Raw genomic sequence first — 57671 nt, forward strand, 5'->3', positions numbered from 1 at the left:
CAACGCGCCGCCCGCCAGGGCGAGTTCGGTCTCGCCGCGGAGCAGGCTCTGGCAGGCGAGGTGCACCGCGACCAGGGAGGAGCTGCAGGCGGTGTCGATCGAGACGCTGGGGCCGCGGAAGTCGAAGCAGTGCGAGATCCGGTTGGACACCATCGTCATCATGGTGCCGGTGGCGGTGTGCGCGGCGAGCGTGCGGAAGTCGAGGTCGGCGAACTGGAGGATCTTGTAGTCGAGGGTGAAGGCCCCCATGTAGACGCCGACGTCGCGGCCGGCCAGCTCGCCGGGGCGCAGGCCGCCGTCCTCCAGGGCCTCCCAGCTGACCTCCAGGAGCTTGCGCTGCTGCGGGTCCATGTGCTCGGCCTCGCGCGGGCTGATGCCGAAGAAGTCCGGGTCGAAGGTGTCGAAGCCGTCGATGTAGCCGCCCCGGCCGCCGATCAGGCGGCCCGGTTTGGAGCGGTCGCGGCTGCCGAGCGTGCCGGTGTCGTAGCGGTCGGCGGGTGTCGCGGTGAGGCAGTCCCGGCCCTCGACGAGGTTGCGCCAGTAGGTCCGGTGGTCGTTGGCGTGTCCCGGCAGGCGGCAGCCGATGCCGGTGATCGCGATCCGGTCGCAGGGCACGGCGAAGGGCGAGGTGGTCATGATCCAATCCGAGGGTGATGGCGTGGCGGCGCGGACACGGGCGGAGGAAGAGCGGCCTCGCGGGCGGGGTCAGACGGACGGCTCGGTGGCCTTCACCTGGCGCCAGGGGTGCAGCAGGGTGGCGCCCACTTCGCCGGTGGCCGGGAAGGCGGCCGGATCGGCGAGGCCGACGGCGGTGGGCACCCGGCCGGGGCGCCAGGTGAAGCTGCCGAACACGTGGTCCCACAGCGAGAGGTCGGAGGCGTAGTGCCCGGCCTCAGCGAGGTCGGTGCTGTGGTGCAGTCGGTGGAGCTCGGGGCCGGCCAGCAGGTGTCCGAGGAGCCCGAGGCGGACGTCGATGTTCGCGTGAACGAAATACCCCTGCGCAAGAATGAATATTCCGACCACGAACACGGATTCCACCGAGAAGCCGATCAGCGACAGCAAGAGTTGCACCACGGACTGCGCGACGAACACGTCGAGAATATGGTTCACGCCGTTGTTCGCGACATTCACCTTGTCCGGCACGTGGTGGACGCCGTGCAGGCGCCAGAGCCACCGGTTGTGGTGGGACCAGCGGTGGACGAGGTAGTCGCCGAGCGAGCCGACCAGCAGCGCGAGCGGGATCTCCACGGCGAACGGGAGCGCCGGACGGGCCGCCCCGAGCACCTGCACCAGCGCCGTCACCAGCCCCGTCGCGACCGCGCCGCCGACCATGCTCAGCACGAAGTACACGGTGTACCAGCGCAGTTCACGCCCGCTCGGATGCCAGTCGGTCCGGTACGGGATCACCCGCTCCAGTACCGCCAGATACCCGAGGACGCCGACCAGCACGAGGGGGGAGACCCGGTCGGGCTCCCAGTGGAAGTGCAGTGTGGCGACGGCCGTGCACAGCACCCCCAGGAGCAGAAGCGGATGAGCGAGCCGGCGTGCAATGGCGGACAGCACGCGCCCCCTTGGTTATTCGCGAACTAATGACTGGAAACGTCAGAGACTCTAGCGGGAGCGGTCAGCTGCGGCAGTCATTCGACGTGTTAACGCCATAAATAACCCGATCGGAGGAAGATCCGCGCACGAAGTTGACGCTAGAGCGGCGCGAAAGGGGCGCGTTTGTTCGTAGGCACTTGAGAAACCGGAGCGCAGCGAGGCCGGTTTCGCGCCGGGCGAGGTCGCACGCCCCCCTGTGGCGGGGTGCGGTCCGGACCCGGATCCGGCCACCGGTCCCGCGAGGGCGGCGCGGGTGGCACGGGGCGAGCGCGAACCGGGCGCGCGGGCGTGGGCGAACCGGGCAGCGCGGGCGTGGGCGGGGTGGGCAGCGCGGGCGGCGGCGCCCGTCAGGATCCCGCCAGCTCCGCCAGCCGCCACGCCGCGTCCGGCCGGTACGCCGCGAGGCGGTCGCGCAGGCCGCGCAGCTCGTACCCGACCAGGGCCGGCAGGGCCGCCGCCGGGGCGGTCTCCAGGGCGGGCCCGAGCAGTTGGACGGCCGTCTGCGGGTCGTGCGCGCAGGCGTGGCAGTCCGCCACCCGGACGGTGAAGAGGAGACGGCTGGAGGGGAGCTGGGCCGGGCCGAGCAGGCCGAGCGCGGTCTCGGCGGCGGTCAGCGCCCGGCGGGCCAGCCGGGGGTCGTCGACGACCGCGGCGAGGTCGCGCAGCGCGGCGGCCGCGCCGGACTCCACTCGCAGCCGCATCGAGGCGATGGAGAGCCAGGGCGCGTCGTCCTCGTCCCGGGCGCCGATGTGGTCCAGGTGCAGCCGGGCGCGGCCGAGGTGCCGGATGGTGGCCCGGACGTCGCCGGTGAGGGCGTGCGCACGGGCCTGACCGATCTGGCCCATCGCGCCGGCCCAGTGCCGGCCGGGGGCGGCGCGGCCGGTCTCCCGGGCGTAGCCGAGGGCGGCGGCCGGGTCGCCGTCCATCCGGGCGAGGGTGCTCATGTCGCTCAGCGCGGCGACCTGGGTGGCCTGGTCCCCGGCGAGCTCCGCCCAGGCGAGCGCGCGGTCGAAGCAGGCCATCGCGGTGGCGTTGCGGCCGTCCTGCATCCGCAGCGCGCCCGCGGCGTGCGCGTGCTCGGCGGCCAGCCGGGCGAGCGGGCGGCGCTGCGCGGCGGGGGCGGCGGCGAGCCGGGCGAGCACGGCCTGCAAGGTGCGTTCGACGGCGGCGGCCAGGCCCGGCAGGCCGCCGGCCTCGCCGGAACGCAGGTGGGCGGCGAGCAGCCCGGTGAGGGCGTGTGCGGTGGCGGCGTCCAGGGGCGGCACGGCGGCCGGGTTCGCGGCGCAGAACTCGGCGTGCAGCGCGGCGAGTTCGACCGGGTCGGGGACATCGCAGCCGTCGGCGCCGTGCAGCGGGCAGAGCAGGCCGTAGTCGGGCAGCCGGGGCGGCGGCTGGGCGGGGGCGCTCCAGCGGGCCGGGCCGGCTGGCCCGTTCGCGGCCGCGGTGGGCAGCGGGGGCCGCAGCAGGGCGGGCGCGAGGGGCGCCAGGGAGGGCAGTTCGGCGGTCTCGGCCCGCTGGCAGGCGGCCCTCAACTCACCGCCCGCACCGAGGAGTTCGTCGATCCGGTCGGCGATCCGCGGGGTGACCCGGCGGGCGCCGTGCTCGATCTTGCTCACCGCGGTGTGGTCGTAGCCGATGCCGGCGCCGAGTTGGGCCTGGGTGAGGCCGGCCCGGCGCCGCCAGTGGCGCAGCCGGGCGCCGAAGTCCCGCCAGGCGCCGAGCTCCTGGGCGGGCGGGGCGACGGGTGGGGACGGAGGTGGGAACGGAGGTGCGGACGCCGGTGCCACGGCCACGCGGTTGCGGTGCACGGCTGCCTCCTCCGGTCGCTTCCCCCGGGCCCTCGCCAACCTTCCGACCATCAGGACGGTACTCGATGACACCCGGTCCGTACATGAGGTGGTCTCAACCACTCGGGCAAAAGCCCAGCTTGACGGAATTTGCCAACCCTATGCATCGCGTGCACCAGCCATTGACCAGAGCATGACGCCGTGTGAGGGTTCCGGCACCCGAACGCGGACGGCCCGCACGGCCGTCCCCCAGACACGGCCCTGCGGTGCGCCACCAGCCATGCCGTCCGCGGTCGAGGACCCCCACATGCTAGGAGCCTCGATGCAACGCAGAGTTTCCACAGGACGGTTGCTGACCACGGCGACCACCCTGACCGTGCTGGCCGGCATGATCGCCGCCACGGCCGGGCCGGCCACCGCCGCGCCCACCCCCTCTCCCGCACCACCCAGCGCCCTGGCGGCAGCCGTCAACGCCGCCGACGCGGCCGCGGCCGCCGGCCTGGACGCACTGGCCAAGGGCCCCGGCGAGACCTACGAGCGCCGGGCCGTCACCCCCTGGCTCGGCGGCCTCTACTCCGTCGCGTACGACCGCAGCTACCGCGGCCTGCCGGTGGTCGGTGGCGATGCCGTGGTGCTCGCCGACGGCCAGGGCAAGGTCCGCGGCCTCCAGTCGGCCGCCACCGGGCCGGTCGGCGGCTCGATAACCCCGCAGGTCAGCGCGGCGAACGCGGAGAAGACCGCGCGCACCAAGCTGGCCGCGGTGGACTCGGTGGCCGAGCGCCGCCTGGTCGTCCGGGTCAAGGACGGCGCGAGCCGGCTCGCCTGGGAGACCGTCCTCAAGGGCCGCACCGAGAGCGCACCGAGCACGTTGCACGTCTTCGTGGACGCCGCCAGCGGCGAGGTGATCGACAGCTACGACGATGTCCGGGCCGGCACCATCAACAGCAAGTGGAACGGCCCCGGCCCGCTGACCATCAGCACCACCAGCTCCGGCGGCTCGTACTCGCTGCGCGACCCGAACCGGCCCGGCCTGACCTGCTCCGACTACAGCAGCGGCCAGGTGTTCAGCAAGTCCTCCGACTCCTGGGGCACCGGCAACCCCTCCAGCAAGGAGACCGGCTGCGCCGACGCCATGTGGGCGGCCCAGAAGGAATGGGACATGCTCCGCGACTGGCTCGGTCGCAACGGCCACAACGGCAACGGCGGCAGCTGGCCGGTCAAGGTCGGCCTCAACGACGTCAACGCCTACTGGGACGGCAGCTCCATCTCCATCGGCCACAACCAGAACAACGAGTGGATCGCCGCCCAGGACGTCGTCGGCCACGAGTTCGGCCACGGCATCGACCAGTACACCCCCGGCGGCGCCAACAACGAGAACGGCCTGGGCGAGGGCACCGGCGACATCTTCGGCGCGCTCACCAAGGAGTACGCCAACCAGCCCGCGCCCTACGACTACCCCGACTACCAGGTCGGCCGGCAGGTCAACCTGGTCGGCCAGGGGCCGATCCGCAACCTCTACCAGCCCTCACTGGTCAACAACGACCCGAACTGCTACTCCTCCTCCATCCCCAGCACCGAGGTGCACGCGGCCGCCGGCCCGCTGAACCACTGGTTCTACCTCCTGTCGATGGGCTCCAACCCGGGCGGCGGCAAGCCGTCCAGCCCCACCTGCAACAACTCCTCGGTCACCGGCATCGGCGTCAAGCAGGCCGGCCAGGTCTTCTACGGCGGCATGCTGCTCAAGACCAGCGGCATGACCTACAAGCGGTACCGCACCACCACCCTGACCGCCGCCAAGAACCTCGACCCGACCTGCAACTACTTCACCCGGACCAAGGCCGCCTGGGACGCGATCAGCGTGCCCGCGCAGAGCGGCGACCCGACCTGCACCCCGTCCGGCAACAACGACTTCTCGCTCGCGCTCGGCCCGGCCTCCGGTTCCGTCCAGCCCGGCGCCTCGACCACGGCGACGGTCTCCACCGCCGTCACCTCGGGCACCGCGCAGACCGTCAACCTGACCGCCTCGGGCGCCCCGACCGGGGTCACCGCGACGCTCAACCCCTCCTCCGTGCAGACGGGTTCGTCCGCGACGCTGACCCTGTCGGCCTCCTCGGGCGCCCCGGCCGGGACGTACGTGATCACCGTCACCGGCACCGCCGGCGCGGCCACCCACACCGCCCAGTACACCCTGACCGTCGGCGGCGGGGGCACCCCCGGCGGGCCCGCGCCCGACATCGACGTCGCCAAGGTCCAGGCCCACCTGACCCAGCTGAACACCATCGCCAACCAGAACGGCGGCAACCGCCGGGCCGGCAGCGCCGGGCACAGCCAGTCCGTGGCGTACATCAAGGGCAAGCTGCAGGCCGCCGGCTACACCGTGACCGAGCAGACCTGCACCTCCTGCACCTACCAGTCCAACAACCTGATCGCCGACTGGCCCGGCGGCCCCGCCGACCAGGTCACCATGTTCGGCGCCCACCTGGACAGCGTCTCGGCCGGCCCCGGCATCAACGACAACGGCTCCGGCTCGGCCACCCTGCTGGAGAACGCCCTCGTCCTCGCCCAGCAGAACCCCACCCTGACCCGGCACGTCCGGTTCGCCTGGTGGACCGGTGAGGAGCAGGGCCTCCAGGGCTCGCAGTCCTACGTCGGCCAGCTGAGCTCCACCCAGCGCTCCGCGATCAAGTCCTACTACAACTTCGACATGGTCGGCTCGCCCAACGCCGGCTACTTCATCAACAACATCACCTCCGCCGCCTCCGCGCCGATGAAGGCCTACTGGGACTCCCTCAACCTCCAGCCGGAGGAGAACGTCGAGGGCCAGGGCCGCTCGGACGACTACTCCTTCCAGCAGGCCGGCATCCCCACCTCCGGCTACGCGGCCGGCGCCGACGCCGTCAAGACCTCCGGCCAGGCGACCAAGTGGGGCGGCAGCGCGGGCCGTTCGTACGACTCCTGCTACCACCAGTCCTGCGACACCACCAGCAACATCGACCCGACCGCGCTGAACCGCAGCGCCGACGGCGTGGCCTACACCATCTGGAAGACCTCCGTCGGCGGCACCACCCCCGCCAACGACTTCTCCCTCGCGGTAAACCCGGCCACCGCCACCGTCAACCCCGGCGACTCGGCCACCGCGACGGTCTCCACCGCCACCACCTCCGGCTCCGCCCAGACGGTCAACCTGACCGCCTCCGGCGCCCCGGCGGGCGTGACGGTCTCCTTCAGCCCGTCCTCGGTGCAGTCCGGCGCCTCGGCCTCGCTGACCATCGCGACCGCCGCGAACACGGCGGCCGGCACCTACAGCATCACGCTCACCGGCACCGGCACCGCCACCCACAGCACCAGCTTCTCGCTGGTCGTGGGCAACGGCCCGACCAACCCCGGCGGCACCTGGACGCCCGGCACCACCTACCAGGCGGGCGACGTCGTGACCTACAACGGGGTCAGCTACCGCTGCGTCCAGGGTCACACCGCCCAGGTCGGCTGGGAGCCCCCGATCGTCCCCGCCCTGTGGCAGGCCGTGTGACCCGTAGGGCACCCGCCTGACACCCCGTAAGCCGCTGCGCCGCGGTCCGTCGAGGGGGACGGATCGCGGCGCAGCTGTGCGCCGGGCCTGACCCGGGCCTCAGTCGGGCCTCAGCCGGGCCTCACCCAGGGTGGAAGGTCACCCGGACGTCGGTGTCGAGCGGCAGGACCAGGACGTTGCCGGTGTCCCAGGTCCAGTCGCGCGGGATGAGGACCATCCGGGCGCCGGACTGCGCCAGCAGCCGGAACCCGTGGTAGCGGTAGCGGAAGCGCTGCCCCTGCCCGGCGTCGGCCAACGCGTACTCCTGCACCGCGGGCCAGGCCAGGTAGAGGCGTTCCGTGGTGTCCACGATCATCGCCGGGCGCTGGTAGAGCCGCGCACTCAACCGGCGGGCGTCCTCCGTCCCCTTCGCGTGGGCGTACCCGGTGGCCGCCCAGAACGAGCACAGCACGACGATCGCCACGGTCACGGCGACGGCCGCGCGCTCGCCCGGGAGCGGGTACGGGCTCCCGGTGACGCGCGCGAACAACAACCGGGCCAGCACGGCGAGCAGCAGGGCACCGCCGATCAGCAGCGGGACGGCGTACTGGCCGAGGTCGATCGCCCCGAAGCCGGCGAGGAAGCCCAGGACCAGCAACGGGGCCACGGCCGCCGCGATCAGCACGCAGGCCGGGCGGACCCAGCGCGAGGCGCCCCGCCTGGTCGCGAGGTGGTAGGCGAGCGCGACCAGCAGCACCCCGAAGAGCAGGCCCCCGACCGGGAGGTAAAGCGCTGGGGAGCCGCGGAGCAGGAGGTCCGGCGTCCCGAAGCCGAGCGTGGCGGCGTCCAGCCCGAAGTAGTGGTAGAAGGAGTCGGTGTAGGCGAAACCGAGGAAGAAGACCAACGCGGTCACGAAGGTGGTCGGGCCGAGGACCGAGGCCAGGAAGCCGACCCAGTTGAACCGGGGAGCCTCCGGCGGCTTCGGTTCGCCGTCGGCCGGCTCCCCCGCCGTCCACCCGCTCAGGGTGTGCTCCCGGTGGGAGTTCCGGTGCCGCCTCCGCCGGTCGGGAGCCCGGTGCCGCCGCTGTTCGGGGTCCCGGTGCCGCCGCCTCCCTCCGAGCCCTTGATCAGGCCCTCGGCCCTGATGTACCTGCTCTCGCCGTCGACGGTCACGGTCAGACAGAGCGGCCGCCCGGTCGCACTGCCGGTCGCCAGGACGAACTGCTGCGGCGCGCTGCGGCCCCCGGTCACGGTGACCTCCTTGCTCGGCGGCGTCGCGGGCGCGGCACCCTCCGAGCAGTCGGTGACCTGGCTGAGGACGGCCGTGAAGGTCTTGGTGGACGTGCTCCGCAGCGTCACGGAGGCGTAGACCCCGACACCCGTGGCGGACGCCGACACCTCACCCGCGTCCGCGAACCCCCCGCCGCCCCCGCCCCCCTTGGTCCGCGCGTCCTCCGTCCCGCCCGGGCCGCCGTTCTGGCCCGACGAGCCGCCGTTCTGACCCGACGAGCCGCCTCCACCCTGGCCGGTCGGGACGGTGGCGGTGCCGCCTCCCCCACCGCCTCCACCGGAGCAGGCCGCGAGGGCCGGGACGAGCAGGGCGCCTGCCAGCCATCGGGCCGCTCGTCCCGTCGCGCCGCCTTCGAGGTGCCTGGTCCCGGACATGCGTTCTCCCATCCGCGCAGCGAGCCGGGGCCGACCGGCCCCGCCGCACCGTACCGGTTCGCACACGGTACGCCGGCTGCCGCGCGGGCGGCGGCCGGCCGGGAAACCCGTTCGGCGCAGCCCTGGCCCGGAGTCCGTAGAGTCGGAGCCGACGGACCGTCAGCCGCCCCGAGGAGAACACCCGTGACCACCGACACCCGCCCCGTACCGGAGCTGGCCGCCGAGGCTGTCGAGCAGTGGCGCACCGAGGAGGCCGACCTCATCGACCTGCTCGCCCGGGCGCAGCGCGGCATCGGCGGCATCGCCGCCTTCCGGCTCGGCCCCACGCCCACCGTGCTGGTCACCGACCCGGCCGCCGTACAGCACGTGCTCGGCCGCCACCCCGACCGCTACGTCAAGCGCTCGCACCGCGCGCGGATGCTGGTCGGCGACGGCGTGCTCTCCGCCACCGGAGACGCCTGGAAACGTCAACGGCGGCTGCTGCAGTCCCAGTTCACCGGCACCGGGATGCGCCGCTACGAGCAGCGGATCGCCGCCGCCGCCCGCCGGACAGCCGACCGCTGGGAGGGGTACGCGCGCACCGGCGAGACCTTCGACCTCGGCGAGGAGATGCGCGGATTCGCCCTCGACACCGTCTGGCGGGCCCTCACCGGGCTGCCGCTGGACGACCGCACCGACCATGAACTCCGCTCCGTGGAACGGGTGGTGGCGGCCATGCCGACCCTGCCCACGGACGCCGGGGACGCCCGGGACGCCGTCGCCGCCGACCTCGCCCGGATCGACGCCGTCGCACTGGCCGCCATCGACGCGGCCCGCTCGGCGACCGACGTCGAGGAGCCCGGCGTGCTGCGGGTCCTGCTCGACGCCGCGGCCCAACACCCCGAGTACACCGACCGGTTGATCCGCGACGAACTCGTCACCCTGCTCGTCGCCGGGCACGAGACCACCGCCACCACCCTCACCTGGCTCTTCCTCCTCCTCGACCGCCACCCCGAGGCGCGCGGCGCGGACCCGCAGGCCCTGGTCAGCGAGGCCCTGCGGCTCTACCCCCCGGCCTGGCTGCTCCCCCGGCACGCCGTCGAGGACGACGTGATCGACGGCCACCGCATCGCCGCCGGCACCGACGTCCTGGTCTGCCCCTACCTCACCCACCGCGACCCGGCCCTGTGGCCCGACCCCGAACGCTTCGACCCCGCCCGCTTCACCGCCACCGGCGCCCGCCCCGCCCAGCTCGGCGCGTACCTCCCCTTCGGGCTCGGCGCCCGCGCCTGCCTCGGCACCCAGTTCGCCGTCCGCGAGACCACCGCGCTGCTCGAACTCCTGCTGCCCGCCCACACCGTGCGGTTCCGCTCCGTCCCGACCGGCTCCGCCTACAGCATCACCGTGCGACCCGACGGGCCGACGCCGGCGGTGCTGAGCTAACCGATCCCGGTCGCGGTCCCGGTCGCGGTCCCGGTCGCCGGAGGGAGGAAGTCATCGGCCAACTCCTCGCCGGAGAGGGCGGCGTCGACGCGGGCGTCGATGTGCGCGTGGGTGACCGGGCAGTCCAGCGGGCGGTCGCGGTGGCAGTCGAGCATGTGGGTCAGGACGGCCGCGGCGCGCTCCAGGCGGCGGGCGCGGGCCGTCATCTCGTCCCGCTGCGCCGCCAGCAGCGCCTTCCGCTCCGCCGCCTGCTCACTCGCCATCACGGCGGCCGTCCCGGCGAGCGGGATCATGCCGTCCACGTGCCAGAGCTGGACCAGGGCGAGGCGCTCCAGCGCCGCCCGGTCGTACTGGCGCACCCGGCCGCGGCGGGCGGCGGGGGCGATCAGGCCGCAGTCCTCGTAGTAGCGCAGGGCGGGGACGGAGAGGCCGAAGGCCTTCGCGACCTCGGTGATCGAGTAGAGCTGCTCCACGCGTCGTCTCCTTCACGGTTCACGGCCGGCGGGTTGCACTCAAGCGCACTTGAGCGTGAAAACTTAGGCAAGCCTAACTTCCTGCCGCAGCGAAGGGTTCGCCGCTCATGCCGCTCAGCACCGCCTCCGCCCCCAGCCCCGCCCCCACCCAGGCCTCACCCGGCCGCGCCGCCCCCGCCTCCGGCGCGCTGCTCGTCGTCGGCTTCGTCCTGCTCAGCCTCAACACCCGGGTCGCGTTCGGGCAGGTCGGACCGCTCGCGCCGGTCGCCGGCTGGGGCCAGGGCACCGTCACCGTGCTCGGGCTGCTGCCCCCGCTGTGCATGGGCCTGTTCGCACCGCTCGGCGCCCTCGCCCGGCGGCGGATCGGCGAGGAGCGCGGGCTGTTCTGGGCGAGCGTCCTGCTCGTCGCCGGGGCGCTGCTGCGCACGGCGGGCCTGCCCGGGCTCTACGCGGGGACGATGCTGGTGGGCATCGCGGTGGCGGTGGTCAACGTGCTGATCCCGGTGTTCGTCCGGGCCCGCTTCGCGCCCCGGCGGATCGGCACCATGATGGGCGTCTACGCCCTCGCGATGGGCACCGGGTCGGCCGTGGTCGCCGCCCTGGTCGCGCCGGTCGCCGACGCGTGGTCCTGGCGGGCCGCGATCGGCCTCGCCGTCCTCCCGGCCGTCCTCGCGGCGGCGGGCATGGCGCCGCAGCTGCGGGTGGAACGACGGATACCGACCGTCGCCGCGCCGGTGCACCGCCGACCCGTCGGCCGCACCGCGCTCGCCTGGAGCCTCACCGCCTTCTTCGGCATCCAGACCCTGGTCTTCTACGCCACCCTCGCCTGGCTGCCCTCGATCCTGGTCGACGCCGGCCTCAGCCGCACCACCGCCGGCACCGACCAGGCCGTCCTCATCCTCGGCCTCGCCGTCGGCGGCTTCCTCGCCCCCGTCCTCGCCGCCGCCCGCGCCGACCAGCGGCCGCACCTGCTCGCCGTGGTGGCCGCCTGCGTCCTCGGCCTGCTCGGCGTCGTACTCGCCCCCGCCACCGGCGCTCCGCTCTGGGCCGGCATCCTCGGCATCGGCATGGGCGGCGGCCAGGCCCTGGCCGCCGTCCTCTTCGCCCGCCGCGGCACCGACCACGACCACGTCGCCGCGCTCTCCACCATGGCCCAGACCTGCGGCTACCTCCTCGCCGCCACCGGCCCCGCCCTCACCGCCGCCCTCCACACCGCCACCGGCTCCTGGACGGCCCCGCTGCTGACCCTGGTCGGCCTGCTCCTGGCCGGCTCCGTCCTCAGCCTGCACGCCGGCCACGACGCCCGGCCGTGACCGGCGTGCCTCCGCACCGGCGACCGGGCCGCCCCTCGATACTCCGGTAGACCCGTACGAGAGGACGCCGATGGAATTCCTGGTCGACATGGTGACCACCGTCCCGGACGGAACCACCGAGGAAGCGATCGCCGACATGCGGGCCCGCGAGGCCGGCCGCTCCCGCGAACTAGCCGCCCAGGGAACCCTGTTGCGACTCTGGCGCCCGCCGCTCACCCCCGGCGAATGGCGCACCTGGGGCCTGTTCAGCGCCCCCGACGAGGAGCGCTTGGAGCAGGTGCTCGCCTCCATGCCGCTACGGGTGTGGCGCCAGGACACCGTCACCCCGCTCTCCCCCCACCCCAACGACCCCGGGCTCCCGGAGGGCGCCCGATGAACGACGAAACCGTCCTGCGTGCCGTCCTCGACCGCTGGAAGGCCGCCGTCGACGCCCACCAGCCCTCGCAGGTCGCCGCCTGCTTCACCGAGGACGCGATCTTCCAGGGCCTCCACCCCTACACCGTCGGGCGCACCGGCATCGCCGAGTACTACGCCTCCCAGCCGCCCGGCATGACCGCCGCCTACCGCATCCTGGAGACCCGCCGCCTCACCGACGACCTCCTGCTCGGGTACCTGGACGTCGACTTCGCCTTCCCCGATCGGCCCACCGTCACCGTCAACCTCGGCGTCCTGCTGCGCCGGTCGGCCGACGGCTGGTCCATCACCCACTACCAGGTCTCACTGCTCCCCTGAGCTGCGCTGCCACGTTCCATCGCCGCGCTCCGTCGGGCCGGTGAGAGCAACCCGACAGGAACAAAGATCGTCTGATCGCCCCCAGGGGCAGTCCAGGGTTGTTATCAGGGTGATCACCGATGGGCGATGGCAGCTGGACGCAGCAGAGTTGACGCGGTCAACAAGTCCCATCGAGGCCGCCCCGGAGAAACCCTGATGCGCATCCGTCTCGCCGTCACCACCCTCGCCCTGGCCACCGCTCTCACCACCGGCGCGGCCCTGCCGGCGGCCTCCGCCACGCCTGCTTCCAACGCCCCGGCGCTGGTGAACCCGACCGTCCAGGGCATCCTCGACCACCTGCCCGACGCCGTCGTTGCGGGCGCGCTCATCAGGCAGGACGGCGTGGACGCCACCGCCGGCCCGGTCACCGCCGGCGCCTACCTCCGGATCGGCAGCGTCACCAAGGTGTTCACCAACACCGTGGCTCTCCAACTCGTCGCCGAGCACCGGATCGGCCTGGACACACCGGCACGGCAGTACGTCCCCGAGGTGCTGCCCGAGGCGTACGACCGCGTCACCGTGCGCCAGCTCCTCGACCACACGAGCGGCCTGCCCAAGCCCGCCCGGACTCCCGGCCCGGACGACGGACCCGGATGGCAGTTCAAGTCCGTGACGCCCGAAGACCTCCTGCGTGCCTCGTTCGCCACAGCCACCGACGTGCCGCCCGCACCCCCTGCCGAGCAGCAGTACAACGGGCTCAACTCCCTGGTCCTCGGCCTGATCGTCGAGAAGGTCACCGGCCACTCCCTCACCACCGAACTGGAGCACAGGATCATCCGGCCGCTGCACCTGAGCCACACCAGCCTGCCCGCCGCCGACGACCCGACCATCCCCTCGCCCCACGCGGAGGTGCACCTCGACGGACAGGACGTGACCGAGCAGAGCCCGTACCCGTGGGCCGAGGGAGGCATCATCTCCACCGCCGCCGACCTGGACCACTTCATCACCGCGCTGTTCCGGGGCCGCCTGCTCCCGCCCGCCCAGCAGAAGCTGGTGTTCGAGGTGCCGAACGTGCCGAACGCCGCCGACAACACCAACTGCGTCGGCCGAACGGCCTGCTACAGCATCGGCGGGCTCATGCGCTACCAACTCCCGAACGGCGAGTACGCCTGGGGCAAGACCGGTTCCCGCCCCGGCTGGGACAACGGCGTCTTCGCCACCCGCGACCTCCGACACCGCGTGGTGTACTCCCTCAACCCGACGGGGACCGGCAACGACCTCCCCTACATCAAGGCACTCGTCAACGCCACGCTCGCCGGCTGACAACCGGAACCATCCGGTGCACGGCGACCAACGCCCGAAGCCCAGCCAACCCGGCACACCTTCCCGGTCGAGACGGGGGCGTCATCAGCATCCAGGACGGAAACCACCGCCTGGGCGCGGCCACCAAGTTGGACCACGCCTACGCCCCCTGCGAGATCGTCTGAACGCCAATCCCTCTGCCGCCTCGACGGTGCTCCCGGCCCGCCGAGCAACCAGCTCGGCGGGCCGGTCGGCCACGTCAACCGGTGGCCATCAACGGTCACGCCCTGCGGCGAATCCCGCCACCAAGGCAGCAGCGATGACCACCCACCACACGAGCCGGGCGGCAACGGCGGCACCTCCCATCGAGGCACCAGGGGTGAACGGCGACGGCATTTACGCCACCGCCCGCAGCGAGGGCGGCCGCGCGGACCGGCGCCAATCAGGCACTCAGCAAGGTGGACAAAACGATCAGCGACGGCGTCCAGCGACGTCTCTACAGCCTCGCCGCCGACTACACCGCCACGGCCGGGTTCTCCTGCATCGACGACCGCCGCTTGGACGACGCCGAGCGGTATTTCGAGACGGCTCTGCGCCTCGCCGGTCTCGGAAACGACCACGTGACCGCAATGCGAGTCTTCAACTGCCTCTCCATGGTGGGCTATCAACGCAACAGGCCGTCGGCCGCCCTGTCAGCCGCCCGAGCCGCCCAGGACGCCGGGGCGACCCGCCGCGACCCATTCCTCGCCTCCCTCGCGCACGCCCGCGCCGCGATCGCCCACTCCACCGCAGGCGACCGGCAGGCCGCCCTGCGCTGCCTCGGACACGCCCGTGATGCGCTGGGCCGTGCGGACAGCCGCGAGCGTCCGACGTGGACCGACTTCTACGGGCCGGCCGAACTGTTCGCGCTGAGTGCTGTCGTCCATCAGCACCTCGACGACAGCGCAGAGTCCGAGAGCGCATCACACCGTGCCCTGGCCGGGATCCCCCCACAGTTCCGCCGCAACCGTGCGTCCGCCACCGCCCGCCTCGCGCTCGCCCAGCTCGGACAGGGTGAAGTCGAACAGGCCATCGTCACCGCCACCGGCGTGTACGCCCTGATGGGCGCCGACCCGCTTCCGCCGAGGCTGCGCACTCTCCTCGGCGACTTCCACCGTGGCCTGATCACCCTGGCACCGACCTCGGCGGCTACGCGAGAGTGGACCGACCGAGTCCACGCCCAGGGAGACACCCAGTGACGATAGCCCTCCGCCGCTACGAGGCCGGCAGCATTCCCGCCGACCACGCACAGTTGCTCATCGACGTCCATGCGGACGCCTATCGGGAGCAAGCCGACGACCCCTTCGTCCAGCGCTTTGCCTGGTTCGCCAAGCACTGGACGTCCCGGCCGGGCTACAGCTGCGTCATGGCCTACGACGCCGACGAGCCGGTCGGCTACTCCTACGGCGCCCCGCTGGAGGACGGCCGCGAGTGGTGGCGCCCCCACATGCCGCCGCCCGCCGACACGTCGACGTTCGCCGTGTCCGAGGTCATGGTGCGCCCCGACTGGCGGAAGCTCGGCATCGCCGAGCAGACACACGATGCTCTACTGTCCGAACGGGACGAGGCGCTGGCCGTGCTCTACGTCGACGTCACCCACCCTAGTGTCCTGGCACTGTACGAACGCTGGGCATACAAAAAGGTCGGCGAGCACCGTCCGTTCGAAGACGCCCCGCTCTACGCCGTCATGGTCCGCGCGCTTCGGTAGCCCGGTCAGTCCGCACCGCCGCGCTGCAGCAACGGGCCGACACCAGGCCGCCGCCGTGCAGGCCGGTCGCGACACCACCCTGCCCGCCGCGCTCGGGGCGAGCGCGGCGGGCCGACGGCCGTCTCTACTCCTGGGCCGCGAACCTCAGTTCGCTCCGGCGTTAGCCTTCGCGATCAGCTCCGGCAGCTGGGCGAGCGAGTCGATCCGGAAGGTCGCGCGGTCGGCTGCGGGGTCGTGCTGCTGAATCCAGCCCCACGGCCCCCGGCGGATCAGGGCGGTCTGCATCCCCGCACGGGCGGCGGGCAGGACGTCGTAGTCCAGGCGGTCGCCGACATAAAGGATCTCGTCCGGCCCAGCCGGGACTACTGCGGCGACTCGTTCGAAGAAGGCGGGATCCGGCTTGCTCGCGCCCCAGTCGTCGGACGTGCCGATCAGGTCGACGTCGGCGGAGAACAGCCGGCGAAGGATCACCCCGGCCCGCACGGTCTGGTTTCCGGCGATGGCCAGCCAGAGGCCGTCCGCCCGGAGCCGGGCCAGGGCCGGGCGGACATCGGGGTACAGGTCCTCCTCGCCGAACGTCTCGGGCTGACCGGCCGCCGCCCGCTTCTCCCGTTCCTCGTACAGGTCGAAACCGGGGCGGAAGACCTGGAAGGCCTCGCGGTAGTCGCGCCCCTCGGCGATCACCGCCCCGAACTGTGCCACGAAGGTGTGCCGAGGCACGCCCAGCCAATCCGCCCAGGTGCCGTACTCCCGGGTCTCGTCCACCAGGCACTCGCCGACGTCGAACACCACTGCGCGAATCATGCCGACAGCCTAGCCAGGCCATCAGCCCAAGCTCGGCCTGCTGACGACGGGTGTGGCCCCGGGGGACATCGGACGTTGCCCTGGCGTACCTTCCGCCGGAGGTGCGGGGTCGAACAGACTGGGGGGACTGTCGCCGATCCCTCGAAGGGGCCTTTCCTGTGCGTGCCCATGACTCCGGTAGTGCGTTTGCCGCCGACCGACGACCGGGCCGTAGCAGTCGGCCCGCGGCTCCCGCCCGGCTCCCGTCCGGTGCCCGGGCCGTGACTCCGGCGGCGCTCACCGCCATGCAGCGGGCCGTGGGCAATGCCGCGGTGAGCCGGATGCTGGAGCAGGAACAGGAGCAGCACGAGCACGCCGCGGCCGACGTGCAGCGTTCTGCCGTCCACGAGGTGCTGAGGAGCGCCGGCACGCCCTTGGCCGACGGGCTCCGGAGCGAGATGGAGACGCGGCTCGGCGCGGACTTCTCCGATGTCCGGCTGCACACGGGTGCGACCGCCCGGGAGTCGGCGGCCGGGATCGGCGCCCGCGCGTACACCTCGGGCAGCCACATCGTGCTCGGCGTCGGCGGGGGCGACAAGCACACGCTCGCGCACGAGTTGACCCACGTCATCCAGCAGCGCAGCGGCCCTGTCGCGGGCACCGACAACGGGAGCGGGCTGCGGGTCAGCGACCCCTCCGACCGCTTCGAGCGCGAGGCCGAGGCGAACGCCTCCCGGGTGCTGTCCCGACCGCTCGCCCGGGAGTCCGAAGCGGAGCACGCGGCCCACGCGCACGGCACGCAGGCCGTCGAGCCCTCGGTGCAGCGGCGCCCTGCGGCGAAGCCCGCCGGGGAGGAGGGCGACCACACCCACGTCGACCCCGACTATCCGGGGCTGCGGCTCGTCCTGGACGAGAAGCTGACCAAGGAGTACTACGAGAAGATCTACCAACTCGCGGGCTCCGAGGAGCGCGTGATCTTCGACGAGGACGGCAGCTACGGGTACATCAAGGTCGACGACGACCTGGAGACCTACTACAAGCTCGTCAACATGGAGGTCGGCCCCGAGCAGGCGCAGGCGGACCTGAGCGGCCACGTCAACCGGCAGCGGGACTCCAGCTACCACGTCCGGGCCGGTGCCGGGACCTTCGAGGGCGCACAGATCAACCAGTTGCAGGACTTCGCCGCGCAGGGCGTGCGTTCGGGCCAACTGGTCGAGGTGAGCGTCGCGTTGCTGCAACAGGCCAGTGGTCGTGCGCAGACCGTGGCGGGCGGGCTCGTCGAGAAGCGGCTCGGCGCCGCCGTCACCGGCATGAAGAACAGCGCCGCACTCGAACCGATCAAGATCCGGGTCGACGCGGGCGGCATCAGCATCCAGGACGGAAATCACCGTCTGGGCGCGGCCGTTCAGCTGGGGCACGCCTACGTGCCGTGCAAGATCGCCTGACGGGAGCTGCCGAGCCGGGACGGCCCGTAGCGGCTCGCGGCCGACCGGTCGGCGCCTTGTACTTCCGCAGCGCGCCGCACACTTCTACCGTTGCGCCATGCAGCGTGTTCTGATGGACCGTTCGAACCCAGACGTGCTCGACCTGGTCCTCGTGGAGCGGGGCGGCTCGCTCCGGTACGCCCTCACCGCCTCGTTCCAGAGCGTGATCGCGGCACCGGTGCTGTTCCTGTACGGTGCTCTCTTCTCCCTCCCCCTCGACATCGGCATGCTGTTCGCCGGCACCGGATGGGGCCCGGTGTGGGCGGCGGCCGGGATCGTCGGCGGGGCGGGCGCGGCCATCGGGTGGGCGCTGATGGTCCGCCTGGTCTTCCGTACCGTGCACCGGCTGCGCTTCGCGCCCTCCGCCGAGCCGGCCACTGTTGTCCTCGTCCGGGGGGCCCGGGCGGACCGGCCGATGCCGGTCACCGAGGTACGACGGATCCGGATCGACCACTCCACCGAGGAGCCGTACGACGGCGACCCGCGCCCGAGGTCCGTCACCATCACGCTGACCGTCCTGCTGGAGCGCGGCGAACTCCCCCAGCGGCCCCTGCCCCAGGACACCGACACCACCGCGCTCCACCGCGAGCTGCGCGAGGCCCTCTCCCCCGCCGTCGAGGTGGACCTGCACGTCAGCCACCACCAGCGCCCCGCACCGCCGCCCTCGGTCTCGGACCGGCGCTCGTGGAACCACTTCCGGTACGGGCACGGCGGTTCGACCGGCGGCGTGGGCGGCGGCTGAGCCTGGCCACCGGCCCCCTTCGCCGACCTCGACGGGGCCACCGTCGAGATCGGCGGAGGGGGCGGCGCCTCAGTGGCGGTGGTGGTTGTCGGGTTGGGCCGGGTCGCCGGGGTGTTCCAATCCCTCGACGAGGGTGAGGCGTTGGGCGCGCTCGTGGTCGAGCCAGCGGACGAAGGCGGCGCGGCGGGCGGCTTCGGTCAGGTCGGCGGTGGGGTCGCGCTCCTCCGGGGTGGTGCGGACGGCGAGGAGGGCGGCCGTCCAGGGGCCGGCGGTGGCCCAGGTGCCGGGTGCGGCCTCGCGGAGGGCTTCGGCGAGGGCGGCGGGCAGGGTGTCGGGGTCGGCCTCCAACTCGCCGTCGGGGAGGGCGAGGTGCCAGACGGCCGACGGCGGGCGGGTGGTCAGGGTGCGGTAGTGGGCGACGTCGGCGGCGGAGGGTTCGACGTCGGCGGTGACCGCCGCGTAGACGGCCCGGACGGCTGCGCTGCCCTCGTAGGCGGCGGCGGTGATGGAGCCGAGTTCGACGGCGGCCTGCTGGTCGAGGCGGGCCGGGCCGGTGGACCGTACGGGCAGGTCGCGCTCGGTGGCGACCGCCTCGCACAGCGCCTCGGTCAGCAGCACCTGGGCGACCCAGCGGGTGAGCTGGCGGTCCTCCGAACTGCCGGGCTGGGGCAGGGCGGTGGAACGCGGGCCGGTGCGGAGGGCGGCGAGGCGGTGGTCGAGGGCGGTGCGTGGGAGCGGCCGGCCGTCGAGCAGACCGAGGGTCATGCCTCCACCTCCAGGGCGACGGTCGGGGCGTACTGGCAGCGGCCGAACCACATCACCTTGGCCAGCGCCCAGTACGCGCCGGGGTCGGTGGATTCGGGGGCGGCGATCTCGAAGTCCACGGTCGAGGACGATCCGGCCGCCACGGTGAAGCCGCGGACCGGGTCGGCGATGGCCTCCCAGGTGCCCCAGGGGGAGACGAGTTGCAGTTCGCCGCGGATCTCGCCGCGGGTGCGGTTGGTGAGGGTGAGGCCGAGGGTGGTGCGGCCGCCCGGGGTGACGCGCAGGGTCTCCTCGGAGACGGCGACGTCCAGGCCGGTGTCGCGGCCGGTGGTGGCCTTGGTGCCCTGGGCGATCGTCCAGTCCTCGGGGGTGTCGCCGGGGACGGGCAGCAGGCCGGGGAGGTCGCCGACGGCGATGGTCACGACGTCCTCGATCTCCTGGCCGTCGTGCACGATCCGGACGGCGGCGAAGTGCAGGCCGGGCGACGCGTCGGCGGGCGGGGTGAGGGTGACCGGGAAGCGCAGGTGGCCGCCGGGCTCCAGCCGGTAGGGGCGGCTGCCGAGGCTGGTCTGCCAGCCCTCGGGCGGCAGGACGACGGCCGTGCCCTCGACCGCCGCGTCGCGCAGCTGCGAGGACAGGGCGACGGAGAGTTCGACCGCCTCGCCGTCCGTCCGCAGCAGGCCGGGCGAGGCGCCGACGGAGACCGGCAGGTAGCCGAGCGGCGCCGGGCCCCGGTTGTGCAGCCAGTAGCGGGCGTGGACGGGCTGCGCGGGTTCGGCGACCGGGCCGAGGACCGGGCCGCCGGGTTCGGCGGCGACGCCGGGGGCGGCGAGCAGGGTGGCGATCTGCGAGCCGGCGAGGTCGACGCGTTCGGCGGCCTCGCCGAGGGGGCGTTCCAGCAGGTCGGCGGGCCGCAGGTGGCTCAGCCCGAGGGCGCCGCCGAGTTCCGCCGTGCGCCCGAGGCCGGTCGACTCGACCAGCCGGACGGCGAGTTCGCGCCCGACTGCCGCCGCCGAGCCGTGCGCGATGGGGTTGCCGGCGGGCTTGAGCGCGCCGAGCAGGACTTCGCGCTGAGGTTCGATCCGCAGCCAGGAGAGGGTGGCCGGCAGCGGGCCGTCCTGCGGCGGCGCGATCCGGGCGTAGAGGGGGTGGTTGAACTCCTGGCCCTGGGCGGGCAGGGTCTGGCTCCGCCAGTCGCCCGGGCCGCCGACCAGGGCGTAGCTGAACTCGTGGGTCCAGTGCTGGAGTTGGAAGGATGCACCATCGGGCAGGGTGCGCCGGGGCGGGTCGATCCAGACGCCGGAGGGCCAGCCGGTGCAGGAGCGCATCAGCGAGAGGTGCAGGGCCCCGGTGGTGTCGACCGCGAAGCCGGGCAGGCCGAAGCTGAGCAACGCGACGGTGTGGTCGGCAAGTTGGTCCACGATTTCGGACGGGCAGACGGCGCCGATCCGGGCGTCGGCGAGGTCCGCGACCAGCGCGGCGGCGTCCGTGACGACCAGCGCGGGCAGTGCCCGCAGGTCCCGCAGGTCGGCGCCGGGCTGCCAGACCTCGGCGAGCGGGGTGAGCGCGGGCACCCAGACCGCGCCGTGCGTCTTGAGGACGCTCGCGTACTCCTCGCCGGCCCGCTCGATCAACTCCCGGGCGGCGTCGTTCTCTTCCGGCCCGCCGAGGACGATCCGGAAGTCGGGCAGGTTGGAGTCGACGTCCAGCCAGCCGTACCGGGCCCAGTCGGCGCCGGAGGTGGTGGCGGTGACGCCGACCCGGGCGAGGGCGACCACCAGCGGGCGGGCGTCGGCGGCGTCGTCCAGGCTCGGGACGACCACCTCGGCGACGCCCAACGCCCGCTCCCCCAGCGGCGATCCGGCCGGGTCGGACAGGACGGCGCGCGCGGTGGCGCCGAGCCCGAACCAGGTGTTGGCCGGGTTGTCCAAGGTCCACGGCGCCTCGGCGGAGTCGACGTCGGGCAGGGCGAAGCCGCGCCCGACGACGGCGCCGGCGACCTCGCTGACCGGCAGCGCGCCGGGCAGGTCGACGGGGAAGCGCAGTCGCAGCAGCCGGTCGGCGCCGGAGTAGTCGACGACCCGGGTGCGGCAGTCGACCCGGTCGAGGCCGCGCCACAGGGTGACGGTCTGCTCGTAGCGGATCCCGTCGACGGTGCCGCCGATCACCAGCCGCTCGCCGAGCGGGCCGGTCTCGCGGCGCACGTCGGCCGGGGCCGTGCCGGAGCCGCGCACCGGCCCGCTGGGCACCAGGTGCCAGGGGCCCTCGCCGAAGTCGGGGTGCTGCGGGTACTCCTCGTAGACCCGCAGTTCGTTGCCGATCCGGCCGCCCTGGATCAACTCCCGGTCGTGCAGCAGGTCGTGGACGGAGGACAGGCCGCCGCCACGGACCGGGTCGGCGCTCACCCGGTAGCGGTCGTTGCTGATCACCACGCCCTCGGCCGCCGTCCAGGGCTCCGCCGCCGGGCCCTCCAACAGCCGCCAGGTGCGCCAGCCGAGCGCGGGGACGTCGGCGGCGAGGAAGCGCAGGGCCCCCCGGTCGACGGTGCTCGGCACGGGCTCGCCCCGGTCGTCGAGCACCCGTACCGCCCCGGTCCGCGGGGGCAGTTGGACGACGACCAGGTCGGTCCGGTCGAAGGAGAGCGTGTTGGTGACGACCACGGCCGAGTCGGCCGACCCTGCGCCGGCGGCCGAGCCGACGCCGGCGGTGGAGATCCGCGCGGTCAGCGCGTCCAGCGCCTCGTCCCGGACGGCGGCCGCCAGGTCGTGCGCCTCGCGCCAGCCGCCGAGCAGGTCGAGGTAGACCTGGTCGGACTCGGAGCCGGTGATGGCGTCGTGGTGGGCGCCGTAGGCGAGTTGGCGCCAGACCTTGTCGAGGGCGGCGGTGGGGTACTGCCCGAGGCCGTGGACGGCGGCGAGGGTGGCGAGCTTCTCGGCGTCGGCGGCGGCGACCTCGCCGGCCCGTTGGGCCTGCTTGGTGTCGATGTACGAGACGTCCTTGCCGGTGTAGACCGGGTTCATGTCGCGGGTCTGCGGGCTGGGCCGGCGGCCGGTGGCGGCGAGCTCGGCCCGGACGGCGTCGAGGAAGTCGCGCGGGGTGGCGCAGACGAAGCGCGGCCAGAGGTACTTGGCGGCCCAGGAGCGGTGGATCTCGGTGACCCACTTGTTGGGCGGGGTGTAGTCGGTGCCGACGGGCAGCAGCAGGTTCCTGGTCGCGCCGACGGGCTTGAGCTTGCGGTACAGCTCGTAGACGGCCTGTTCGGCGGTGGCGAGGTCCGGGGAGGAGTCCATCCACCAGCCGGCCGAGTAGTGGTGCGGCATGTAGTGGGTGAGCACGCCCTCGCCGGAGGGGGCGATCCACTCGAACTCGCTCGGGAACTGCATCACCCGGGCGTCGTCCTTGGCCTCGCGGAAGTTCTTCTGGATCGGGCCCCACTGGTGGAAGGGGCCCCGGGCCCAGGCGCTGCCGGTGAGGCCGACCGCGGCCAGGTGGCCGGGGAACTGCGGGTCGTGCCCGAACACGTCGAGCTGCCAAGCGGTCTGCGGGTCGCCGCCGAGGATGTCGCGCTGGTAGCCGATGCCGTAGACGAGGTTGCGGATGGTGGTCTCGGCGCCGGTGAGGTTGGTGTTGGGCTCGTTGTAGGTGCCGCCGACGAGTTCGACCTGGCCGCGCTCCAGCAGCGTACGCAGGGTCTCGCGGCGCTCGGGGTGCTGGTCGAAGTACGGCTTGAGGTAGTCGACTTCGGCGAGGACGAACTTGTACACCGGGTCCCGCAGCGCGAGGTCCATGTGCGCGTCGACGAGCGCGAAGCCGTTGCGTTCCCAAAGGGGCCGGGTGGTGGCGTCGGCGGAGAGCAGTTCCCAGGGGGAGGTGTAGGCGGCCTGGGTGTTCCACCAGACCGGGTCGTAGTGGAAGTGGGAGACCAGGAACATCGTCCAGCCGGGTTCGGCGACCTCCACCAGGGCGTCCACGCAGGCGCCCTCCGCCTCGACGGTGACGGGGAGTTCGGTGCCCGGCTCGGGGGCGCCGGTGAGCTCCAACGGGACTTCGACCAGCCCCGTGCCGGTCGCCTCGCCGCGCACGCCCGGACCGCTGACGGTGATCCGGGCGGCCGGGCCGTCGAGGGTGACCCGCAGCAGTTGGCGCGGGGCTTCCTCGGGACCGGTGAAGAGGTCGGTGTTCTCGACGGCGGTGATGGTGACCGGCACGGGGAGGGTCCTTTCGGTGCAGGTACGGGGGCCGGGCGCGGGGTCGGTTGCCACGTGCCCGGCAGGAGTTGCTGACGTGCCCGGCTACTGGCCCCAGGCCTCGAACTCGTAGATGCGGGCGGCCGGGTCGGTGTTCTGGGTGGGCTTGGTGACGACCAGCCGGACGTAGCGGGCGGTGGTGGTCACCGGGTGGGTGGTGGTGCCCGCGGTGTTGCCGGTGACGTCGGCGACCGTCGTCCAGGGGTCGGTGGTGTTCGAGCGGACCTGGATCGAGAAGTCGCGGGTGTTGAAGGCCGCGCTCTCGCCGCCCGCGCCCGCGTGCTTGACCACGAACTTGGACAGCTGCTTGGCCGAACCGAGGTCCACCTCAAGCCACTTGGAGCTGTTCAGGCTGCACCACTTGTCGCCGGTGCCGCCGTTGACGGTGCCGTTGACGGCCTTGGCCGGGCCCTCGTTGGCGTTGCACTGGCCGGAGGCGGTGGCCGGGCGGTTCAGCGCCAGGTTGCCGCCGGTCGCGGGCGGCGTGCCCGTCCAGCCGACGGTGGTGGAGGCGGCCGTGGAGCGGCCGTAGGTGGTGGAGACGGCCTCGACGTCGAGGGTGGTGGCGTCCTCGGTGCCGGCCCGGTCGAGCCGCCCGACGTAGTACGCGTCGTTGGGGGTCGCGCCGAGGAAGGTCCGGCTGCCGTCGGCGTTGCGCCGGTACACCTCGTAGTGGTGGACGTCGCCGCCGGGCGCGGCCGTCCAGGAGAGCCGCAGCGACTGGCTGGAGCCCGCCGTCACGTCGCTCGCGCCGAGGACGGTGAGGCCGCTGGGCGCCGCCGGGGCGCCCACCTCGCCGTCGTGGACGGAGATCTGGCCGATCCGCACGTCGTAGGCGGGGTCGGTGCCGTCGGCCCGGAGGGCGAGCTGGGCGATGGTGCGGCCCGCGTACGGGGCGAGGTCGAGGGCGTGCCGCTCCCAGCCGGTACCGGAGTTGGCGCCGACGTCGATCGTGGTGAAGCTGTTCGGCGCGTCGGTGAAGGACACCGCGGCCTTGAGCTTGGTGGGCCCGGCGGCCGGGGTCTTGACCACCAGGTCCAGCTTGGTGTTCGCGGCGACGGGCAGTTTGGTCTCGTACAGCCGCACGGTGTTGGCGGCGTCCAGGGTGCCGGTGAGGCGCAGCGAGGAGCCGCCCTGGTAGGCGTCGGTGAAGTCGACGGACGGGGTGAGCCGGCTGCCGCTGGAGTCGACCATCCACCGGTAGGTCGGCGGGACGTCCTGGAGGGACAGGTTGTTCCAGCCGCCGGTGGCGACCCGGGTGCCGGCGGAGTTGTAGAAGTCCCCCTGCCCGGTGTTGAAGTTGGTGACGAAGGGCTTGGCGGTGATCGGCGAGGACTCGGCGACGTAGCCGGCCAGGCCGGGCCAGTTGTCGGCGGGGTTGGCCTTGGACGGGTCGTTGTTGGCGCCGACCCAGTAGCGGGCGTCCTTGGCATAGAAGTCGGCCCGGTCGGTGGCGGACTTCCAGGTCCATTCGGGCCGGTAGAGGCCGAGCGAGGTGGTGTGCGGCCGGCCGGCCGGGAAGAGGGAGTTCCAGTCGACGCCGGTGTTGTAGCCGTTGGCCTCGGTGTCGATGCCGGAGTAGAGGTCGTACTCGCTGCGGCCGAGTTGCCGGGCCAGTGCGCGGGAGGAGTTCAGGCCGCCGGAGCTCCAGTTGAAGTTCAGGAACATCGAGTCCGAGGTGCGCTTCGAACCGTCCTGGAGGAACGGGGAGTTGGCGGAGGTGAGGGCGTTCTGCCAGTTGACCGAGCCGGAGGTGGTCATGGCGTCGTACCACATGAACTCGGTGCCGCTCTTGGCCTTGCTGTACTGCATGAGGTTGCGCACTTCGGTGGCGAGGGCCGAATCCCCGCCGCCGGTCTCCTGGTTGATGAACCAGCCGTCGAAGCCGTAGTACTGGGCGGCCTGGGCGAGCTTGTCGGCGACGGGGTAGCTGTTGCCGGACTTCTGGACGAAGTCGCGGAGCCACTGGAGCTGACCGCCGTAGGCGGCGGGCGGGAAGAAGACGGTGCCGTAGACCTTGACGCCGTTGCGGTGGGCGGCGTCGATGACGGTCGGGTTGGGGGCGAGGATCAGGCCCTCGCCGGCCGAGCCGCCCCAGAAGACCAGCTTGTCGACGTACTGCCAGTAGCCGAAGGCGTAGTAGTTGGGGTCGGCGGAGCCCTGGGAGGGGTTGTTGGAGGTGGGCCCGAAGGAGACCAGGGAGGCGATCTTCCCTTCGCCGGTGCGGGCGTTGGGGTTGGCCTTGAGGGCGGGGTCGCTGGTGCGCGGCTGGAGCGGGACGCTGGAGCGGTTGAAGCGGGCGTCCGGGTCGGTGGCCGGGTCCCAGTTGAGGATGGTGGAGGGGTACCAGTACGAGGCGTAGGGCTGGGCGCCAGGGGTGCCGGGGGTGCCGGCGGCCGGGGTGGTGGGCGCCTGCGGCCCGGCGTGGGCGGCGGGGGCGGCGCCCAGCACGGCGGCCGCGAGGGCGGCGCTGAGCAGCAGGGGTATCCGTCGTGACATGCGTGGCTCCGATCGAGCGGAGGTGGGTGGGGGCGGGCCGTCGGCGTGGACGGGCCGGGTGCATGTGGGCGTGGCGGTGCGCGAGGAGGCGGGGCGACCGCGTCGCCGCTGCGGCCTGCGCAGCGGCGACGCGGCGGGCCCGCGGGGGGAGCGGGCCTGCGGAGGGTGCGGGCCCGGCAAGATCGGCCGGACAGGGCCTGGGTGCGCGCCGGGCGGAGGCCGCTCGGCGCAGCGAACCTAAACCGGTTCAGGAGCGCTGTCAACGACTCGCGCAGCAACCACCCCGTCGGGTGGCTCGGCCCCCGGCGGCGAGGTGGACTCGCGCACGGTCAGCCGCGGCGTGGGCATCTGCAGGTCGCGCCCGGAGCCGGCCTCGTCGAGGGCCGCCAGCAGGCTGCGGGCGACCTGCTCGCCGAGCGCGAAGGTGTCCCGGCTGAGCGCGGTCAGCGGCGGGTGGACGATCCGGGCCAGCACCGAGTCGTCGAAGGAGACGATGGACAGTTCGGCGGGCACCGCGACGCCCATCTCCCCGGCCACGCCGAGCCCGGCGACGGCCATCACGTCGCTGTCGTAGACGATCGCGGTGGGCCGCCGGGGCCGGGAGAGCAGGGTGCGGGTGGCGGCGGCGCCCTCGGCGTCGCTGAAGTCGGTGGGCACCGACACGGCCTCCTCCAGCCCGAGCCGGCGGGAGGCGTCGCGCAGCGCGCGGATCCGGCGCTGGGTGTGCTGGAAGTGCGGCAGCCCGGCGAGGTGGGCGATCCGGCGGTGCCCGATGGCGGCCAGGTAGTCGACGATGGAGAGCATCGCCTCCCGGTCGTCGGCCCAGATCCGCAGCGGGCCGCCGCCCTTGCCGGGCCCGCCCAGGATGACGGCGGGCAGGCCGAGTTCGTCCAGCACCGGCAGCCGCGGGTCGCGGACCTGGAGGTCGACGACGATGAAGCCGTCGACCCGGTGCTCGGAGGCCCAGCGCCGGTAGACCTCGATCTCGGCGGCGGTGTCCTCGACCACCATGAGGTGCAGCGCGACGGAGCTGGCCGAGAGCACCGCCTGGAGGCCGGACAGCAGTTGGCTGAAGAACGGCTCGACGCCGATGGTGCGGGCCGGGCGGGCGATCACCAGCCCGACGGCGTCGGCCCTGGCTCCGCCGAGGGCCCGCGCGGCGCTGTGCGGGCGCCAGTTCATCTCCTCGGCGACCCGCAGGATCCGGGCCCTGGTCGCCTCGCTCACGCCGGGGCGGCCGTTGAGCGCGAAGGACACCGCGCCCTTGGAGACACCGGCCTGGCGCGCGATGTCGGCGATCGTCGGTCTGGCCACAGAACCCGACTCCTCTCTTGACATCCAAGTTTAGGCGGGAGCATAGTCCCTGGCATAGCTAGACCGGTTTAGTAAGACAGGTTCTGGAACTCGGCACCACCCCCGTGACCCAAAACCACCCCCCGAGCTCGGCACGATCCCCCACCCACCCCCAGGACCGGGAGACCCTCATGCGAAGAATCTGGGCGGCACTGACCACGACGGCGTTCACCGCGGCCGCACTCACCGGCTGCGGACTCGGCTCCAGCGAAAGCAAGAACAGCGACAGCGTGGCGAGTGCGGCCGCCACCGGCGAGGTCAAGGGCAAGGTCTCGATCCAGACCTGGGCGCTCAAGCCGAAGTTCACCGACTACGTCCAAGGCGTCCTCGACGGCTTCAAGAAGAAGTACCCCGGCGTCGAGGTCGAGTGGCTCGACCAGCCCGGCGAGGGCTACTCCGACAAGGTCCTCAGCCAGGCCGCGTCCGGCGGCCTGCCCGACGTGGTCAACCTCCCGCCGGACTTCGCCTTCCCGCTGGCCAAGAAGGACCTCCTGCTGGACGTCCTCAAGGCCGACCCCAAGCTCGCCGACGAGTACGTCGCAGGCGGCGTCGAGGCCTACCGCTACACCGGCCTGAACGGCACCTTCGGCTACCCGTGGTACCTCAACACCGATGTGAACTACTGGAATTCGGAACTCCTGACGAAGAACGGACTGGACCCGAAGAAGCTCCCCGCCAGCCTGGACGACCTGATCGCCCAGTCCCGGGCGATGAAGGAGAAGTCCGGCGGCCAGACCTACCTGATGAGCCGCAAGCCGGGCCTCGGCGACCTCTACAACGCCGGCGTGAAGCTGATGTCCGACGACGGCAAGTCCTTCACCTTCAACACCCCCGAGGCCGCCGCGCTGCTCGACAAGTACCGCGACGCCTTCAAGGAGGGCCTGCTGCCCAAGGACGTGCTGACCAACACCTACGTCGGCAACTCCAAGCTCTTCAACGCGGGCACGGCGGCCTGGACCACCGGCGGCGGCAACTTCATCACCAGCCTCGCCACCGACAACCCGACGATGGCCCCGAAGATGCTCTCCTCCCCCACCATGGGTGTCCCGCCGCTGTACGTGCAGGGCCTGACCATCCCGAAGACCACCAAGAACCCGGCCGCCGCCGTCGCCCTCGCCCGCTGGGTCACCAGCCCCGAGAACCAGGCCGCGTTCTCCCACCTGACCAGCGTCTTCCCGTCCACCAAGGCCTCCGCGAACGACCCGTTCTTCAGCAAGAGCGACGGCACCAACGCCGGCGACGCCAAGGTGGTCGCCTTCGACTCGCTCGCCAAGGCCAAGCTGATCCAGCCCGTCCAGGTCGACGACGCCATGAGCACCATCATCAACCAGCAGATCGCGCTGGCCATCAGCGGCGACGCGAGCTCCAAGCAGGCGCTGGACTCCGCCGTCGAGCAGTGCAACAAGCTGCTCAAGGGCTGACGGCCGACCGCCACCCCGACCGTACCGGTCAAGCGGCGGGCCGCCCCCGCCCGCCGCACCCGGGAATGACCCGCACCACCCCCAGGAAGGCAACGGCATGACCCACCGGCGTTGGTTCACCCCCTGGCTGCTCGCCGGGCCCGCGATACTCTGGCTGGCCGTCTTCAACCTCTGGCCGGCCGTCAACACGGTGATCCTGTCCTTCACCAGCGCCAAGCCCCTGGGCGGCGGGCAGTTCACCGGCCTGGAGAACTACGGGCGCCTGCTCGACGACGAACAGCTCGCCGACGCCCTGCTCAACAGCATCGTCTTCATGCTGGTCTGCCTGCCCCTGCTGACCGTCCTGCCGCTGCTGCTCGCCCTGCTCGTCCAGCGCAAGGTCCCCGGCATCACCTTCTTCCGCACCGCCTTCTACACCCCGGTCATCGCCTCCGCCGTCGTGGTGGCGCTGATCTGGGGCTGGGTGCTGGACGACCGCGGCCTGGTCAACGGCCTGCTCCAGCAGTCCGGGATGACCGACTCCCCGGTCGCCTTCCTCACCGACCGCTGGCTGCTGCTGTTCAGCGCGATCGCCCTGACCGTCTGGAAGGGCTTCGGCTACTACATGGTCATCTACCTGTCCGCCCTCGCCAACGTCCCGCGCGAACTGCACGAGGCGGCGGCCGTCGACGGCGCCAGCCCGATCCGCCGGTTCTGGCACGTCACCCTGCCCGGGGTGCGGCCGACCATGATGCTGGTCTCCGTCCTCATCTCGGTCAGCGCGCTGCGCGTCTTCTCCGAGCTGTACGTGCTCTCCCACGGCCAGGGCGGCCCGGGCGGGCGGGACATGTCGGTGGTGATGCTGATCCAGATGTACAGCCGCGGCTTCAACGGACACCTCGGCTACGCCTCCGCGCTCAGCCTGATGCTGTTCGTCATCACCCTCGGCCCGATGCTGCTGCTGATGCGCCTGAACCGGAAGGCGGCCTGAACCCCGTGACCTCCCCCCGTTCGAAGGCCGCCCGCCGCGCTCAAGACTCGCAGGGCTCGCAGGGACCCCGGGGCTCCCAGGGCTCCCGGGGTTTCAACACCCCCTCCCCCGCCCAGACCGCCGGCCGCTACCTGCTCCTGGTGCTCGTCCTGCTGCTGGTGGTCGGGCCGTTCCTGTGGCAGCTCTCCACCTCCCTCAAGGGTCCCAACGAGGACGTCTACACCAGCACCCCGAGCTTCATCCCCGAACAGCTGACCTTCGGCAACTACGGCAAGGTCGCCGAGACCATCCCGGTCTGGACCTACGCCCTCAACTCGCTGATCGTCGCCGCCATCTGCATCACCGGCAACGTGGTCGGCTGCACCCTGGCCGGCTACGCGCTCGCCCGGCTGCGCTTCCGCGGCGCCAAGCTCGTCCTCGGCCTCTTCCTCGCCACCCTGGTGCTCCCCGGCGAGGTCACCATCGTCTCCCAGTACGTGCTGGTGCGCGGCCTCGGTCTGGCCGACAGCCTGACCGGCGTCGCCCTGCCCGGCGCGATCGCCATGCTCAACGTGCTGCTGATGCGCACCGCCTTCGCCGCCGTCCCGCTCGAACTAGACCAGGCCGCCCTGGTCGACGGCGCCACCGTGTGGCAGCGCCTCTGGCACATCAGCCTGCCCAACGTGCGCGGCATGCTCAGCGTGATCGTCATCTTCACCTTCATCGGTGCCTGGGACGACTTCCTCTGGCCGCTGATCGTGCTCAACGACCCGCAGAAGTACACCCTCACCGTCGGACTCCAGTACCTCAACGGCACCTTCTCCGCGAACCCGCGGCTGATCGCGGCCGGCACCATGATCGCCTTCCTGCCGATCGTCGTGGTGTTCGGCGTCTGCCAGCGCTTCTTCTTCAAGGGCGTCGAGGAGGGAGCCGTCAAGGGTTAGGCCGTCCGACCGAGGACGTGTCCGACGATTCCTGACCCCACCGCCCGTTCGCCCCAAACCCGTTGAGGAATCACCCGCCCATGAGCACCCCCGCACCGCAGCGCCCCCGCTTCGGCGTCAACTACACGCCCAGCGCCGGCTGGTTCCACCACTGGCTCGACTTCGACCTCGACGCCGTCCGCGCCGACTTCGACTCCATCGCCGCACTCGGCCTGGACCACGTCCGGGTCTTCCCGCTCTGGCCGCTGTTCCAGCCCAACCGCACCCTGATCCGCCCGCGCGCCGTCGAGCAGCTGGCGGCCCTGGTGGACGCGGCCGGCGAACGCGGCCTGGACGTCGCGGTGGACGGCCTCCAGGGCCACCTGTCGAGCTTCGACTTCCTGCCCTCCTGGACCCAGACCTGGCACCGGCGCAACATCTTCACCGACCCCGAGGTCCTCGACGGCCAGGCCGCCTACCTGCGCACCCTCGCCGAGGCGCTGCACGAGCGGCCCAACTTCCTCGGCATGACGCTCGGCAACGAGATCAACCAGTTCTCCGGCGAGCCGCACCCCGATCCCGACCGGATCACCCCCGGGCAGGCCGACGCCTGGCTGCGCCGGATGCTCGACGCCTGCGAGCAGGGCGCGCCCGGCCGGATGCACCTGCACGCCTCCTACGACGCCGCCTGGTACCTGGACGAACACCCTTTCACCCCCTGGCACTCGGCCCGGATCGGCGCCGCCACCGCCGTGCACTCCTGGGTGTTCAACGGCACCGCCCAGCGCTACGGCGCCCACTCCACCGCCACCGCGCAGCACGCCGCCTACCTGGTCGAGCTCTCCAAGGCCTGGGCGGACGACCCGGCCCGCCCGGTCTGGCTCCAGGAGGTCGGCGCCCCCGCCCCGCACATCACCGCCGAGGACGCCGCCCGGTTCACCGGCGCCACCGTCGAGGCCGTGCTGGACTGCCCGGACGTGTGGGGCGTCACCTGGTGGTGCTCGCACGACGTGGACCGCTCGCTGGCCGACTTCCCCGAGCTGGAGTACAGCCTCGGCCTGCTCACCACCGACCGCGCGGTCAAGCCGGCCGGCGCCCGGCTGGCCGAGGCCGCCGCCGAGGCGCGCCGCTCCTGGCAGCCGCCCGCGCCGCGCACCACCGCCGTGGTGGTGGCCACCGGGGACGAGGTGACCGCGCCCAAGCGCTCGGTCTGCGGGCCCGGCGGCGCCGTCTACGAGGCGTTCATGCGCCTCGCCGAGGCGGGCGCCCGCCCGACCACCGTCCTCGCCGAGCACGCCGAGGACCGGGCCCACCTGGCCGCGCGCGGGATCACCGAGGTGGTCCACCCGGACGACGTACGGTCCCTGTAACCCTTCGCCCCAGCCGTTACCCCTCAGTCACGATCCTCACTCACGCCCCTCAGACACGCCCCTCAGTCACGCAACGGAGCCCGCTGACATGCACGATGACCGCACGCTGGTCGAGTCCCGCCTCAAGCGCGTCCTGGACGAGCGCATCCGCCCGGCCGTCTACCCCGAGTCCGTCCCGCTGGAGGTCGGCATCTGGACGGCGCCCGGCGAGCCCGTCCCGGTCGCCGAGGGCCTGGCCGCGCCGCGCACCCCGATCGCGGTCGGCGACGCCTGGGGCGCGCCGTGGGGCACCAGCTGGATCACCGTGACCGGCACCGTGCCGCAGGCCTGGGCCGGGCGGACGGTCGAGGCGCTGATCGACCTCGGCTTCGACGCCAACATGCCCGGCTTCCAGTGCGAGGGCCTGGTCTACCGCCCGGACGGCACCCCGGTGAAGGGCCTCAACCCGCAGAACCAGTGGGTGCGCGTCGCCGCCCCCGCGGCCGGCGGCGAGCAGGTGCTGCTGCACGTCGAGGCGGCCTCCAACCCGGTCATCCTGGACTACCACCCCTTCCTGCCCACCGAGTTGGGCGACAAGGACACCGCCGGCGACCAGCCGCAGTACAAGCTGACCCGGATGGACCTCGCCGTCTTCGACGAGACGGTCTGGCAGCTGGTGATCGACCTGGAGGTGCTCGGCGAGCTGATGGCCGAGCTGCCGGTGGACGGCGCCCGCCGCTGGGACGTCCTGCGCGCGGTCGAGCGGGCGCTCGACGCGATCGACCTCCAGGACGTCAACGGCACGGCGGCCGCCGCCCGTTCGGAGCTCGCCGGGGTGCTGGCCGCGCCCGCCGTGCCGTCCGCGCACCGGATCAGTGCGATCGGCCACGCGCACATCGACTCGGCCTGGCTCTGGCCGCTGCGCGAGACCGTCCGCAAGGTGGCGCGCACCACCGCCAACATGACCGCGCTGCTGGAGGACGAGCCGGACTTCCTCTACACCATGTCCCAGGCGCAGCAGTTCGCCTGGATCAAGGAGCACCGCCCCGAGGTGTACGCCCGGGTGCAGAAGGCCGTGGCGGAGGGCCGGTTCGTCCCGGCCGGCGGCATGTGGGTCGAGTCCGACACCAACATGCCCAGCTCGGAGGCGATGGCCCGGCAGTTCGTGCACGGCAAGCGGTTCTTCCTGGACGAGTTCGGGGTGGAGAACCACGAGGCGTGGCTGCCCGACACCTTCGGCTTCACCGGCGGCCTGCCGCAGATCATCCGCAACGCGGGCTCCAAGTGGCTGCTGACGCAGAAGATCTCGTGGAGCCAGATCAACAAGTTCCCGCACCACACCTTCCTCTGGGAGGGCATCGACGGGACGAGGATCTTCACCCACTTCCCGCCCGTGGACACCTACAACTGCTCCATGAAGGGCAGCGAGATCGCCCACGCTGCAAGGAACTTCAAGGACAAGGGAGTGGCCCGGCACTCGCTCGCCCCGACCGGCTGGGGCGACGGCGGCGGCGGCACCACCCGAGAGATGGTCGCCAAGGCGGGCCGGATGAAGGACCTGGAGGGCTCGGCCACCGTCCGCTGGGAGAAGCCCGCCGAGTTCTTCGCCAAGGCCGAGGCCGAGTACCCGAACCCGCCGGTCTGGGTCGGCGAGCTCTACCTGGAGCTGCACCGGGCCACCCTGACCAGCCAGGCGAAGACCAAGCAGGGCAACCGGCGCAGCGAGAACCTGCTGCGCGAGGCCGAACTCTGGTGCGCCACCGCGTCGTTGCGCACCGGCGCGGCCTACCCGTACGAGCAGCTGGACCGGATCTGGAAGACCGTCCTGCTGCACCAGTTCCACGACATCCTGCCCGGCTCCTCCATCGCCTGGGTGCACCGCGAGGCCGAGGCGACGTACGCGGCGCTGGCCGCGGAGCTGGACTCGCTGATCGACGGCGCCCAGCAGGCCCTCGCCGGGGACACCGCCGGCGGGCACGAGCTGGTGTTCAACTCGGCGCCGCACCCGCGCTCGGCCGTCCCGGCCGGCGGGGCCGCCCCGGCCGTGTTCGGCGCGGGCGTCTGCGAGGTCGTCGAGCGGCCCGAGGGCGGCTTCCTGCTGCGCAACGGGCTGCTGGACGTGGTCGTGGACGCCGAAGGCCTGGTGGCGTCGGTGGTCGAGGTGGCGAGCGGCCGCGAGAGCGTCGCCCCCGGCACCCGGGCCAACCTGCTCCAACTGCACCCGGACTTCCCCAACATGTGGGACGCCTGGGACGTCGACCAGTTCTACCGCAACACTGTCACCGACCTGACCGCCGTGGACGCGCTGACGGCGCTCTCCGCCCCCGACCAGGCCACCGTCCGGGTCGCGCGCTCCTTCGGCTCGTCCACCGTCGTCCAGACGCTCACCCTGCGGGCGGGCGAGCAGCGGCTCGACATCGACACCGAGGTCGACTGGCACGAGACCGAGAAGTTCCTCAAGGCCGCGTTCCCGCTGGACGTGCACACCGAGCGGTACGCCGCCGAGACCCAGTTCGGCCACCTCTACCGGCCCACCCACACCAACACCAGCTGGGACGCCGCCAAGTTCGAGGCCTGCAACCACCGCTTCGTCCACCTCGACGAGCCCGGCTGGGGCGTCGCCCTCGTCACCGCCTCCACCTACGGCCACGACGTCACCCGCGCCGTGCGCGACACCGACGGCGGCACCACCACCACCGTCCGCTTCTCGCTGCTGCGCGCGCCCCGCTTCCCCGACCCGAAGACCGACCAGGGCCTGCACCGCTTCCGGCACGCCCTCGTCCCGGGCGCGGCGATCGGCGACGCCGTCCGCGAGGGCTACCGGATCGGCCTGCCCGAGCGGCGCGTCACCGGCAGCGCCGAGCAGGTCGCGCCGCTGGTGCGGCTCGACAACGACGCGCTGGTGGTCAGCGCGGTCAAGCTCGCCGACGACCGCAGCGGCGACCTGATCGTCCGGGTCTACGAGGCCGGCGGCGGCCGCGCCCGTGGCCTGCTCACCACCTCCTACCCGCTGGCCGGCGCCGTCCCCTGCGACCTGCTGGAGCGGCCCTGGGACGGCACCCGCGGCGAGGTGGCCGTGGAGGACGGCGCGGTGCGGCTGGCGCTGCGGCCGTTCGAGCTGGTCACGCTGCGCCTGAGCGCGGCGGGCTGAGCACGGCCGACTGACGGCGGGGCCCTGCCATCCGGGGCCCTGCCGTTGGGGGCCCTGCCGTTCGGAGCCTTGCCGTTGGGGGTCTCGCACCCCCGCCCGCCGCGTCCCGCGTGCCGCACTACGCTGATCGGCGCCCCGGCCCGCCCGCCGGGGCGCCACCCCCGCCCGAACCCGCCTGGAGCCCGCCGCGATGACCCTCACCCCGCCGCCCGCCGCCACCCCGCTGTTCGCCGCCGTGGACATCGGCGGCACCAAGATCGCCGGGGCGCTGGTCGACGGCCACGGGCGGCTGCGGCACCGGCTCCAACTGCCCACCCCGGCCCGGGAGCCGGGCGCGGCCGTGCTCGCCGTCGTGCACGAGGTGCTGGACCGGCTCGCCGGCACCGCCGACTGGGCCGCCGTGACGGCCGTCGGGATCGGCAGCGCCGGCCCGGTCGACCTCGCCGCCGGCACCGTCAGCCCCGTCAACATCCCCGGCTGGCGCGACTTCCCGCTGGTCGCCGAGGTCGCCACGCACCCGGCGGTGGCCGCCCGGCGGCCGCCCGTCCACCTGGCCGGGGACGGCGTCGCGATGGCCGCCGCCGAGCACTGGCAGGGCGCCGCCCGGGGCGCGGCCAACGCGCTGTGCCTGGTGGTGTCGACCGGGGTCGGCGCCGGGCTGGTGCTCGACGGCGCCGTCCGGCCCGGCCCCAGCGGCAACGCCGGCCACCTCGGCCACATCACCGTCGACCTGGACGGCGAGCCCTGCCCGTGCGGCTCGCGCGGCTGCCTGGAGGGCCTCGCCAGCGGCACCGCGATCGCCCGCCGGGCCCTCGCCGAGGGCTGGCGCCCGGCCGGGGAGGACCGCTCGGCGCGGGCCGTCGCCGCCGGCGCCGAGGCGGGCGACCCGGTCGCGCTCGCCTCCTTCGACCGCGCCGCCCAGGCTCTCGCAGCCGGGATCGCCGCCACCGCGGCCCTGGTCGACCTCGACCGGGTGGTGGTCGGCGGCGGCGTCGCCACCGCCGGCGACGTCCTGTTCGCACCGCTCGCCCGCCACCTCGACCGCTACGCCACGCTGTCCTACATCCGCGGCCTCGACGTCCGCCGCGCCGAACTCGGCACCGATGCCGGGCTGATCGGCGCGGCCGCGCTCTGCCGCTGACCCGAACCCCTCGGAGGCCGCGCCATGTCGCTCCCGCCCTTCGCCCTGCTCCACAACCCGGTCCGCCCGTACGCGTGGGGCTCGCCCACCGCCATCCCCGCACTGACCGGCACCGCGCCGACCGGCGCCCCGCAGGCCGAACTGTGGATGGGCGCACACCCGTCGGCGCCCTCCGAGCTGCTGGCTCCGGACGGCGCCGGCGGGCCGCAGCCGCTGGACGAACTCATCCAGCGATACCCGAACGCCATGCTCGGGCCGGACACCGTGGGGCGGTTCGGCCCGGCGCTGCCGTTCCTGTTCAAGGTGCTGGCCGCCGACCGGGCGCTCTCCCTCCAGGTCCACCCGACCCGGACCCAGGCGGCGGCCGGGTACGCGGCCGAGGAGGCCCGCGGGGTCCCGCTCGACGCACCCGAGCGGGTCTTCAAGGACCCCGGGCACAAGCCCGAACTCATCTGCGCCCTCGGGGACTTCGAAGCACTGTGCGGATTCCGCCCGGCCGCCGACACGGCCCGGCTGCTGGACGCACTCGACGTCCCGCTGCTCGCCCCCTGGGCGGACGACCTGCGCGCGCAGCCCGCCGCCGAGGTCCTGCCCGCGCTGCTGCGCCGGGTCCTGGCCGAGGACCGGCCCAGCCGCCCCCAACTCGGCGACGTCACCAGGGCGTTGCACCGGCTCGCGGCCGAGGGCGGCCCGTTCGCCGAGGCCTGCGCCGGCTACGCCCGCGCCGCCGCGCAGTACCCCGGCGACCCGGGCCTGATCGCCGCGCTGCTGCTCAACCACGTCCGGCTCACGGCGGGCCAGGCCCTCTACCTGGACGCCGGCGTGCCACACGCCTACCTCCGGGGCGTGGGTGTGGAGTTGATGGCCAACTCGGACAACGTGCTGCGCTGCGGGCTCACCCCCAAGCACGTCGACGTCGACGGACTGCTGGCGGTCACGTCCTTCCGCACCGGTGAACCGCATGTCCTCGCGGCGCTCCCAGGAGACCGGTTCGAGGAAGAATTCCCCTCCCCCGCCGAGGAGTTCCGACTCTCCCGGCTGCGCCCCGGCCCGGCCGCCGTCCGCGCCGAGCTGCCCACCCCGCAGATCCTGCTGTGCGTCGAGGGCCACGCCCGACTGCACGCCCCCGGCTTCGCGGACCTCGACCTCCCCCGGGGCGCGTCCGCCTACCTGCGGCCGGGCGCCGGACCGGTCGAGCTGACCGGCCGGGGTGCGGAGCTGTTCCGGGCCACCACCGGCGCGCCGGCCCAGGCCGACACCGGGTGGCCGAACAGCAGGTCGTAGCCGTCCGGGAGCTGCTCGACCACACGGTCGACCAGTTCCCCCGGGGCCAGGTCGGCGAGGGTGCCGAGCACGGCCCCGATGTCCCACGGCCCGGTCGCCTCGGTCGCGCCGTCGATCCAGCCGACCACACCGCGCACGAAGCGCTCGGCGGTCAGCGGTCCGGCGGCGGGCCCGGCATCGCGCAGCAGCGGGGCGTACGCCTCGGGCAGCGCGTCGGCGAGCTCGGCCCGTTCGGCCCCGACCAGGTGCTCACCGAGCAGTGCGAGCACGACCCGGATGGCGTGCTCCGCCTCCGCCTCGCTCGGGTACTCCCCGCAGTCGACGACGCGGGCGCGGAAGTCCTCCGGGGAGATGGTCATCGCGTCCTCCTTCCGGTCGGCGGGGACCGGCTGCGTTCCGTCCGGAAGCCGGAGGCCGAGAGCCGCCGGCCCTCGCGCGGACGATCCGTGGCCCGGTGGCCCGGTGGCCCGATGGTGGCGGACGGCCCGTGGCGGACGGCTGGTGGCGGCGAGGTCCGGTCGGCTGCGCCGTCACGGCCCGTGACCGCCTGGGGTTCGCCGGTACCCGTGCTGCTCAGCGTACTGCGGCACGGCGGCACGGCGGCAGGGAGACCGGCCGGACGGATCGACGCCGTTGTCGATCACGTCGCCGGCCCGCGCCCTGCCCGGCGCGGGGCCACCAGGGGCCCGGGTGTCAGGCCGCCGAGGCCCGACACCGTCTGCGGGTGCGGTGCGGCAGCGCGGCACCCGTGCGGGCCGCCACGCGCTGCGGCGGCGGCGCCGTGACCGGCACGGCCGGCGCGGTGGGCACAGCGGGCACAGCCGGAACGGCGGGGGCCCGCACCTCGTCCGGCATAAACGCCTCGAGAAAACGCCGCTCGTTCGAACTGAGTTTGCGCGAGCGGCCGGATTCACGATCCCGCGCGACCACCACGGTCCTGGCCCGCATAAACGTCAGCGGGTCACGGCAGACATCCACCACGATATGCGTGGAACTCCGCCCGATCCGTTCAACCGTCAACTGCACCGACAATGGCTCGGGCCGGTGGTACAACTGCTCCAGAAAATCGATCTCGTGTCGCGCGATAATGAATCCGGACGGGAACAGGGCGTCCCGGACGGCGGTCTCGTGGTGGCAGAACATGTCGTAAATCCCCTCCTGGACGTAGCCGACCAGCCGGGCGTTGTTGATGTGCCCGTTCTCGTCGACGTCGCTCCACCGGGTGGGGCAGGACAGCACGTGCACGCCCGGGTGCAGCGCGCTCACTGCTGCGTCAGCCCGGCGCCGGTCGCGGCGGGGAGCAGTGCCCGGCGCAACCTGGCGTAGTAACCGGACTGTTCGGCCGCCATCCGGGCCGCCGTCCAACCCTCCTCGGCCGCTTCCGCGGCGACCTGGACGACCAGGCTGTCGAGCACCGCGTCAACCGACCGGCAGAGTTCGGCGACCGCCGCGAGACGCTCGGTGACATCCGCGCCTCCGGCCGCGCCCCGGGCCGGGAAAGCGGCCAGCGATTCCGCCGCGAGCTGCAGGTCGTCGACGGTGTCCGGCATTTTCTCCGGCATGTTTTCCGGCATCAAATTCGACACGTTTTTCTCCATGACTCAATCCGGCCATTACGGCCCGGTAGCTGGTGTTCGAATACACCGAATCGGTGTCGGCCCCCCGACGCCTTCGACGCTATCCCAGCCGACACGGTGGACGGATGGTTTACGGACGGCGACGGGAAACTCACTTCTATTGGAGTAGTTTGCCGGGGTACACAATATGCCCCATCATCCGAATGCCGTCGGCAGAACGGGTGGCATCGCCGACCCGAACCCCGAAACCGGCACCTGCACGTCGAAAATCTGCTACCAGCCTCCCCACCACCTCGCCTTGTAGAGGTGCGTCCCCCGCAGCATCCGCGTCCCGTCCGGCCGGTGCAGGGTGATCACCGAGGTGCACCAGGAGCACGGCCCGCTGTGGTCGGGGGCCACGGTCAGCAGCCGTCCGGTGCCGGGCTCGTCCCCGACGCTCTTCACGTCCCGGACGGCTGCGGGGTCGTCCAGCCGCACGGCGGAGAAGCGGTCGGCCGCCGGGTCGTACCGCCACAGGCCGGTCAGCGTGCTCACCCAGAACCGCCCCGGCTCGGCCAGCACCGGCGCGAGGTCGTGCCCGCCGGGGTCGGGCAGCGGCGTCGACCGGACGGCGGTCAGGGTGGGCGCCGCCGGGGTGCCGCCCACCCGCAGCGCGGTCAGCACGTCGTCGCCGAGCACCCAGAGCAGGCCCGTCCGGCCGTCCCAGTGCACGCCGTGCGCGCCCGGGAGCGGGTAGCCGGCGTGGGCGGTGGCACGCGGCCCCTGCGAGGCCGCGTACAGCCGCACCCACCCGCCACCGCTCGCCGCGACCGCGACGTTGCCGTCCGGCAGCAGCTCGATGCTGTGCGGATTGGCCGCCCCGCCCAGGTCCGCCGCCCAGCGCGTCGCGCCGGTGGTGGTGTCCACGACGGCGGCCAGGCCGCCGGAGGCGGTGGTCAGCAGGTAGCGCCGGCCCTGCCGGACCCGGCTCTTCGCCTCGTCCGGATTCGCCCAGCTCCGCGCGGGCGTCAGGTCCGCGAGCCCGGCCGCCCGGTCGGCGCTCCAGCCCCACACGACCGGCAGCCGCCCCGGGCCCCGGTAGGCCATCAGCTCCTCGGCGCTCTGCAGCACCAGGACGCTACGGGACTCCTGGTCCACCACCACGACCGCCCACCCGGGCGACCTGGCCTGCGCGCCGGTCGCCGGCACGCAGAACAGCAGGACGCACAGGGCGCACAGGGCCGCCGGCCTTCTCCTCAGCACGCCCCCACCGTGCTTGCTCCCGGGCCGCTTTGCACGGTGGAGCGTCCGAACGGCCGTGGCGATCACGGTGGCGGATCCGGGGTGGCGGATCCGCCACCGTGCTCGCCACCGTCCGGCGTGCTCGCCGCCGTCCGCGCCGCTACCTCCCGGAGACGACGTCCGCGACGCGGGCGATCGGCGAGGTGGTGGCCCGTCCGCCCTCCTCCTGGCGGTCCGCCGCGTGGTAGGCCGCGTACATCGCGTGCACCCCGATCCAGCGCAGCGGCTCGGGCTCCCAGCGGCGCACGGTGTGGCCCACCCAGGGCAGCCCGGTCAGCCCGGTGTCCCGCCCGAGGACCAGGTCGCGCAGGGTCCGGCCCGCCAGGTTCGTCGTGGTCACCCCGCTGCCGACGTACCCGCCCGCCCAGCCGAGACCACTCGCCCGGTCCAGCTCCACCGTGGCGCACCAGTCCCGGGGCACGCCGAGCACGCCCGCCCAGGCGTGGTCGATCCGGGCGCTCGCGGCCGCCGGGAAGAAGCGGTTCAGGATCTGCCGGAGCTGGCGCACGGTCTCCACCTGGGTGCCGCCGTCGGCGTCCGTCCGCGAGCCGAACCGGTACGGCACACCCCGGCCGCCCAGCGCGATCCGGTCGTCCGCGGTGCGCTGCGCGTACATGTAGGCGTGCGCGAAGTCGCCCAGCACCTCGCGACCCTGCCAGCCCGCGTCCGCCCAGAAGGCGGGCGGCAGCGGCTCGGTGGCGATCATCGCCGAGTTCATCGGCAGCCAGGTCCGCCGCTCGCCGCGCAGGCCGGCCGTGAACCCCTCGGTGGCGCGCAGCACGTACTCGGCGGTCACCGTGCCCTGCGGCGTCACCGCGCGCGGCCGGGCGTACGCGGTGCCCGGCAGGATCGCCGTCACCGCCGTCCCCTCGTGCACCGCCACCCCGAGATCCCGCACCACCCGCGCCAACCCGCGTACCAGCTCCGCCGGTTGGATCCGTGCACCGTACGGCGTCCAGGTGCCGCCGAGAGTGCCCGCGACGGCGATCCGGTCGGCGGCCTCCTTCGCGCCCAGCAGCTCGACGCGGCCCTCGCCGTACGCCCGCTCGGCGGCGGCGAAAGCCTTGAGTCGCTCCAACTGGGCTCTGTTCCTGGCGACTTCGAGCACCCCGCCGCGCACGATGTGCGCGTCGATCCGCTCGGCGGCGGCGACGTCCACGACCTCCCCGACCGCCTCGTCCATCGCCCGCTGCATCGCCGCCGCCGCACCCGGGCCGTACCGCTTCGCGAACGCGCCCCGGCCCGCGAACCCGTTGTACAGCCACCCGCCGTTGCGCCCCGAGGCGCCGTAACCGCAGAACCGGCGCTCCAGCACCGCGATCCGCAACGACGGCTCCGCCTTCTTCAGGTAGTACGCCGTCCACAGCCCGGTGTACCCGCCGCCGACGATGCACACGTCCACATCCGCGCTCCCGGGCAACGCCGGCCCCGGCTCCGGCAGCCCACTCGCCGCGTACCAGAACGACACCTCGCCGTTGACCGCCACCAGAACCTCCCACACCCGTCGCCGACCTGCCCGGACGCTACGCCGCACCGGTCACGCCGGAACACCCCCACACTGCCAAGATCCCCCCGCCCGGCCAGCCACCCTGTCAGACCGCCAACAGCTCCAGCACCCGCATCCAGCTGCACGCCCCGGCATGAACTCCGCGACCCGCACCCCCATCCTCCGCAGCCTCGCCAAGCTCGCGTCGCCCGACAACTGGACGGCCTGGGCGATCTTCTGGGCAGGCACCGGGAGTACGGCCCGGTGCGTGAATACCTGACACGATTCGACGAAGCGAGCAGAATCCGGCTCCTGCTACTCGCCGACATCATCCCGTCACCTCGGGGAGGTTCATCGTGAGGCCCGCACCCACCGACACCGAAGCCTGGAACGCCTACCTCTCCGAAGGCAACGCCAGGCAGGCCCGCAAGCGTGTCTCGGCCGACGTCATCCTGCGAGACGAGAGCAGCCACATCCTGACCGTCAACCCGACCTACAAGGACGGCTGGGACCTGCCGGGCGGCATGGCCGAGGCCAACGAACCCCCTGACCAGGCAGCCGTGCGGGAGCTGCGCGAGGAGTTGGGCCTCGACATCGCCGTCCGTGCCCTCCTCGTCGTGGACTGGGTGGCACCGCACGGGCCCTGGGACGACCAGATCGCGTTCATCTTCGACGCCGGAACCCTCGCCCCCGCCCTTGCCGCCAACGTCCGTCCACATGACGACGAACTCTCCGAAGCACTCTTCCTCCCAGCACCCGAGGTGGCTGCCCGGTTGCGGGCGCGCCAACACACCCGCCTCCAAGCCGCACTCCGCGCACTCGCCGACGGCCGCACCCGCTACCTGCGGGACGGGGAGGAGCCATGGCAGCTCTGACTCACCGTCACACACCAACGGCTGGATCGCAGTTCATACCCCGCAGGTCGTAGGCCGCCAGGACCACGGCTCCGACCCCCGCTCCTCCTGCGCGCGGACGACCGTCGCCGGTGCCGCGTGGTGCCCTGGTGGTCCCGGGCGCGCCGGCCCGGCGAGAGGAGACGCTCCGTGAACCCGTCCACGCCGTACAGGATTCGACCATTCCGGCTCAGCGCAGCGGCCGTCGCCGCAGGCGTCCTGCTGTTCGGCGTGGCCGCCGCGCCGGCAGCCCAGGCGGCGGGCCTCCGAGCCGACGTCGTCCAGCAGCGGCTCGACGCGCTGGTCCGGCAGGATGGTGTGCCCGGCGCGCTGGCCACCGTGCGGGATCGGAACGGGCACGCCCGCACCTACACGGCCGGGGTGGGCGATCTGGCCACCGGCGCGGTGGTGCCCGTGGACGGGCAGGTCCGGGCGGGCAGCAACACCAAGTCCTTCACGGCCGTCGCCGTCCTGCAGCTCGTCGCCGAGGGCAAGGTCGATCTGGAGGCCTCCCTCGACACCTACCTGCCGGGCCTCGTGCGCGGCACCGGTGCCGACGGCAGCCGCATCGACGGGCGGAAGATCACCGTCCATCAGATCCTCCAGCACACCAGCGGCCTGCCCGACTACACCCACTTCCTGCCCGACCAGAGCCTCTCCCAGTACCACGAGCCCCGCGACCTGCTCGACCTCGCGCTCGCCCAGAAGCCCGACTTCGAGCCCGGCAAGGGCTGGAAGTACTGCAACACGGGCTACCTGATCGCCGGTCTGATCATTCAGAAGGTCACCGGGCGGCCCGCCGGCGAGGAGATCACCCGCCGGGTCATCGACCGCATCGGCCTGCGCCACACGTACTTCCCCGCCCAGGGCGACATGACGGTGCACGAGCGCCACCCGCACGGCTACGTCACCGAGGAGCCCGGTGGCCAGCCGCTGGACGTCACCGAGCAGGACATGTCCTGGGCCTGGACGGCCGGCGCCCTGGTCTCCACGAACAGCGACCTCAACCGCTTCTTCCGTGCCCTGCTCGGCGGCGAGTTGCTGGCCCCGGCCCAGCTCGCCCAGATGCAGGTCACCGTCCCCGCCGAGTACATGGGCCCCGGCGGCCGGTACGGGCTGGGGCTCGCCAGCCGCCCGCTGTCCTGCGGCGGCGTGTACTGGGGCCACGGCGGCACGCTCCCGGGCTACGCGACCCGCGGTGGTGTCACCGAGGACGGTCGCGCCGCCGACATCGCCGTCACCACCCTGCCCTCCGCCGATGTCAAGCAGCGCGTCGCCGACGCCGTCGACGCCGCGCTCTGCCGCTGAGGCGGTCAGACGCGAGAGTGGACCCCGGGCGACGACCGTGCCCGCCCCCGCGTCACGGGGCGGGCACGGCCGCTCATCCGCGGTCTCAGCCGATGGTGGATCCGGTGACGGGCTCGGAGAGTTCGACGGTCTTGCCGTTCAGGCCGGCCTTGACGAACTGCCAGGTGAGGCCGTTGATGACGCCCTGGCCGAGCGGGGCCAGCTGGGCGAAGGCGGGCTGGCTGAGGTCGAGGTGGCTGGCGTCACAGGACGGGCACTTGTCCCTGACCGGAACGGTGACGGTCTTGCCCTGGTAGCTGACCTTGACCGAAATGCCCTGACACAGGGGGTCGTTGTTGGGGTTGGCGCTGGTCCACCAGGTGTGGGAGACCGCGACGAGCATCTGGTTGGAGGCGTTGATCTGGGTGCCGCAGGCGCCGTAGCCGGCGTCGTTGTAGTAGGTGGCCTTGCCGGCCATGGGCGTGTTGATCGGTATCGCCGCGCTGGCGGTACCGGCGGTGAGGGCGATGAGGGCGGCGGCCGCGAGCGGGGCGCCCGCGAGGATCCTGAGGTTCTTGCTGATGGCGCGCATGGTTCCCTCCGGTTCTCTAGCCATGGACATGACAGGCAGAAGTCGCCGAAGCCGCAGGGGACTTCAGCGAGACCGCCCGATGTCCGTCCGAGTGAAGAGAACGTATACGCCCGACGGCGGCATGGTCCAGACCGCCGACATGTTGACATGAACACAAGTCAGGAATCTTTACCAATACGGCCGAAGGGGCGAAGATACGTGACCGCACCGCGCCGCAGGGTGTTGACAGGCCACCACGCCCACCCCCGGAGGCCCCGCCCCATGCGCACCGCACTCGCCGCCCTGCTCTTCGGCGCCGCCCTGATCCCGGCCGCCGCCGCACCCGCCAACGCCGCACCCGTGCCCGTACCCGCGCCCCGCGCGGTGAACCAGGGCTACAGCATCCCCGTCGGCGCCGTCACCGACCTCGGCGCGCTGCCGGTGCTCGGCAGCCTCGGGCTGGACTTCGCCCGTCTGCTCGGGCAGTAGGGACGCGGGCCCTTCAAATCCGGCCCCGTCAGACCCGGACGCTGAACAGGCCGCCGGAGAGCGGCTGTTGGTCGGACCGGGCGGACGTGATGTAGAGCGTCCGCCCGTCCGGCCCGCCGAAGGCGCAACTGGTGACGCGCGGCACCGGCAGCTCGACCGACGCCAGCACCTCGCCCTCCGGCGAGAGGCACCGGACCGCCCAGCCGTCCCAGAACGCCACCCACAGGTTGCCGTCGGCGTCGAGCGTCATGCCGTCCGGGTAACCCGGCAGGTGGGAGACGTCGAGCGTGCGGATCCGCTCGCCGAGGGGGCCGTGCTCGGGATAGGGGTAGAGGGCGATGCGGCGCGTGGTGGTGTCGATGTGCCAGAGCCGGTCGGGCTCCGGCCAGGCGAGGCCGTTGGGGATGTCGAGCCCGCCGAGGATCGCCTGGACGCCGCCGTCGCGCTCCAGCCGGTACAGCGATCCGGGCTCGCGCGGCTCCCCCCGCCCCATCGAGCCGGCGACCGGCCGGCCGTACGGGTCGGTCTTGCCGTCGTTCATCCGGCGGTCCGGGCGGTCGGCCTCGACGGCGGCGACCAGCGTGGTGCGGCCGGTGGCCGGGTCGAGCCGTTCGAAGCCGCGCTCGGTGGCGAGCATCAGTCCGCCGTCGCCGTACGGCATCAAGGTGCCGGGGGTGACGTCGAGTTCGAGCGAGCCGATCGCGCCCGAGGCCGGGTCCAGGGTGAGCACCCGCCGGTCGGGGATGCCGATCCAGCGCAGCAGTTGCGCGGACTGGTCCCACAGCGGGCCCTCGCCCAGCTCCAGGTACGGTGTGTCGGCGACCGGTTCGGCACGCACAGCGGGGCCCTCCTCGAACAAGGTGTCAGCGCAGCAGGGCTTCGGGCAGCATCGCGGTCAGTCCGTCGTCCACGGCGAGGCAGGCACCACTGATGAACGAGGATTCCTCACTCGCCAGGAAGCCGACCACCCGCGCGACCTCGGCCGCACTGCCGAACCGCCCCAGTGGGGACGACCGTAGCATCGCGGCGCTCGGCCGCGGATCCGTCCACCAACTGATCGGCACGGCCCCCCTTCCAGGGCATCGGCGTCGGCGTCGACCGCAAGTCCCCGGTGTCCTGGCCGGTGTACGAGCGCCACCGCTCCCTCCGCTGCACCGGCGGCCTGCACTCCGTCACCTACCTGCCCGGTGGCCCCGGCGTGCCGGTGGCCCTGGTGGATCTTCCCCGGAAGGCCCGCCGGGACCACCCCCACCCGGGTTAGGCTCGATCCGCGCGGCGGCCGTCCGCGCACCGACCGAGGGGGAGCGTGTGATCGGGGACCTGCTGCCGGACGCCGTCGTGACCGAGGTGTCCTACGACGACCCGCCGGAGGCCCGGCTGGAACCGGCCGAGGAGGCCGCCGTCGTCCAGGCGGTGGCGAAGCGCCGCCGGGAGTTCACCACCGTCCGCCACTGCGCCCGCACCGCCCTCACCCGCCTCGGCATCCCCTACCGCCCGCTGGTCCCCGGCCTGCGCGGCGCCCCGAGCTGGCCCGACGGCGTCGTCGGCAGCCTCACCCACTGCGAGGGCTTCCGAGCGGCGGCCGTCGCCCGCTCCGGCGACCTCGCCTCGGTCGGCATCGACGCCGAGCCCGCCCTGCCGCTCCCGGACGACGTCCTGGACGTCATCGCGCTGCCCGAGGAGGGGAAGCGGATCGTCGAACTGCTCGCCGAGCACCCCGGCACCCCGTGGGACCGCATCCTGTTCAGCGCCAAGGAGTCCGTGTACAAGGCGTGGTTCCCGCTCACCGAGCAGTTCCTGGACTTCAGCGAGGCCGACCTGGTCCTCTCCCCCGACGGCTCCTTCACCGCCCGCCTGCTGGTCCCCGGCCCGAACGTCAACGGCCGCCGCATCGAGGGCTTCGAGGGCCGCTGGGCCGTCGGTGACGGGCTGCTCGCCACCGCCATCGCGGTCGCCCGGTAGTCCGGCGCACCGGCGACCGCACTCGGCATATCCTCGACCCCGTGACCGTGACCTATGTGATAGCTGGCACCCGGATCCACACGCTGGACGACTTCTGGGACGTGGTCGGTGAGACCATCGGCAGCGACGGCTACTTCGGCCGGAACCTCGACGCCTTCGCCGACTGCCTGCGCGGCGGCTACGGCACCCCCGAGGACGGCGACTACCTGATCGAGTGGCGCGACCACGCGGTCTCCCGGCGCAACCTCGGCTACCCGGAGACGGTCCGCCAGCTGGAACTGCGGCTGGCCCACTGCCACCCCGCCAACCGCGAGCACGTCCGCGCCGACCTCGCCGCCGCCCGGGCCGGCAAGGGGCCGACGGTGTTCGACTGGCTGGTCCGGATCATCGAGGAGGAGCACCCGGGAGGCCTCCGGCTGGCCTAACGCCGCAGCGCGGTACGCCCGCACCTCACCGCAGCACGCCACCCCCGCACCTCACCGCAGCACGTCCGACAGCCGGACGAAGCGCCGCCCCGCCGCCAGCAGCCCCGGCACCGCCGCCACCACCCCGGGGGCGGTGCCGCCGCCCGGGTGGTTCATGTGGCAGATCACGATCGCCCCGGGCGGGGCCGCCGCGAGCTCCTGCCGCACCTCGGCGGCGCTGAGCGTCGCCCCGCCGTCGCCGTTCACCGTGAAGCCCGCGGCGCGTTCCCCCAGGTCGGCGACCACCCGGGCGGCGACGTCGTCGTAGTGCGCGGTACCGGAGCGGAAGAACCGCACCGGGTGGCCGAGCAGCCCGGCGAGCTTGTGCGCGTTGCCCGCGACCTCGTCGTACACCTCGCCGACGCCACCGGTGCCGGCGATGCCGTAGGCGGAGCGGCCGGTGACCGAGAGCGGGCGGTGGACGGTGCCGTGGTTGCCGATCTCGAAGAGCGGATCGGCGGCGAGTTTCTCGAACACGTCCGGGTTGGCGTCGATCCAGCGGGCGTTCAGGAAGAGCGTGGCGGGGACGGAACGTTTCCGCAGGAAGTCGATCAGGTCGGCGTCGTACCCGTTCCCGCCGGGGCCGCCACAGGCGTCGAAGGTGAGCGCCGTCGCGCTCTCGCCGGCGGGCAGCTTGGTGGTCACCCCGGTGACCTCCATCCCCCACTCCTTCGGCGCGGTGCCGCCGTACCGGGCGACCAGCTCGGCCCGGGTCGGCTCCCGGCGCGCGGTCGCAGCGGTCGGGGCGGTCGGGGCGGTCGGGGTGGACGGGGCGGGCGTCGGGGGCTCCGACGGCGTCGCCTCCGATATCGCCGAGGCCCCGGAGGCCCCGGAGGCCTCCGCTTCGGCCTCCGGGGCCTCCGGGGCTTCCGGGGCCGCCGCCCCGCCGCCCGCCGAGGACCCGCACCCCGCCAGCGTGCTCCCGGCCACCGCCGCCAGCAGCGCCCGCCGACTCAGTGCCACACCCGTCTCCTCCGCGATGACCCGATCCGCTCGTTATGAATATGAACGGACTAATCGTCATCGCCCGCAACTCGCCGACCCGGCCGACGCCGACCCCCTTCACCGACTCGCCCCCCGCCCGTGGGCCCCGGCTCACCCCTGATTCACCGCCACGGGTAAGGAGCCGAACGGACCCGCCCGCCCCGACCCGGAGGACCCGATGCCCGCCGACCACGACACCCCACACCCCGCCCGCCGCGACCTCCTCCGCACCGGCCTCACCACCGGAGCCGCCGCCGCCCTCGGCCTCGCCGCGACCACCCCCGCCGCCGCCTCCGCACCCGGCGCCCCCGGCACCCCCGGCACCGAGCGGACCCTCACCCTCACCGGCCACCTCCCCACCGGCGCCCCCGACTTCGTCCACCTCCCCGTCGAAGTCCCCGCCGGCGTCCGCGAGATCGCCGTCAGCTACGGCTACGACAAGCCCCCGGTCCCGGTCGGCACGCCCGGCAACTCCTGCGACATCGGCATCTTCGACGAACGCGGCACCGACCTCGGCGGCCCCGGCTTCCGCGGCTGGTCCGGCGGCTTCCGCACCGAGTTCAGCCTCGCCCGCGACGCCGCGACTCCCGGCTACCTCCCCGGCCCGATCAACCCGGGCACCTGGCACCTCGCCCTCGGCCCCTACCAGATCGCGCCGCAGGGGCTGGACTACCACGTGCAGATCACCCTCCGGTTCGGCGCCCCCGGGCCGGCGTTCGCCCCGCACTACCCGTCCGAGCGGGCCCGCGGCCGCGGCCGCGCCTGGTACCGGGGCGACTGCCACCTGCACACCGTGCACTCCGACGGCCGGCGCCTCCCGGAGGAGGTGGCCGCCGGCGCCCGCGCGGCCGGCCTGGACTTCATCGTCTCCACCGACCACAACACCAGCTCCTCGCACGCGGTCTGGGGCCCGCTGGCCGGCCCCGACCTGCTGATCATCCCGGGCGAGGAGATCACCACCCGCAACGGCCACTGGCTGGCCCTCGGCCTCGAAGCGGGCCAGTTCGTCGACTGGCGCTACCGCTCCCGCGACGAGGAGTACCCGCGCTTCGTCCGTCAGGTCCACCGCTCCGGCGGCCTGGTGGTGCCCGCGCACCCGTACTGCCCGTACGTCGCCTGCCAGTGGAAGTTCGGCTACGAGCAGGCCGACGGCGTCGAGGTGTGGAACGGGCCCTGGACGTACGACGACGAGTCCGCGGTCGACACCTGGGACGGCCGGCTCGCCGTCGCCCTGCGCGAGGGCCGTTCCTGGCTGCCCGCCCTGGGCAACAGCGACGCGCACAGCGCCCCGCAGGTCATCGGATCCCCGCACAACGTCGTCCTGGCCGAGGACCTCACCCGGGACGCGATCCTCGACGGGCTGCGCGACGGGCGCAGCTGGCTCGCCGAATCCGCCGCCGTCCAGCTGGAGTTCACCGTCACCGGGCACGGCCGCCGGGCCGGCATCGGCGAGGAGCTGGCCGTCCCGGCGGACGCCCCGCTGGACGTCCGGCTCACCGTCTCCGGCGTCCCCGGCGGGACGGTCCGCCTCCTCACCGACGAGGGCCAGCTGCACCAGGAGTCACTGCCCGCCGACGGCTCCGGCACGGTGGTCTGGCGCACCACCGCCTCGCTCGCCGCCTACGTCCGGGCCGAGGTCCGCCACCCGAAGCCGGACGGGTCGCCCGGCAAGGGCAACGCGATGGGCCCGGACCTCCCCTGGGGCCCGATGGCGGCCCTCACCAACCCGATCGTGCTGCGCGTCGAGGACCGCTGAGGCGTCCGGAGCAGGAGTGGGGACGACTCGGGGCACCGGCGTGGACTAGGTTGATCCCCGAAAGCACCAGTCGTAGGGACGAGGCGGTCGGCTGTCCGTATCCGGGCCGGCCGGCCCTTCCGCACTCCGACCGCCTCGCCCCGGCTACCCGTCCGTCCCCGGCCCGCGAAGGGATCAGCAGCTGTGAACCGTACGACCGTAGGTGGGCCGGAGCTCGGGGGCGGCCGGGGCGCCGGCGGCGTCCTCGTCCTCGTCGACCCGGCCGGGGCCGGCCAGAGCCCGGTCGCGAGCCGGCTCGCGGAGGAGCTGCACCCGAGCGTCCACCTGCGTGCGCACGACTTCCTGCGGGTCATCCGGCGCGGCCAGCTCCCGCCGCACCTCCCCGAGGCCGAGCGGCAGAACACCACCGCCCTCGCCGCCGCCGCGCAGGCCGCCTTCGCCTACGCGACCGGCGGCTACCAGGTCATCGTCGAGTGCCCGGCCGCCCCGCCCACCCTGGACACCTTCCGCCGCGAGAGCCGCACCACCGGCGCCGCCCTCCACCTCGTCGTCCTCCAGCCCACTCCGGGCGCCGTCCCCGGCCCGCACACCCTGGACACCAGCTCCCTCACCCCCGCCGGCGCCGCCGAGTCCATCCTCGCCGCCCTCACCCGCCGCACCCACCTGCTCGGCTGGTGACCCTGCCGGGGTGCCCGAGGCCCGGGCACCCCGGCGCGCACGGCTACGCCCCCACCACCCCGTCGATCGCCTCCCGCAGGAAGTCGGCGTGCCCGTTGTGCCGGGCGTACTCGTGGATCAGGTGCAGCATCACCAGCCGCAGCGACACCTCGGCTTCCCACCGGGCCTGGTACCCGGTGACGTCGAGGGTCTCGGCGGCGCGCTCGATGCGGCGCGCGTGTTCGACCTCGGCCTGCCAGACGGCGAAGGCCTCGGCCCGGGTGGCGCCGGTGGCGTCGTACGCGGCCTGGAAGTCGCCGTCCGGCGACCAGACCAGCGGGACGTCCTCGCCGTCGATCACCCTGCGGAACCAGGTGCGCTCCACCTCCGCCATGTGCCGGACCAGCCCGAGCAGGGTCAGGGTGGACGGCGGGCTGGAGCGCCGGCGCAGCTGCTCGTCGGTCAGGCCCTCGCACTTCAGGGCGAGGGTCGCCCGGTGGAAGTCCAGGAAGCCGCGCAGCATCTCGCGCTCCCCGCCGCTGATCGGCGGTGCGGGGCGCTGGTCAGGGATGTTCACGGTGTCGCTCTCCTCAAACCCTCGGGAATCCCCGCGGACTGTAGCGAACCGGCCGTCCGCGCCGGGTAGCCGCCCCCGGTAGTGCGGCGGCGTTCCGAGCCCCCCGGGCCACCTCCGCGCCCCTTTCCCGCCCCGGACCGGGGTCCATCACGTACCGTGTTCGGATCACCACCGGTTTGGGTACGTACCTCGGCGCGCCCGACGGGCGCCGAGCACCGCGGTGCCGGTCACAGCGCCGCCACATCGTCACGCAGCACGTTCAGCGCCCCCGGTCCGGGGTCGTCACTCCACCGCCGAGACCGGGTACATCACACACCGGGAGACCGACCATCATGAGCCACGACCACATCCCCGCCCCCGTACGCCGGACCTACGGTGCCGGCGATCTGTCCCAGGCCGCGAGCTTCGCCGGTGGATTCATCAACTTCGGCTACTGGCAGGACATGGACCTCACCGCCCCGACGACCGAGGACCGGGTCCACAGCCAGGAGCAGCTCTACCGCCGGGTCCTGCGGGAGTTCGCGGAGCCACGTGAGCGGCTGCGGCTGGCCGAGGTCGGCTGCGGGCGCGGACTCGGCGCGGCGCTCGCCCTGCGCGAGTTCCGGTTCGGGGGCGTGACCGGCGTCGACATCCACCCCGACCAGATCGAGCGCGCCCGCGCCGTCAACGCCAAAGCCCTGGCCACCTACCCCGATCGGCTGGCCTACACCTTCGGATCGGCCAACCAACTCCCGTTCGCCGACGGCTCCCTGGACGGCGTCTACTCCGTCGAGGCCGCCCAGCACTTCCGCGAACTCACCGGCTTCGCCCGCGAGACCGCCCGCGTCCTGCGCCCGGGCGGCCGGCTCGTCGTGACCACCTTCTTCGCCGCCGCCGGACCGGACATCACCGAGCGCCTGAGCATCCTCCTCGCCAGCTTCGCCGACGGCCTCGACGTCCCCCACCCCCTCGCCGCCTTCACCAGCGACCTCACCGCGGCCGGCTTCACCACCATCACCACCGAGTCCATCGGCGACGCCGTCTGGCCCGGCCTCGACCGCTACCTCACCGACGTCGTCCCTCCCGGTCACTGGAGCCGCAACTTCCTCCCCGCCTGGCGCAGCGGCCTCCTCGACTACCACGTCGTCACCGCCACCCGGCCCGGGCCGGCAGAAACGGCCCGCCAGCCGATCTGACGAGCCATCCTGCCCCCCGGTACGTCGCGAGGCCCTGACGCCCCCTCCGCCGCCCGCTCCGGGCCCGGAGGGCGCCCGTCGGCCGCGACGCGCCGGATCAGCCGACCGCCGCCCCCACCCGCGGCGACGGCTCGGCCGCCGGGCCGGCCAGGGCCGCCAGCCGGCGCAGGCTGGCCCGGCGCTGGAGCGCGCCGAGGCCGACGGTCGCCGCGCCGAGGGCCAGCCAGCCAGCCGGACCGGCCGTCATCACCACGCCGGTGAGCAGCAGCGGGCCCACCGACTTCTGCACCGACTGGGCCATCCCGGCCACCCCCAGGTAGGAGGCCTGGGCCCCCGGGGGCGCCAGGACGACCGCCAGCTCCCAGGAGCTCACCGAGCGCATCAGCTCCGCCAGCGTGACGAGCATCGCCGCGGCCAGCAGCGCGAGCGAGGCCGTCCACGGCCCGCCGCCGGTGGCGAGCGCGGTCAGCAGGCAGCAGCCGAGCAGCGTCAGGCCGTACCAGCCCACCGCCGCGGCCGCCCCGCGCGGGCCCTGCGCCCGCGCCGAGACGCGCAGTTGCAGGAGCACCACGAGCACCGTGTTGAGGATCAGGAAGACCGGGACGACGGCGTGCGGCGCGCCGGTGTGGTGGACGAGCCAGAGCGGCAGGCCGACGTTGAGGATCGAGTCGTCCAGGTTCAGCGGCATGTCCAGCGCGACGAACAGCAGGTAGCCCCGGTCGCGCCAGGGGCTCGGCGCGGCCGCCGGAGCTGCCCCCGGGGCGGCGGCGGGCTCTTCCCCGGAGGCCGCCGCGACCAGGCCGCGCCCGGCCGGCTCCCGGGTGCGCCAGACCAGGACGGCGGCGAGGGCGAAGGAGAGTGCGTTGGCCACGATCAGCACGCGGTAGGCGTTCGTGGTGCCCATCGCCAGGCCGATCGCCGCGATGCCCGCACCGAGCGCGTACCCGGCGTTGGCCACGCTGCGGAACAGCGCCTGGTACGTGCCGCGCCGCTCGCCCGCGATCCGGGTGGCGAACAGCATCTCCAGGGTCTTGGCCGCCCGTTCGGCCAGGCAGGTCAGGGCGACGGCGGGGAGCAGCGTGGCGAAGTCGTCGACGACCAGCAGCAGGCCCATCGTCCCGATCCGCAGCAGGTGGCACCCGATCAGCAGCCACCGCACCGGCAGCCGTTCGGCCGCCCGCCCGGCGAGCGGGGACCCGGCGATCCCCGCCGCCGCGCCCACACCCAGCAGCACGCCGAGCTGCCGGGCGTCCATCCCGCACACGTAGGTGAAGTACAGCACCGAGGCCGCCGCCCACACCCCGCTCCCGGTCCGGTCGACGCACTGCGCCAGCAGCATGATCCGCGCGTCGCGCCCGCCCGGCGGCTTCCGCAGCTGCGCCATCAGTCCGTTCCCCCGCATGGCAGGCCCCCGTTGCATGATCGACATCAATCTCGACATCAAGATACTTCACGTCGAGATAGATGCGGAAGCCCCGGCGCACACCCGCCGGGCCCCGGCCCCAGCCCCCCCCGGGGCTCCGGACCTCGACGGCGGGCGGGCCGTGCGCCACACTCTCCCCAGCAGCATCCGCGCTCCCAACGCACCGGCACGACGTCACGATCCACCGCCACATCGGAGAGCCACACGGTGACCACTCGTCAACTGCTGGAGATCGCCTTCTCGTCCGGCCGGGCCGGGTCCGGCCCTGCCACCTGGGGCCAACAGGCCATCTGGGACGTCCTGAGCCGGCTCACCCCGGCCGACGCGCCGCGCTACAACATCGCCGCAGCGGCGCCGCTCGACCCCGGGCTGCCGCTGCCCGTCCTGCTCGCCGGCCTGGAGCACCTGCTTCATCTGCACGACTCGCTGCACACCCGGATGATGCCGGGGGAGGCCGGCCGGTTGCACCAAGTAGTCGATCCCGAGGGCCGGTTGGAGGTGGAGGTGCGGCACTGCGCGGAGCCGGCCGATCCGGTCGAGGCGGGCGCGCGGCTGCACGAGGAGCTGGCGGCACTGCCGTTCGACACCGCCACCCAGTGGCCGATCCGGGTCGGCGTGGTGGAGGCGGGCGGATCGGCCCGGTACGTGAGCCTGGTGCTCTCGCACACCGCGGTGGACGGCACGGGGATGAACCGCCTGGTGGCCGACCTGACCGCGCTCTGCCAGGGCACCTCGCCGGACGAGCTGGCCAAGATCCGCGAGCCCGCCCAACAGCCGCTGGAGGAGGCGGAGTTCCAGGCCTCGGAGCGCGGTCGGCGGCGGGACGAGGGCGCCCGCAAACAGTTCCTGCGCAAGCTCCGGCTGGCCCCGGCCCGGATGTTCCCCCCGCCCGGCGAGCCGGCCACGCCGGGCGCCAGGTTCCCGAACGCCGTCCTGCGCTCCCCCGCGCTGCCCCGCGCGGTGGACCAGGTGGCGGCCGCCCACCGGGTGACGTCCTCCTCGGTGCTGCTCGCGGCGACGGCGGCGATGACGGCCCGGCTGTCGGGCTCGACGGAGGCGGTGCTGAACGTCGTGGTGAACAACCGCTTCCTGCCCGAACTGACCAACGCGGTGAGCGTGGTCGCGGGCGACGGGCTGTTCCACCTCCCGGACGCCACCGCCGAGTTCAGGGACGTCGTCCGGCGCACGAACGCCGCCGCGATCGGCGCCTACCGCCACGCCTACTACGACAAGCTCCGGCTGGAGGCCGAGATCCGGCGGCTCGCCGCCGAGGGCGTCCCGCTCGCGGACCGGTCCTGCATCTTCAACGACACCCGCGAGCTGGTCGCCGCCTCCCCCGACACCGGGACGGGCGAGGAGACCACCCTGACCTGGCCGGTGGAGTTCGAGCCCCGCCCCGGCCTGACCTACGCCCTGGACGCACTGCAGTCCCCGGGCGCACTGAGCCTGACCATGACGGCCGACCCCGCGGTGCTCCCGCGCCCGGCGATGGAGCGCTTCCTGTACGGGATCGAGGAGTTGATCCTCACCGAGGCCCGCACCCTCGAAGCAACCTAGGCGTGCCCCGAGACCGGAGGGCACCGTGCACCACGCGGCGCCCTCCGGCGCCTACCCGCCATCCGCCGCTCCCCCCGGGCCCGTTGGCCCCGCCGCTACGCTGGGCCCATGCGGATCCTCCTCCTCGGCGGCACCTCCTTCGTCGGCCGCGCGATCGCCGACGACGCCCTGCGCGGCGGCGCCGAGGTCGCCCTGTTCACCCGCGGCCGGACCAACCCCGGTCTCTTCCCCGCCGCCGCCCACCTGATCGGCGACCGCGACACCGGCGACTACACCGCCCTGCGCGGCGGCCGCTGGGACGCGGTGGTGGACGTCAGCGGCTACCGCCCCCGCCAGGTCGGCCAGGCCATGGACGCGCTCGGCGACCGGGTCGGCCGCTACCTGTTCATCTCCAGCCACGCGGTGTACGAGCGCGCCGGCCTCGCCCCCGGCTCGGACGAGTCCGCCCCGCGCCGCGCACCCCTGCGCGACGCCGAGCAGCTCACCGAGGAGACGTACGGCCGGCTCAAGGTCGCCTGCGAGGACGACGTCACCGCCCGCTACGGAGACCGGGCGACGATCGTGCGCCCCGGAAAGGTGGCCGGCCCCCACGACGAGCAGCGCGGGCTCACCTACTGGGCGCGCCGGGCCGCCCGGGGCGGGCGGATCGCGCTGCCGGGGCGGCCGGAGCAGCCCGTCCAGGTGGTCGACGTGCGCGACCTGGCCCGGCTGGTGGTCCGGCTGCTCCAGGACGACCGGGCGGGCGCCTTCCACGCCGTCGGCCCGGCCGAACCGACCACGCTGGGCGGGCTGATCGCCACCTGCGCCGAGGTCGCGGGCACCGAGGTTGAGGTCGTCCCGGTGCCGCCGGAGAGCGCGCCGCCGCCGTTCTTCCCCTTGGTCCGGTCCACGCCGCTCTGGCCCGGACAGCAGCGCAGCGCCGCCCGGGCCAGAGCGGCCGGACTGCCGGCGACCCCGCTCGCGGTCACCGCCGCCGACGTGCTCGCCTGGGACCGCGAGCGCGGCGAACCGCCCCTCGACCACGGCTTCACGCCCGAACAGGAGGCCCGGGTGCTGGCCGAAGCGACGGGGTCGAGGCCCTGAACGACCACCGACCCTGCACAGCACGACCGGTCAGGACGGACTGCCGGACGGCCACCCCGTCCTGACCGGTTGTCAGTGTCACGCGCTATGGTCGGCCCCGAACGATCCCACCAGCACCTGCACAGCACCGCCAGGGGGCACCATGACCGCGCACCGCACCACCGCGCACAGCGCCGGCCCGCGCACCACCCCGCTCGACGCACCCCTCGACACCCCGCTCGACGCACCGCTCAGCACCGCCGATCTCGTCGACGGCTGGCGACGGGTGGGCGTCCGCGAGGGCATGGCGATGATCGTGCACTCCTCGCTCTCCAGCCTCGGCCGGGTCGACGGCGGCGCCGCGGCCGTGGTGGCCAGCCTGCGCGAGGCGGTCGGGCCCGGCGGCACGGTCGCGGTGCCCACCTTCACCACCGCCGTCGTCCGGGACCCGGTACCGGAGCACGCCGGCCTGCCGAGCCCCGAGGTCGCCGAACGGCGCGCCGCCGTCCCGCTGTTCCACCCCGGTCTCCCCTCCCCGATGGGCGCCGTGCCGGAGGCGCTGCGCGCGCTGCCGGAGAGCCTGCGCAGTACGCATCCGCAGGCCTCGGTCGCCGCGGTCGGGGCGCACGCCCGCGAGGTCACCGCCCGCCGCTCGCTGGGCTTCGCGGTCGGCCGCGAGTCGCCCTTCGGCGCGCTGCACGACCTCGGCGGGTACGTGCTGCTGATCGGTGTCGGGCACAACCGCAACACCTTCCTGCACTACGCCGAGACCTTCGCGCCCAACCGCCGCCTCAAGCTCCGGCGTTTCCCGATGGCGATCCAGGGCGAGCGGGTCTGGATCGAGGCACC

The 57671-nt window shown here is 73.4% G+C and carries 50 protein-coding genes and 1 pseudogene (2 of these 51 running past the window's edge); 29 read left to right on the top strand and 22 right to left on the bottom strand.

Annotated features, from left to right (window positions below; genetic code table 11):
- From AB0R04_RS09420 to AB0R04_RS09430, 3 genes are all read right to left on the bottom strand, one after another.
- On the bottom strand, positions 1-636 hold the start of the coding sequence (locus AB0R04_RS09420; RefSeq protein WP_363369539.1) for an amino acid adenylation domain-containing protein. Its footprint begins 8607 nt before the window's first position; 636 of the gene's 9243 nt are visible here — the first part of the coding sequence; the start codon lies at positions 634-636; its stop codon lies beyond the left edge, outside the window.
- 69 nt (positions 637-705) lie between these two features.
- The gene (locus AB0R04_RS09425; RefSeq protein WP_363369760.1) at positions 706-1524 is read right to left on the bottom strand and encodes a sterol desaturase family protein; all 819 of its coding nucleotides are present in this window, start codon (positions 1522-1524) and stop codon (positions 706-708) included.
- A 425-nt stretch (positions 1525-1949) separates the two neighbouring features.
- On the bottom strand, positions 1950-3410 hold the full coding sequence (locus AB0R04_RS09430; RefSeq protein WP_363369540.1) for a helix-turn-helix transcriptional regulator: 1461 nt from the start codon (positions 3408-3410) through the stop codon (positions 1950-1952).
- Between the two features lie 367 nt (positions 3411-3777).
- Here AB0R04_RS09430 and AB0R04_RS09435 point away from each other — a divergent pair, with 367 nt between their 5' ends.
- The gene (locus tag AB0R04_RS09435; protein ID WP_363369762.1) at positions 3778-6918 is read left to right on the top strand and encodes a M28 family peptidase; all 3141 of its coding nucleotides are present in this window, start codon (positions 3778-3780) and stop codon (positions 6916-6918) included.
- Positions 6919-7039: 121 nt separating this feature from the next.
- Here the strand turns inward: AB0R04_RS09435 and AB0R04_RS09440 are convergent, their stop codons facing one another.
- Both AB0R04_RS09440 and AB0R04_RS09445 read right to left on the bottom strand, forming a co-directional pair.
- Positions 7040-7810: a hypothetical protein gene (locus AB0R04_RS09440; protein WP_363369542.1), complete on the bottom strand. Its 771-nt coding sequence runs from the start codon at positions 7808-7810 to the stop codon at positions 7040-7042.
- Positions 7811-7917: 107 nt separating this feature from the next.
- Complete coding sequence (locus tag AB0R04_RS09445) at positions 7918-8562, bottom strand: hypothetical protein (RefSeq protein WP_363369544.1); 645 nt, start codon at positions 8560-8562, stop codon at positions 7918-7920.
- A 183-nt stretch (positions 8563-8745) separates the two neighbouring features.
- Here AB0R04_RS09445 and AB0R04_RS09450 point away from each other — a divergent pair, with 183 nt between their 5' ends.
- A complete protein-coding gene (locus tag AB0R04_RS09450; protein WP_363369546.1) occupies positions 8746-9984 on the top strand; it encodes a cytochrome P450 in 1239 nt (412 codons plus the stop codon).
- Here the strand turns inward: AB0R04_RS09450 and AB0R04_RS09455 are convergent.
- Positions 9981-10457 carry a MerR family transcriptional regulator gene (locus AB0R04_RS09455; RefSeq protein ID WP_363369547.1) on the bottom strand — a complete coding sequence of 159 codons (477 nt, stop codon included), beginning with the start codon at positions 10455-10457 and terminating at the stop codon, positions 9981-9983. The genes AB0R04_RS09450 and AB0R04_RS09455 overlap by 4 nt on opposite strands.
- Positions 10458-10564: 107 nt before the next feature.
- Here AB0R04_RS09455 and AB0R04_RS09460 point away from each other — a divergent pair, with 107 nt between their 5' ends.
- The 6 genes from AB0R04_RS09460 (at position 10565) to AB0R04_RS09485 (ending at position 15530) form a co-directional block, all read left to right on the top strand.
- Complete coding sequence (locus AB0R04_RS09460; protein ID WP_363369549.1) at positions 10565-11770, top strand: MFS transporter; 1206 nt, start codon at positions 10565-10567, stop codon at positions 11768-11770.
- 70 nt (positions 11771-11840) lie between these two features.
- On the top strand, positions 11841-12146 hold the full coding sequence (locus AB0R04_RS09465; RefSeq protein WP_363369550.1) for a muconolactone Delta-isomerase family protein: 306 nt from the start codon (positions 11841-11843) through the stop codon (positions 12144-12146).
- Complete coding sequence (locus AB0R04_RS09470; RefSeq protein ID WP_363369551.1) at positions 12143-12502, top strand: SgcJ/EcaC family oxidoreductase; 360 nt, start codon at positions 12143-12145, stop codon at positions 12500-12502. Before AB0R04_RS09465 ends, AB0R04_RS09470 begins: the two co-directional genes overlap by 4 nt.
- A 195-nt stretch (positions 12503-12697) precedes the next feature.
- Positions 12698-13804, top strand: coding sequence for a serine hydrolase domain-containing protein (locus AB0R04_RS09475; RefSeq protein ID WP_363369552.1), 1107 nt, complete (start codon positions 12698-12700; stop codon positions 13802-13804).
- A gap of 437 nt (positions 13805-14241) precedes the next feature.
- Positions 14242-15021 (top strand): hypothetical protein, encoded by a 780-nt coding sequence (locus AB0R04_RS09480; protein ID WP_363369553.1) that lies wholly within the window; start codon positions 14242-14244, stop codon positions 15019-15021.
- Positions 15018-15530: a GNAT family N-acetyltransferase gene (locus AB0R04_RS09485; protein ID WP_363369554.1), complete on the top strand. Its 513-nt coding sequence runs from the start codon at positions 15018-15020 to the stop codon at positions 15528-15530. The genes AB0R04_RS09480 and AB0R04_RS09485 overlap by 4 nt, the downstream gene beginning before the upstream one ends.
- Positions 15531-15674: 144 nt before the next feature.
- Here AB0R04_RS09485 and AB0R04_RS09490 read toward each other — a convergent pair whose 3' ends face one another.
- A complete protein-coding gene (locus AB0R04_RS09490) occupies positions 15675-16334 on the bottom strand; it encodes an HAD family hydrolase (protein WP_363369555.1) in 660 nt (219 codons plus the stop codon).
- Between the two features lie 158 nt (positions 16335-16492).
- Here AB0R04_RS09490 and AB0R04_RS09495 point away from each other — a divergent pair, with 158 nt between their 5' ends.
- Positions 16493-17758 carry a DUF4157 domain-containing protein gene (locus AB0R04_RS09495; protein ID WP_363369557.1) on the top strand — a complete coding sequence of 422 codons (1266 nt, stop codon included), beginning with the start codon at positions 16493-16495 and terminating at the stop codon, positions 17756-17758.
- 97 nt (positions 17759-17855) lie between these two features.
- Complete coding sequence (locus AB0R04_RS09500; protein ID WP_363369559.1) at positions 17856-18539, top strand: hypothetical protein; 684 nt, start codon at positions 17856-17858, stop codon at positions 18537-18539.
- A 69-nt stretch (positions 18540-18608) separates the two neighbouring features.
- Here the strand turns inward: AB0R04_RS09500 and AB0R04_RS09505 are convergent, their stop codons facing one another.
- The 4 genes from AB0R04_RS09505 to AB0R04_RS09520 all read right to left on the bottom strand — a co-directional run bounded on the left by AB0R04_RS09505 (position 18609) and on the right by AB0R04_RS09520 (position 27364).
- Positions 18609-19304 (bottom strand): hypothetical protein, encoded by a 696-nt coding sequence (locus AB0R04_RS09505; RefSeq protein ID WP_363369561.1) that lies wholly within the window; start codon positions 19302-19304, stop codon positions 18609-18611.
- Positions 19301-23512, bottom strand: coding sequence for an NEW3 domain-containing protein (locus tag AB0R04_RS09510; protein WP_363369563.1), 4212 nt, complete (start codon positions 23510-23512; stop codon positions 19301-19303). Before AB0R04_RS09510 ends, AB0R04_RS09505 begins: the two co-directional genes overlap by 4 nt.
- An 84-nt stretch (positions 23513-23596) precedes the next feature.
- Positions 23597-26050 carry a discoidin domain-containing protein gene (locus AB0R04_RS09515; protein ID WP_363369565.1) on the bottom strand — a complete coding sequence of 818 codons (2454 nt, stop codon included), beginning with the start codon at positions 26048-26050 and terminating at the stop codon, positions 23597-23599.
- Positions 26051-26287: 237 nt separating this feature from the next.
- Complete coding sequence (locus AB0R04_RS09520) at positions 26288-27364, bottom strand: LacI family DNA-binding transcriptional regulator (protein WP_363369566.1); 1077 nt, start codon at positions 27362-27364, stop codon at positions 26288-26290.
- A 170-nt stretch (positions 27365-27534) separates the two neighbouring features.
- Here AB0R04_RS09520 and AB0R04_RS09525 point away from each other — a divergent pair, with 170 nt between their 5' ends.
- From AB0R04_RS09525 to manA, 7 genes are all read left to right on the top strand, one after another.
- Positions 27535-28824, top strand: coding sequence for a sugar ABC transporter substrate-binding protein (locus tag AB0R04_RS09525; RefSeq protein ID WP_363369568.1), 1290 nt, complete (start codon positions 27535-27537; stop codon positions 28822-28824).
- Positions 28825-28921: 97 nt separating this feature from the next.
- Complete coding sequence (locus AB0R04_RS09530; RefSeq protein WP_363369570.1) at positions 28922-29794, top strand: sugar ABC transporter permease; 873 nt, start codon at positions 28922-28924, stop codon at positions 29792-29794.
- 5 nt (positions 29795-29799) lie between these two features.
- Positions 29800-30717, top strand: coding sequence for a carbohydrate ABC transporter permease (locus AB0R04_RS09535; RefSeq protein ID WP_363369572.1), 918 nt, complete (start codon positions 29800-29802; stop codon positions 30715-30717).
- 80 nt (positions 30718-30797) lie between these two features.
- Positions 30798-32066 carry a glycosyl hydrolase gene (locus AB0R04_RS09540; RefSeq protein ID WP_363369575.1) on the top strand — a complete coding sequence of 423 codons (1269 nt, stop codon included), beginning with the start codon at positions 30798-30800 and terminating at the stop codon, positions 32064-32066.
- Between the two features lie 88 nt (positions 32067-32154).
- Entirely contained in the window at positions 32155-35196 is a 3042-nt protein-coding gene (locus AB0R04_RS09545) for a glycoside hydrolase family 38 C-terminal domain-containing protein (RefSeq protein ID WP_363369577.1), read from the top strand.
- A gap of 190 nt (positions 35197-35386) precedes the next feature.
- Entirely contained in the window at positions 35387-36337 is a 951-nt protein-coding gene (locus AB0R04_RS09550) for an ROK family protein (RefSeq protein WP_363369579.1), read from the top strand.
- 24 nt (positions 36338-36361) lie between these two features.
- Entirely contained in the window at positions 36362-37621 is a 1260-nt protein-coding gene (manA, locus tag AB0R04_RS09555; protein WP_363369581.1) for a mannose-6-phosphate isomerase, class I, read from the top strand.
- Here manA and AB0R04_RS09560 read toward each other — a convergent pair.
- The 5 genes from AB0R04_RS09560 to AB0R04_RS09580 form a co-directional block, all read right to left on the bottom strand.
- On the bottom strand, positions 37504-37980 hold the full coding sequence (locus AB0R04_RS09560) for a DUF2267 domain-containing protein (protein WP_363369583.1): 477 nt from the start codon (positions 37978-37980) through the stop codon (positions 37504-37506). The two genes, manA and AB0R04_RS09560, sit on opposite strands and share 118 nt — an antisense overlap.
- Before the next feature lie 334 nt (positions 37981-38314).
- A complete protein-coding gene (locus AB0R04_RS09565) occupies positions 38315-38887 on the bottom strand; it encodes a thioesterase family protein (protein WP_363369585.1) in 573 nt (190 codons plus the stop codon).
- Complete coding sequence (locus AB0R04_RS09570; protein WP_063346410.1) at positions 38884-39219, bottom strand: hypothetical protein; 336 nt, start codon at positions 39217-39219, stop codon at positions 38884-38886. Before AB0R04_RS09570 ends, AB0R04_RS09565 begins: the two co-directional genes overlap by 4 nt.
- Positions 39220-39471: 252 nt before the next feature.
- A complete protein-coding gene (locus AB0R04_RS09575) occupies positions 39472-40440 on the bottom strand; it encodes a DUF6528 family protein (RefSeq protein ID WP_363369587.1) in 969 nt (322 codons plus the stop codon).
- Between the two features lie 139 nt (positions 40441-40579).
- Positions 40580-41968: an FAD-binding oxidoreductase gene (locus AB0R04_RS09580; RefSeq protein ID WP_363369764.1), complete on the bottom strand. Its 1389-nt coding sequence runs from the start codon at positions 41966-41968 to the stop codon at positions 40580-40582.
- Between the two features lie 353 nt (positions 41969-42321).
- On the opposite strand from AB0R04_RS09580, the gene AB0R04_RS09585 reads away from it, so the two are divergent.
- Both AB0R04_RS09585 and AB0R04_RS09590 read left to right on the top strand, forming a co-directional pair.
- Positions 42322-42840 carry an NUDIX hydrolase gene (locus AB0R04_RS09585; RefSeq protein WP_363369589.1) on the top strand — a complete coding sequence of 173 codons (519 nt, stop codon included), beginning with the start codon at positions 42322-42324 and terminating at the stop codon, positions 42838-42840.
- Positions 42841-43008: 168 nt separating this feature from the next.
- Positions 43009-44166 carry a serine hydrolase domain-containing protein gene (locus AB0R04_RS09590; protein ID WP_363369591.1) on the top strand — a complete coding sequence of 386 codons (1158 nt, stop codon included), beginning with the start codon at positions 43009-43011 and terminating at the stop codon, positions 44164-44166.
- 85 nt (positions 44167-44251) lie between these two features.
- Here the strand turns inward: AB0R04_RS09590 and AB0R04_RS09595 are convergent, their stop codons facing one another.
- Complete coding sequence (locus AB0R04_RS09595; RefSeq protein WP_350880735.1) at positions 44252-44737, bottom strand: cysteine/serine endopeptidase inhibitor; 486 nt, start codon at positions 44735-44737, stop codon at positions 44252-44254.
- 261 nt (positions 44738-44998) lie between these two features.
- On the opposite strand from AB0R04_RS09595, the gene AB0R04_RS09600 reads away from it, so the two are divergent.
- A complete protein-coding gene (locus AB0R04_RS09600; protein WP_363369594.1) occupies positions 44999-45205 on the top strand; it encodes a hypothetical protein in 207 nt (68 codons plus the stop codon).
- Between the two features lie 28 nt (positions 45206-45233).
- Here the strand turns inward: AB0R04_RS09600 and AB0R04_RS09605 are convergent, their stop codons facing one another.
- Complete coding sequence (locus tag AB0R04_RS09605; protein ID WP_363369596.1) at positions 45234-46043, bottom strand: SMP-30/gluconolactonase/LRE family protein; 810 nt, start codon at positions 46041-46043, stop codon at positions 45234-45236.
- A 25-nt stretch (positions 46044-46068) separates the two neighbouring features.
- Positions 46069-46227, bottom strand: coding sequence for an SDR family oxidoreductase (locus AB0R04_RS09610; protein WP_363369598.1), 159 nt, complete (start codon positions 46225-46227; stop codon positions 46069-46071).
- A gap of 19 nt (positions 46228-46246) precedes the next feature.
- Here AB0R04_RS09610 and AB0R04_RS09615 point away from each other — a divergent pair.
- The 3 genes and pseudogenes from AB0R04_RS09615 to AB0R04_RS09625 all read left to right on the top strand — a co-directional run.
- Positions 46247-46466: pseudogene (locus AB0R04_RS09615) on the top strand (hypothetical protein); the annotation flags it as partial.
- 47 nt (positions 46467-46513) lie between these two features.
- Positions 46514-47167, top strand: a complete 654-nt coding sequence (locus tag AB0R04_RS09620) for a 4'-phosphopantetheinyl transferase superfamily protein (protein WP_363369600.1) — start codon at positions 46514-46516, stop codon at positions 47165-47167.
- Between the two features lie 41 nt (positions 47168-47208).
- Positions 47209-47592, top strand: a complete 384-nt coding sequence (locus tag AB0R04_RS09625) for a barstar family protein (protein WP_063346419.1) — start codon at positions 47209-47211, stop codon at positions 47590-47592.
- A gap of 51 nt (positions 47593-47643) precedes the next feature.
- Here AB0R04_RS09625 and AB0R04_RS09630 read toward each other — a convergent pair whose 3' ends face one another.
- Positions 47644-48594 (bottom strand): polysaccharide deacetylase family protein, encoded by a 951-nt coding sequence (locus AB0R04_RS09630; RefSeq protein WP_363369602.1) that lies wholly within the window; start codon positions 48592-48594, stop codon positions 47644-47646.
- Between the two features lie 199 nt (positions 48595-48793).
- On the opposite strand from AB0R04_RS09630, the gene AB0R04_RS09635 reads away from it, so the two are divergent.
- Both AB0R04_RS09635 and AB0R04_RS09640 read left to right on the top strand, forming a co-directional pair.
- Positions 48794-50371 (top strand): CehA/McbA family metallohydrolase, encoded by a 1578-nt coding sequence (locus tag AB0R04_RS09635; protein WP_363369604.1) that lies wholly within the window; start codon positions 48794-48796, stop codon positions 50369-50371.
- Between the two features lie 183 nt (positions 50372-50554).
- The gene (locus AB0R04_RS09640; RefSeq protein WP_350883659.1) at positions 50555-51049 is read left to right on the top strand and encodes a hypothetical protein; all 495 of its coding nucleotides are present in this window, start codon (positions 50555-50557) and stop codon (positions 51047-51049) included.
- A gap of 43 nt (positions 51050-51092) precedes the next feature.
- Here the strand turns inward: AB0R04_RS09640 and AB0R04_RS09645 are convergent, their stop codons facing one another.
- Positions 51093-51599 carry a DinB family protein gene (locus AB0R04_RS09645; protein ID WP_363369766.1) on the bottom strand — a complete coding sequence of 169 codons (507 nt, stop codon included), beginning with the start codon at positions 51597-51599 and terminating at the stop codon, positions 51093-51095.
- Positions 51600-51937: 338 nt separating this feature from the next.
- Here AB0R04_RS09645 and AB0R04_RS09650 point away from each other — a divergent pair, with 338 nt between their 5' ends.
- Positions 51938-52780: a methyltransferase domain-containing protein gene (locus AB0R04_RS09650; protein ID WP_363369607.1), complete on the top strand. Its 843-nt coding sequence runs from the start codon at positions 51938-51940 to the stop codon at positions 52778-52780.
- 97 nt (positions 52781-52877) lie between these two features.
- Here AB0R04_RS09650 and AB0R04_RS09655 read toward each other — a convergent pair whose 3' ends face one another.
- Positions 52878-54164, bottom strand: a complete 1287-nt coding sequence (locus AB0R04_RS09655; RefSeq protein ID WP_363369609.1) for an MFS transporter — start codon at positions 54162-54164, stop codon at positions 52878-52880.
- Between the two features lie 246 nt (positions 54165-54410).
- Between AB0R04_RS09655 and AB0R04_RS09660 the strand changes: the two genes are divergently transcribed.
- From AB0R04_RS09660 to AB0R04_RS09670, 3 genes are all read left to right on the top strand, one after another.
- A complete protein-coding gene (locus AB0R04_RS09660; protein ID WP_363369611.1) occupies positions 54411-55760 on the top strand; it encodes a condensation domain-containing protein in 1350 nt (449 codons plus the stop codon).
- 108 nt (positions 55761-55868) lie between these two features.
- Positions 55869-56843 carry an NAD-dependent epimerase/dehydratase family protein gene (locus AB0R04_RS09665; protein WP_363369613.1) on the top strand — a complete coding sequence of 325 codons (975 nt, stop codon included), beginning with the start codon at positions 55869-55871 and terminating at the stop codon, positions 56841-56843.
- A 142-nt stretch (positions 56844-56985) separates the two neighbouring features.
- A protein-coding gene (locus tag AB0R04_RS09670) for an AAC(3) family N-acetyltransferase (RefSeq protein ID WP_363369615.1) crosses the window boundary here: on the top strand, positions 56986-57671 show its 5' portion. It continues 187 nt past the right edge of the window; the window shows 686 of its 873 coding nt (coding positions 1-686); it begins with the start codon at positions 56986-56988; its stop codon lies off the right edge, out of view.

The organism is Kitasatospora sp. NPDC056731 (assembly GCF_040687675.1).
Classification (GTDB): Bacteria; Actinomycetota; Actinomycetes; order Streptomycetales; family Streptomycetaceae; genus Kitasatospora.

Excerpts from the sequence above, each read along its gene's own strand:
- AB0R04_RS09505 (WP_363369561.1), bottom strand. The coding sequence starts at position 19,304 with ATGACCCTCGGTCTGCTCGACGGCCGGCCGCTCCCACGCACCGCCCTC.
- AB0R04_RS09665 (WP_363369613.1), top strand. The coding sequence starts at position 55,869 with ATGCGGATCCTCCTCCTCGGCGGCACCTCCTTCGTCGGCCGCGCGATC.
- AB0R04_RS09515 (WP_363369565.1), bottom strand. The coding sequence starts at position 26,050 with ATGTCACGACGGATACCCCTGCTGCTCAGCGCCGCCCTCGCGGCCGCC.
- AB0R04_RS09540 (WP_363369575.1), top strand. The coding sequence starts at position 30,798 with ATGAGCACCCCCGCACCGCAGCGCCCCCGCTTCGGCGTCAACTACACG.
- manA (WP_363369581.1), top strand. The coding sequence starts at position 36,362 with ATGTCGCTCCCGCCCTTCGCCCTGCTCCACAACCCGGTCCGCCCGTAC.
- AB0R04_RS09530 (WP_363369570.1), top strand. The coding sequence starts at position 28,922 with ATGACCCACCGGCGTTGGTTCACCCCCTGGCTGCTCGCCGGGCCCGCG.
- AB0R04_RS09465 (WP_363369550.1), top strand. The coding sequence starts at position 11,841 with ATGGAATTCCTGGTCGACATGGTGACCACCGTCCCGGACGGAACCACC.
- AB0R04_RS09650 (WP_363369607.1), top strand. The coding sequence starts at position 51,938 with ATGAGCCACGACCACATCCCCGCCCCCGTACGCCGGACCTACGGTGCC.
- AB0R04_RS09610 (WP_363369598.1), bottom strand. The coding sequence starts at position 46,227 with ATGCTACGGTCGTCCCCACTGGGGCGGTTCGGCAGTGCGGCCGAGGTC.
- AB0R04_RS09560 (WP_363369583.1), bottom strand. The coding sequence starts at position 37,980 with ATGACCATCTCCCCGGAGGACTTCCGCGCCCGCGTCGTCGACTGCGGG.
- AB0R04_RS09600 (WP_363369594.1), top strand. The coding sequence starts at position 44,999 with ATGCGCACCGCACTCGCCGCCCTGCTCTTCGGCGCCGCCCTGATCCCG.
- AB0R04_RS09445 (WP_363369544.1), bottom strand. The coding sequence starts at position 8,562 with ATGTCCGGGACCAGGCACCTCGAAGGCGGCGCGACGGGACGAGCGGCC.
- AB0R04_RS09500 (WP_363369559.1), top strand. The coding sequence starts at position 17,856 with ATGCAGCGTGTTCTGATGGACCGTTCGAACCCAGACGTGCTCGACCTG.
- AB0R04_RS09570 (WP_063346410.1), bottom strand. The coding sequence starts at position 39,219 with ATGGAGAAAAACGTGTCGAATTTGATGCCGGAAAACATGCCGGAGAAA.
- AB0R04_RS09655 (WP_363369609.1), bottom strand. The coding sequence starts at position 54,164 with ATGGCGCAGCTGCGGAAGCCGCCGGGCGGGCGCGACGCGCGGATCATG.
- AB0R04_RS09475 (WP_363369552.1), top strand. The coding sequence starts at position 12,698 with ATGCGCATCCGTCTCGCCGTCACCACCCTCGCCCTGGCCACCGCTCTC.
- AB0R04_RS09435 (WP_363369762.1), top strand. The coding sequence starts at position 3,778 with ATGATCGCCGCCACGGCCGGGCCGGCCACCGCCGCGCCCACCCCCTCT.
- AB0R04_RS09550 (WP_363369579.1), top strand. The coding sequence starts at position 35,387 with ATGACCCTCACCCCGCCGCCCGCCGCCACCCCGCTGTTCGCCGCCGTG.
- AB0R04_RS09635 (WP_363369604.1), top strand. The coding sequence starts at position 48,794 with ATGCCCGCCGACCACGACACCCCACACCCCGCCCGCCGCGACCTCCTC.
- AB0R04_RS09470 (WP_363369551.1), top strand. The coding sequence starts at position 12,143 with ATGAACGACGAAACCGTCCTGCGTGCCGTCCTCGACCGCTGGAAGGCC.
- AB0R04_RS09525 (WP_363369568.1), top strand. The coding sequence starts at position 27,535 with ATGCGAAGAATCTGGGCGGCACTGACCACGACGGCGTTCACCGCGGCC.
- AB0R04_RS09490 (WP_363369555.1), bottom strand. The coding sequence starts at position 16,334 with ATGATTCGCGCAGTGGTGTTCGACGTCGGCGAGTGCCTGGTGGACGAG.
- AB0R04_RS09460 (WP_363369549.1), top strand. The coding sequence starts at position 10,565 with ATGCCGCTCAGCACCGCCTCCGCCCCCAGCCCCGCCCCCACCCAGGCC.
- AB0R04_RS09545 (WP_363369577.1), top strand. The coding sequence starts at position 32,155 with ATGCACGATGACCGCACGCTGGTCGAGTCCCGCCTCAAGCGCGTCCTG.
- AB0R04_RS09595 (WP_350880735.1), bottom strand. The coding sequence starts at position 44,737 with ATGCGCGCCATCAGCAAGAACCTCAGGATCCTCGCGGGCGCCCCGCTC.